This window comes from Paraburkholderia sp. MM5384-R2 (genome assembly GCF_014201025.1).
GTDB lineage: Bacteria > Pseudomonadota > Gammaproteobacteria > Burkholderiales > Burkholderiaceae > Paraburkholderia > Paraburkholderia tuberum.
On sequence record NZ_JACHDI010000001.1, the window covers coordinates 57,672 to 113,966 of the forward strand.

55 protein-coding genes and 3 pseudogenes (2 of these 58 running past the window's edge) are annotated in these 56,295 nt (G+C 65.0%); 39 read left to right on the forward strand and 19 right to left on the reverse strand.

Annotated features, from left to right (window positions below):
- A protein-coding gene (gene katG, locus HDG37_RS00250; protein WP_184043383.1) for a catalase/peroxidase HPI crosses the window boundary here: on the forward strand, window positions 1–1,342 show its 3' portion. The gene continues 917 nt to the left of window position 1, outside the view; only the last 1,342 of its 2,259 coding nucleotides appear in the window; its start codon lies beyond the left edge, outside the window; its stop codon occupies window positions 1,340–1,342.
- A 235-nt stretch (window positions 1,343–1,577) separates the two neighbouring features.
- Here the strand turns inward: katG and HDG37_RS00255 are convergent, their stop codons facing one another.
- Window positions 1,578–2,594 carry an alcohol dehydrogenase gene (locus HDG37_RS00255; RefSeq protein ID WP_184043385.1) on the reverse strand — a complete coding sequence of 339 codons (1,017 nt, stop codon included), beginning with the start codon at window positions 2,592–2,594 and terminating at the stop codon, window positions 1,578–1,580.
- A gap of 205 nt (window positions 2,595–2,799) precedes the next feature.
- On the opposite strand from HDG37_RS00255, the gene HDG37_RS00260 reads away from it, so the two are divergent.
- The 12 genes from HDG37_RS00260 to HDG37_RS00315 all read left to right on the forward strand — a co-directional run bounded on the left by HDG37_RS00260 (window position 2,800) and on the right by HDG37_RS00315 (window position 11,617).
- Window positions 2,800–3,357 carry a carboxymuconolactone decarboxylase family protein gene (locus HDG37_RS00260; RefSeq protein ID WP_184043387.1) on the forward strand — a complete coding sequence of 186 codons (558 nt, stop codon included), beginning with the start codon at window positions 2,800–2,802 and terminating at the stop codon, window positions 3,355–3,357.
- Window positions 3,358–3,394: 37 nt separating this feature from the next.
- Window positions 3,395–4,270: a helix-turn-helix domain-containing protein gene (locus HDG37_RS00265; protein ID WP_184043389.1), complete on the forward strand. Its 876-nt coding sequence runs from the start codon at window positions 3,395–3,397 to the stop codon at window positions 4,268–4,270.
- Window positions 4,271–4,291: 21 nt separating this feature from the next.
- A complete protein-coding gene (locus HDG37_RS00270) occupies window positions 4,292–4,573 on the forward strand; it encodes a hypothetical protein (protein WP_184043391.1) in 282 nt (93 codons plus the stop codon).
- Window positions 4,574–4,691: 118 nt separating this feature from the next.
- Window positions 4,692–5,732: a zinc-dependent alcohol dehydrogenase family protein gene (locus HDG37_RS00275; RefSeq protein ID WP_184043393.1), complete on the forward strand. Its 1,041-nt coding sequence runs from the start codon at window positions 4,692–4,694 to the stop codon at window positions 5,730–5,732.
- Between the two features lie 75 nt (window positions 5,733–5,807).
- Window positions 5,808–7,280, forward strand: coding sequence for a F0F1 ATP synthase subunit beta (gene atpD / locus HDG37_RS00280; RefSeq protein WP_184044435.1), 1,473 nt, complete (start codon window positions 5,808–5,810; stop codon window positions 7,278–7,280).
- A gap of 13 nt (window positions 7,281–7,293) precedes the next feature.
- Window positions 7,294–7,725, forward strand: a complete 432-nt coding sequence (locus tag HDG37_RS00285) for a F0F1 ATP synthase subunit epsilon (RefSeq protein WP_184043395.1) — start codon at window positions 7,294–7,296, stop codon at window positions 7,723–7,725.
- Window positions 7,722–8,075: an AtpZ/AtpI family protein gene (locus HDG37_RS00290; RefSeq protein ID WP_409259876.1), complete on the forward strand. Its 354-nt coding sequence runs from the start codon at window positions 7,722–7,724 to the stop codon at window positions 8,073–8,075. The genes HDG37_RS00285 and HDG37_RS00290 overlap by 4 nt, the downstream gene beginning before the upstream one ends.
- Complete coding sequence (locus HDG37_RS00295) at window positions 8,068–8,361, forward strand: ATP synthase subunit I (protein ID WP_311540827.1); 294 nt, start codon at window positions 8,068–8,070, stop codon at window positions 8,359–8,361. Before HDG37_RS00290 ends, HDG37_RS00295 begins: the two co-directional genes overlap by 8 nt.
- Window positions 8,358–9,056 carry a F0F1 ATP synthase subunit A gene (locus HDG37_RS00300; protein WP_184043397.1) on the forward strand — a complete coding sequence of 233 codons (699 nt, stop codon included), beginning with the start codon at window positions 8,358–8,360 and terminating at the stop codon, window positions 9,054–9,056. Before HDG37_RS00295 ends, HDG37_RS00300 begins: the two co-directional genes overlap by 4 nt.
- On the forward strand, window positions 9,053–9,298 hold the full coding sequence (locus HDG37_RS00305) for a F0F1 ATP synthase subunit C (protein WP_090805166.1): 246 nt from the start codon (window positions 9,053–9,055) through the stop codon (window positions 9,296–9,298). Before HDG37_RS00300 ends, HDG37_RS00305 begins: the two co-directional genes overlap by 4 nt.
- Before the next feature lie 8 nt (window positions 9,299–9,306).
- Window positions 9,307–10,065 carry a F0F1 ATP synthase subunit B gene (locus HDG37_RS00310; RefSeq protein ID WP_184043399.1) on the forward strand — a complete coding sequence of 253 codons (759 nt, stop codon included), beginning with the start codon at window positions 9,307–9,309 and terminating at the stop codon, window positions 10,063–10,065.
- On the forward strand, window positions 10,049–11,617 hold the full coding sequence (locus HDG37_RS00315; protein ID WP_184043401.1) for a F0F1 ATP synthase subunit alpha: 1,569 nt from the start codon (window positions 10,049–10,051) through the stop codon (window positions 11,615–11,617). Before HDG37_RS00310 ends, HDG37_RS00315 begins: the two co-directional genes overlap by 17 nt.
- A gap of 244 nt (window positions 11,618–11,861) precedes the next feature.
- Here HDG37_RS00315 and HDG37_RS00320 read toward each other — a convergent pair whose 3' ends face one another.
- Together HDG37_RS00320 and acs are read right to left on the reverse strand one after the other, a co-directional pair.
- Entirely contained in the window at window positions 11,862–12,473 is a 612-nt protein-coding gene (locus HDG37_RS00320; RefSeq protein ID WP_184043403.1) for an acetate uptake transporter, read from the reverse strand.
- 31 nt (window positions 12,474–12,504) lie between these two features.
- Window positions 12,505–14,481, reverse strand: a complete 1,977-nt coding sequence (gene acs, locus HDG37_RS00325; protein ID WP_184043405.1) for an acetate--CoA ligase — start codon at window positions 14,479–14,481, stop codon at window positions 12,505–12,507.
- A 281-nt stretch (window positions 14,482–14,762) separates the two neighbouring features.
- On the opposite strand from acs, the gene chrA (HDG37_RS00330) reads away from it, so the two are divergent.
- The 7 genes and pseudogenes from chrA (HDG37_RS00330) to HDG37_RS00360 all read left to right on the forward strand — a co-directional run.
- Window positions 14,763–15,875, forward strand: a complete 1,113-nt coding sequence (chrA, locus tag HDG37_RS00330; RefSeq protein ID WP_260332706.1) for a chromate efflux transporter — start codon at window positions 14,763–14,765, stop codon at window positions 15,873–15,875.
- Between the two features lie 158 nt (window positions 15,876–16,033).
- Window positions 16,034–16,162 (forward strand): transposase domain-containing protein, encoded by a 129-nt coding sequence (locus HDG37_RS00335; protein WP_409259705.1) that lies wholly within the window; start codon window positions 16,034–16,036, stop codon window positions 16,160–16,162.
- A gap of 43 nt (window positions 16,163–16,205) precedes the next feature.
- Window positions 16,206–16,517 (forward strand): hypothetical protein, encoded by a 312-nt coding sequence (locus tag HDG37_RS00340; protein WP_184003716.1) that lies wholly within the window; start codon window positions 16,206–16,208, stop codon window positions 16,515–16,517.
- Between the two features lie 181 nt (window positions 16,518–16,698).
- Window positions 16,699–17,940 carry a chromate efflux transporter gene (gene chrA / locus HDG37_RS00345; protein WP_184043407.1) on the forward strand — a complete coding sequence of 414 codons (1,242 nt, stop codon included), beginning with the start codon at window positions 16,699–16,701 and terminating at the stop codon, window positions 17,938–17,940.
- 156 nt (window positions 17,941–18,096) lie between these two features.
- Window positions 18,097–18,951, forward strand: a complete 855-nt coding sequence (locus HDG37_RS00350) for a potassium channel family protein (protein WP_184043409.1) — start codon at window positions 18,097–18,099, stop codon at window positions 18,949–18,951.
- Window positions 18,952–19,124: 173 nt separating this feature from the next.
- Window positions 19,125–19,400, forward strand: coding sequence for a DUF1488 domain-containing protein (locus tag HDG37_RS00355; RefSeq protein ID WP_184043411.1), 276 nt, complete (start codon window positions 19,125–19,127; stop codon window positions 19,398–19,400).
- Between the two features lie 48 nt (window positions 19,401–19,448).
- A pseudogene (locus HDG37_RS00360) lies at window positions 19,449–19,612 on the forward strand (Hsp20/alpha crystallin family protein); the annotation flags it as partial.
- Between the two features lie 179 nt (window positions 19,613–19,791).
- On the opposite strand, the gene HDG37_RS00365 reads toward HDG37_RS00360, so the two are convergent.
- Window positions 19,792–20,505 carry a cytochrome b gene (locus tag HDG37_RS00365; RefSeq protein WP_260332707.1) on the reverse strand — a complete coding sequence of 238 codons (714 nt, stop codon included), beginning with the start codon at window positions 20,503–20,505 and terminating at the stop codon, window positions 19,792–19,794.
- A gap of 222 nt (window positions 20,506–20,727) precedes the next feature.
- On the opposite strand from HDG37_RS00365, the gene HDG37_RS00370 reads away from it, so the two are divergent.
- The 5 genes from HDG37_RS00370 (at window position 20,728) to HDG37_RS00390 (ending at window position 26,539) form a co-directional block, all read left to right on the forward strand.
- Window positions 20,728–21,660 carry a LysR family transcriptional regulator gene (locus HDG37_RS00370; protein WP_184043413.1) on the forward strand — a complete coding sequence of 311 codons (933 nt, stop codon included), beginning with the start codon at window positions 20,728–20,730 and terminating at the stop codon, window positions 21,658–21,660.
- A 120-nt stretch (window positions 21,661–21,780) separates the two neighbouring features.
- Entirely contained in the window at window positions 21,781–22,989 is a 1,209-nt protein-coding gene (locus tag HDG37_RS00375; protein ID WP_184043415.1) for a YbfB/YjiJ family MFS transporter, read from the forward strand.
- On the forward strand, window positions 22,986–24,269 hold the full coding sequence (locus HDG37_RS00380; RefSeq protein ID WP_184043417.1) for an MFS transporter: 1,284 nt from the start codon (window positions 22,986–22,988) through the stop codon (window positions 24,267–24,269). Before HDG37_RS00375 ends, HDG37_RS00380 begins: the two co-directional genes overlap by 4 nt.
- 58 nt (window positions 24,270–24,327) lie before the next feature.
- A complete protein-coding gene (locus HDG37_RS00385; protein ID WP_184043419.1) occupies window positions 24,328–25,428 on the forward strand; it encodes a nitronate monooxygenase family protein in 1,101 nt (366 codons plus the stop codon).
- Window positions 25,429–25,594: 166 nt separating this feature from the next.
- Window positions 25,595–26,539: a LysR family transcriptional regulator gene (locus HDG37_RS00390; protein ID WP_184043421.1), complete on the forward strand. Its 945-nt coding sequence runs from the start codon at window positions 25,595–25,597 to the stop codon at window positions 26,537–26,539.
- A gap of 31 nt (window positions 26,540–26,570) precedes the next feature.
- Here the strand turns inward: HDG37_RS00390 and HDG37_RS00395 are convergent, their stop codons facing one another.
- Both HDG37_RS00395 and HDG37_RS00400 read right to left on the reverse strand, forming a co-directional pair.
- Window positions 26,571–27,281: an SDR family NAD(P)-dependent oxidoreductase gene (locus HDG37_RS00395; protein ID WP_184043423.1), complete on the reverse strand. Its 711-nt coding sequence runs from the start codon at window positions 27,279–27,281 to the stop codon at window positions 26,571–26,573.
- 200 nt (window positions 27,282–27,481) lie between these two features.
- Window positions 27,482–27,904, reverse strand: a complete 423-nt coding sequence (locus HDG37_RS00400; RefSeq protein WP_184043425.1) for a VOC family protein — start codon at window positions 27,902–27,904, stop codon at window positions 27,482–27,484.
- A 196-nt stretch (window positions 27,905–28,100) separates the two neighbouring features.
- Between HDG37_RS00400 and HDG37_RS00405 the strand changes: the two genes are divergently transcribed.
- The 5 genes from HDG37_RS00405 (at window position 28,101) to HDG37_RS00425 (ending at window position 33,651) form a co-directional block, all read left to right on the forward strand.
- On the forward strand, window positions 28,101–28,538 hold the full coding sequence (locus tag HDG37_RS00405; protein WP_184043427.1) for a MarR family winged helix-turn-helix transcriptional regulator: 438 nt from the start codon (window positions 28,101–28,103) through the stop codon (window positions 28,536–28,538).
- Between the two features lie 85 nt (window positions 28,539–28,623).
- On the forward strand, window positions 28,624–30,186 hold the full coding sequence (locus HDG37_RS00410) for a DHA2 family efflux MFS transporter permease subunit (protein ID WP_184043429.1): 1,563 nt from the start codon (window positions 28,624–28,626) through the stop codon (window positions 30,184–30,186).
- Window positions 30,187–30,292: 106 nt separating this feature from the next.
- Window positions 30,293–30,730, forward strand: coding sequence for a MarR family winged helix-turn-helix transcriptional regulator (locus HDG37_RS00415; protein ID WP_184043431.1), 438 nt, complete (start codon window positions 30,293–30,295; stop codon window positions 30,728–30,730).
- A gap of 55 nt (window positions 30,731–30,785) precedes the next feature.
- Window positions 30,786–32,306, forward strand: a complete 1,521-nt coding sequence (locus HDG37_RS00420) for an efflux transporter outer membrane subunit (protein WP_184043433.1) — start codon at window positions 30,786–30,788, stop codon at window positions 32,304–32,306.
- Window positions 32,307–32,340: 34 nt separating this feature from the next.
- Window positions 32,341–33,651, forward strand: a complete 1,311-nt coding sequence (locus tag HDG37_RS00425) for an HlyD family efflux transporter periplasmic adaptor subunit (RefSeq protein ID WP_184043435.1) — start codon at window positions 32,341–32,343, stop codon at window positions 33,649–33,651.
- 60 nt (window positions 33,652–33,711) lie between these two features.
- Here the strand turns inward: HDG37_RS00425 and HDG37_RS00430 are convergent.
- From HDG37_RS00430 to HDG37_RS00445, 4 genes and pseudogenes are all read right to left on the reverse strand, one after another.
- A pseudogene (locus HDG37_RS00430) lies at window positions 33,712–34,128 on the reverse strand (LysR substrate-binding domain-containing protein); the annotation flags it as partial.
- A gap of 62 nt (window positions 34,129–34,190) precedes the next feature.
- Entirely contained in the window at window positions 34,191–34,490 is a 300-nt protein-coding gene (locus HDG37_RS00435; protein WP_184043439.1) for a helix-turn-helix transcriptional regulator, read from the reverse strand.
- The gene (locus HDG37_RS00440; RefSeq protein ID WP_184043441.1) at window positions 34,490–35,095 is read right to left on the reverse strand and encodes an AraC family transcriptional regulator; all 606 of its coding nucleotides are present in this window, start codon (window positions 35,093–35,095) and stop codon (window positions 34,490–34,492) included. The genes HDG37_RS00435 and HDG37_RS00440 overlap by 1 nt, the downstream gene beginning before the upstream one ends.
- A gap of 6 nt (window positions 35,096–35,101) precedes the next feature.
- Window positions 35,102–37,987 (reverse strand): 2-oxoglutarate dehydrogenase E1 component, encoded by a 2,886-nt coding sequence (locus HDG37_RS00445; RefSeq protein WP_184043443.1) that lies wholly within the window; start codon window positions 37,985–37,987, stop codon window positions 35,102–35,104.
- Between the two features lie 421 nt (window positions 37,988–38,408).
- Here HDG37_RS00445 and HDG37_RS00450 point away from each other — a divergent pair, with 421 nt between their 5' ends.
- The 8 genes and pseudogenes from HDG37_RS00450 to HDG37_RS40210 all read left to right on the forward strand — a co-directional run.
- Window positions 38,409–39,380: a GlxA family transcriptional regulator gene (locus HDG37_RS00450; protein ID WP_184043445.1), complete on the forward strand. Its 972-nt coding sequence runs from the start codon at window positions 38,409–38,411 to the stop codon at window positions 39,378–39,380.
- Entirely contained in the window at window positions 39,367–39,948 is a 582-nt protein-coding gene (gene mug, locus HDG37_RS00455) for a G/U mismatch-specific DNA glycosylase (protein WP_184043447.1), read from the forward strand. Before HDG37_RS00450 ends, mug begins: the two co-directional genes overlap by 14 nt.
- 421 nt (window positions 39,949–40,369) lie before the next feature.
- On the forward strand, window positions 40,370–41,977 hold the full coding sequence (locus HDG37_RS00460) for an MFS transporter (protein WP_184043448.1): 1,608 nt from the start codon (window positions 40,370–40,372) through the stop codon (window positions 41,975–41,977).
- A gap of 12 nt (window positions 41,978–41,989) precedes the next feature.
- A complete protein-coding gene (locus tag HDG37_RS00465; protein ID WP_184043450.1) occupies window positions 41,990–43,066 on the forward strand; it encodes an HlyD family secretion protein in 1,077 nt (358 codons plus the stop codon).
- Window positions 43,063–44,586 (forward strand): efflux transporter outer membrane subunit, encoded by a 1,524-nt coding sequence (locus HDG37_RS00470; protein WP_184043452.1) that lies wholly within the window; start codon window positions 43,063–43,065, stop codon window positions 44,584–44,586. The genes HDG37_RS00465 and HDG37_RS00470 overlap by 4 nt, the downstream gene beginning before the upstream one ends.
- A 92-nt stretch (window positions 44,587–44,678) precedes the next feature.
- On the forward strand, window positions 44,679–45,908 hold the full coding sequence (locus HDG37_RS00475) for an MFS transporter (protein ID WP_184043454.1): 1,230 nt from the start codon (window positions 44,679–44,681) through the stop codon (window positions 45,906–45,908).
- A 48-nt stretch (window positions 45,909–45,956) separates the two neighbouring features.
- On the forward strand, window positions 45,957–46,157 hold the full coding sequence (locus tag HDG37_RS00480) for a copper chaperone (RefSeq protein ID WP_184043456.1): 201 nt from the start codon (window positions 45,957–45,959) through the stop codon (window positions 46,155–46,157).
- A 121-nt stretch (window positions 46,158–46,278) separates the two neighbouring features.
- A pseudogene (locus HDG37_RS40210) lies at window positions 46,279–46,458 on the forward strand (acetolactate synthase, large subunit, biosynthetic type); the annotation flags it as partial.
- 84 nt (window positions 46,459–46,542) lie between these two features.
- Here the strand turns inward: HDG37_RS40210 and HDG37_RS00490 are convergent.
- From HDG37_RS00490 to HDG37_RS00505, 4 genes are all read right to left on the reverse strand, one after another.
- Window positions 46,543–47,007, reverse strand: coding sequence for a RidA family protein (locus HDG37_RS00490; protein ID WP_184043460.1), 465 nt, complete (start codon window positions 47,005–47,007; stop codon window positions 46,543–46,545).
- Between the two features lie 141 nt (window positions 47,008–47,148).
- Window positions 47,149–47,856: an SDR family NAD(P)-dependent oxidoreductase gene (locus HDG37_RS00495; protein ID WP_184043462.1), complete on the reverse strand. Its 708-nt coding sequence runs from the start codon at window positions 47,854–47,856 to the stop codon at window positions 47,149–47,151.
- A 153-nt stretch (window positions 47,857–48,009) separates the two neighbouring features.
- On the reverse strand, window positions 48,010–48,702 hold the full coding sequence (locus tag HDG37_RS00500) for an NnrU family protein (RefSeq protein WP_184043464.1): 693 nt from the start codon (window positions 48,700–48,702) through the stop codon (window positions 48,010–48,012).
- A gap of 53 nt (window positions 48,703–48,755) precedes the next feature.
- The gene (locus HDG37_RS00505; RefSeq protein WP_184043466.1) at window positions 48,756–49,919 is read right to left on the reverse strand and encodes a Gfo/Idh/MocA family protein; all 1,164 of its coding nucleotides are present in this window, start codon (window positions 49,917–49,919) and stop codon (window positions 48,756–48,758) included.
- Window positions 49,920–50,053: 134 nt separating this feature from the next.
- Between HDG37_RS00505 and HDG37_RS00510 the strand changes: the two genes are divergently transcribed.
- Window positions 50,054–50,866 (forward strand): IclR family transcriptional regulator, encoded by an 813-nt coding sequence (locus HDG37_RS00510; protein ID WP_184043468.1) that lies wholly within the window; start codon window positions 50,054–50,056, stop codon window positions 50,864–50,866.
- A 538-nt stretch (window positions 50,867–51,404) separates the two neighbouring features.
- On the opposite strand, the gene HDG37_RS00515 is transcribed toward HDG37_RS00510, so the two are convergent.
- The 5 genes from HDG37_RS00515 to HDG37_RS00535 all read right to left on the reverse strand — a co-directional run.
- The gene (locus HDG37_RS00515; RefSeq protein ID WP_184043470.1) at window positions 51,405–52,433 is read right to left on the reverse strand and encodes an alpha/beta fold hydrolase; all 1,029 of its coding nucleotides are present in this window, start codon (window positions 52,431–52,433) and stop codon (window positions 51,405–51,407) included.
- 29 nt (window positions 52,434–52,462) lie between these two features.
- Window positions 52,463–53,482 (reverse strand): Gfo/Idh/MocA family protein, encoded by a 1,020-nt coding sequence (locus HDG37_RS00520; protein ID WP_184043472.1) that lies wholly within the window; start codon window positions 53,480–53,482, stop codon window positions 52,463–52,465.
- Between the two features lie 172 nt (window positions 53,483–53,654).
- Window positions 53,655–54,557 (reverse strand): shikimate dehydrogenase, encoded by a 903-nt coding sequence (locus HDG37_RS00525; protein WP_260332708.1) that lies wholly within the window; start codon window positions 54,555–54,557, stop codon window positions 53,655–53,657.
- 10 nt (window positions 54,558–54,567) lie between these two features.
- Window positions 54,568–55,020, reverse strand: a complete 453-nt coding sequence (locus HDG37_RS00530) for a cupin domain-containing protein (RefSeq protein WP_131244584.1) — start codon at window positions 55,018–55,020, stop codon at window positions 54,568–54,570.
- Between the two features lie 122 nt (window positions 55,021–55,142).
- Window positions 55,143–56,295, reverse strand: the 3' portion of a protein-coding gene (locus HDG37_RS00535) for an MFS transporter (RefSeq protein WP_184043474.1). The gene runs 281 nt beyond the window's last position; the window shows 1,153 of its 1,434 coding nt (coding positions 282–1,434); its start codon lies off the right edge, out of view; it ends in the stop codon at window positions 55,143–55,145.

A 56,295-nucleotide genomic window follows, 5' to 3' on the forward strand; every position in this document is an offset into this window, starting at 1 on the left:
TGGCCTCGAGAACCAGGGGCTCGGCTGGCGCAGCAGCTTCGGCACCGGCAAGGGCGGCGATACGATCTCGAGCGGAATCGAAGTCACGTGGACCGCGACGCCGACGCAGTGGGACATGAGCTACTTCCAGAGCCTGTTCGGCCACGAGTGGGAGCTGACGAAGAGCCCGGCGGGTGCGAACCAGTGGGTCGCGAAGGACGCGCAGGCCACGTATCCGCACGCGCACGACCCGTCGAAGAAAGTGCTGCCGACGATGCTGACGACCGACCTGTCGCTCCGCCTCGACCCGATCTACGAAAAGATTTCGCGGCGCTTCATGGCCAACCCCGACGAGTTCGCCGACGCGTTCGCGCGCGCGTGGTTCAAGCTGACGCACCGCGACATGGGTCCGCGCGCCCGCTATCTTGGCCCGGAAGTGCCGTCGGAGCAACTGCTGTGGCAGGACCCGATTCCGGCCGTCGATCACCCGCTCGTCGACGACAAGGACGTCGCGGCGCTGAAGCAGAAGATCCTCGCGTCGGGGCTGTCGGTGTCGCAGCTGGTCACGACCGCGTGGGCCTCGGCCTCGACGTTCCGCGGCTCGGACAAGCGCGGCGGCGCCAACGGCGCGCGCATCCGGCTCGCACCGCAGAAGGACTGGGCCGTCAACCAGCCCGCTGAGCTCGCGAAGGTGCTGAAGGTGCTCGAAGGCATCCAGAGCGAGTTCAACGGTGCGCAGTCCGGCGGCAAGAAGATTTCGCTTGCCGACCTGATCGTGCTGGCGGGTGGCGCCGGTATCGAGCAGGCTGCGAAGAACGCCGGGCAGCAGGTGACGGTGCCGTTCTCGCCGGGTCGCATGGATGCGTCGCAGGAGCAGACCGACGTCCAGGCGATCGCGGTGCTGGAGCCGGTCCACGACGGCTTCCGCAACTATCTGGGCGGCAAGTTCCCGGTGGCGGCGGAGAAGCTGCTGATCGACAAGGCGCAACTGCTGACGTTGACGGCGCCCGAGATGACGGTGCTGATCGGCGGCCTGCGCGTGCTGAAGGTGGGGGCTGGCAAAGAAGGTGTGCTGACGAGCAAGCCGGAAACGCTGTCCAACGACTTCTTCCGTAACCTGCTCGACATGGGCACGGAATGGACGCCGGTGTCGGAAGCCGCGGAAACGTTCGAAGGTGCCGACACGAAGAGCGGCGAGGTCAAGTGGACCGGTACGCGCGTCGATCTGGTGTTCGGCTCGAACTCGGTGCTGCGCGCCTTGGGCGAGGTCTACGCGAGCGAGGACGGCAAGGAGAAATTCGTGCGCGACTTCGTTGCCGCGTGGGTCAAAGTGATGAATCTGGATCGTTTCGATCTGGCTTGATCCAGCCGGTGCTGGCGAGTGGTTCTTTGCCACGTCGACGCAGTTTTTGTAGGTGGATTTGCGAAGTCATCGAGCGCGCTTGCCGGGATGCCGGCAAGCGCGCTTTTTCTTCGCCTCGTCACTGCTTCTGCGCCGCAGCCTTTCAGATATTCGAGCATCGGGTGCCGATGACACCCGTGCTGCCCGTAACCAGAATGGTCATGCAATCTCCGTTGCCTCCACCGGAGGCAGCCACTCAGACCATCTTCAACACCACCCTGAAACGCGCGTGACCGCTCATCATCCGGTCGAAGGCCTGCGCCGCCTCGGCGAGCGGATACTCTTCGATCATCGGCTTGACACCGGTGAGCGCGCTGAACGCGAGCGTGTCCTGCGAATCGGCCGAGGTGCCGGAGGGCCAGCCTTGCACCGAGTTGCGTCCCATGATGAACTGCACGATCGGCACTTCGACCGGCTCTTCGGACACGCCGACCATCACGAGCTTGCCGTTCAGGCCGAGACCGCCGAGCGTCGCGGTCATCGCCTTGCCGCTCGTCACCGTGGCGAGTATCAGCTTCGCGCCGCCCAGTGCCTGCAGCTTCTCGGCGACGTTTTCCGTTTTGCTGTCGATGTAGTGATGCGCACCCAGTTGCTGCGCGAGCGCGGCCTTGTCCTGACCGCGCGCGATCGCCACCGTGCGAAAGCCCATCTTGCGCGCGAACTGCACGCCGAGATGACCGAGGCCGCCGATCCCGAGAATCGCGACCACCTCACCGGCGCGCGCGCCGCTATTGCGTATCGCGTTGAACGTCGTGATGCCCGCGCAGAGCAGCGGCGCGGCATCGACATCGGACAGATCGTCGGGAATGCGCGCCAGGGCTTCGACCGGGGCCACCATGTATTCGGCGTAGCCGCCGTCGTAGCTGATGCCGGGGATGAGGGCGAACTTGCACAGCACGAAGTCGCCCTGGCGGCAGTGGTCGCATTTGCCGCAATGCCCGCCGTGCCAGCCGACCCCGACACGCTGCCCGAGCTGCCAGCCCTCGACACCCGCACCGACCGAATCGATCACGCCCGCGATCTCGTGACCTGGCACACGCGGATAGGCCAGGCCCGGCCACAGGCCTTCCTTGGTCATCGCATCGCTATGGCAGATGCCGCAAGCCTGAATCCTGATACGCACGTGACCCGCGCCCGCCTCGGGCACTTCGCGTTCGACCAGTTCGAGCGGGCCGCCGGCCTGCTTCACTTCGACTGCTTTCATCGTGGGCATGATGTTCTTCCTTTCCAGTGACGAACGGGACAAGAGGGGAACAAACTCCAACATGATAGGCCGCGTCCAGGCGGCTCGCCGGAAAGAAGCCGCCGCCGCATGGCCGGTGGCGATGACATCCGATGTAATTGGCGCGCCGCGCGGCTGCCTCTACTCTTCGACTACCGCGCCGTCGCTCCGATGGCGCACACGTCAAGGAGATACCATGTCCAGCTATCCCGTTCACACGATCGAGTCCGCTCCAGAGCAATCGAAACCCGTGCTGCGCAAACTGCAGCAGGCGTTCGGCGTGATTCCGAACATCGCGGCCAAGATGGCGGCTTCACCGGTGCTGATCAACGGCTTCATCGGCCTGTTCGAGCGCGTGCATGCGAGCAGTCTGACCGAACCGGAGATCCAGACGCTGCTGCTCACTAACGCCGTGACGAACGCGAGCGAATGGGCCGTTGCGTTTCATACCGCGCTCGGCTTGAACGCGGGCCTGCGCCGCGCCGATGTCGAGGCAATCCGGCACGGCGGCGTGCCCGACGACACGAGGCTCGCGGCGCTGTCGACGCTCGCGCGCACGCTGATCGAAAAACGCGGCCGCCTCGCCGATGAGGACCGGCAACGCTTTCTCGCGGCAGGTTTCAGCGCGGAGCAGATTCTCGAGGTGGTTGCGGTGGTCGCCGCGTCGACGATCACGAACTACACCGGCAGCGTGACCGAGCCGCCGCTCGAAACGCAGTTCGCAGAATTCGCGTGGCACGCGCCCGCGCGCTGAAGCGATCCCGTTCAGGCATCAACAGGAGGGCAACACCATGAACGTCACGAGTCACGATCCGAAAGTGCAGCCGGGCGATCTCGGCAGTCTGTTGCGCTACTGGCGTGACGTGCGTGGCGTGAGTCAGCTCGATCTGTCGCTCGAGGCCGGCATCTCGCAGCGGCAGATCAGCTTCATCGAAAGCGGGCGCAGCGTGCCGGGCCGCGACACGCTGCTGACGCTTGCGCAGACCCTCGACGTGCCGCTGCGCGAGCGCAATGCGCTGCTGCTTGCCGCGGGTTATGCACCGATCTATTCGGAAGCACCGTGGAATGCGCAGGAAATGCACGGCGTGGTTCGCGCGCTCGAACGGGTCGTGCGTCAGCATGAGCCGTTTCCGGCGCTCGTGATGGACCGCGACTGGAACGTGCTGATGACCAACGACGCGGCCCCGCGCTTCTTCAACTGCTTCATCGACATGACCACGCGCGAAGGCCCGCGCAACATGCTGCATCTGATCTTCGATCCACATGGCATGCGTCCGTTCGTCGCCGATTGGCAGGAGGTCGCGCGAAGTCTGCTGCAACGCGTGTATCGCGAGTCGGTCGGTCATGTAATCGGCGCCACCACGAAGCGTCTACTCGATGAACTGCTTGCGTATCCCGACGTGCCGCGCGACTGGAAGACGCATCATGGCTCGTCCACGACACCCGCGACGCTGCCGATGGTTCCGCTCGGCTTCATCAGCGAAGGCGTGGTGCTGCGCTATTTCTCGATGGTCACGACCGTGGGCACACCGCAAAACGTGGCCGCGCAGGAGTTGCGCATCGAATGCATGTTCCCCGCCGACGACGCCACCGAAGCACGCCATCAGCAGCTTCTCGCGGCGCATGCGTCCCCGCAACCTCCAATATCGGCAAACCGTATGCCGTGATATAGCGATGTCTTCGATTTTTTGTGGGCGATCATCCGAGCCGACCAGGTCGAGCAATCCGACGCCACTCTGGTTCCGGCGCGCGCCCAATTCGCACGCGGCCCTCATCTCCGACTTCGGCGACGTGACCGAGGTGCTCGCGCGCGCAGCTTCTTCGCGGCCGATGTGCAGGCAGGCGCGGGGCCCTTTCCCGGCCTCTATCTGCAAGAACTCGAGAAAATGGCCGACATCGACGCGTCGGCGTTGTTTTCGTGGTGCTTGACCCAGATCAAGCCGCCCGCCACGCTGGGGCTGATGATGTAAGCGCGTGACGCATTACGTTCCCGCCGGCGCTAGCCGACGCATGACACGACCAGGTTCAGGCACGCACACGATTGCCACCACGCATCGTGTTTCATTCCGGCCATAGGAGAAGTCCGTCATGAAAGCACTCGTTTATCACGGTCCCGGCAAAAAGTCGCTCGACGAACGGCCGTTACCCGAACTCACGGCGCCCACCGATGCAATCGTCAAAGTCGCCCGCACGACGATCTGCGGCACCGATCTGCACATTCTCAAAGGCGACGTGCCGACCTGCGAGCCGGGCCGCATTCTCGGCCATGAAGGCGTCGGTGTCGTGCATCAGGTCGGCGAGGCGGTGAGCGGGCTCGCGGCCGGCGATCACGTGCTGATCTCGTGCATCACCTCGTGCGGCCGCTGCGACTACTGCCGGCGCGGCATGTATTCGCATTGCACGACGGGCGGCTGGATTCTCGGTAACCGGATCGACGGCACGCAGGCCGAATATGTGCGCATTCCGCATGCGCAGAGCAGTCTGTACCGCATTCCGGCTGGCCTCGACGAAGAGGCGCTCGTGATGCTGTCCGACATTCTGCCGACCGGCTTCGAGTGCGGCGTGCTCAACGGCAAGGTTCAGCCGGGCTGCACCGTGGCGATCGTCGGCGCCGGGCCGATCGGTCTCGCTGCGCTGTTGACCGCGCAGTTCTACTCGCCGGCGCAGATCATCATGATCGATCCCGACGCGAACCGGCTCGAGGTCGCGCAACGCTTCGGCGCGACCGCTTGCATCGACAACGCGCGTGCCGATGCGCTCGCGCAAGTGCTGAAGCTGACCGAATCGGTAGGCGCCGACTGCGTGATCGAGGCGGTCGGCATTGCGCCGACGTTCGAGCTTTGCCAGCAACTGGTCGCGCCGGGTGGAACGATCGCGAACATCGGCGTGCACGGCGTCAAGTGCGATCTGCATCTGGAAAAACTGTGGGATCGCAACATCGCGATCACGACGCGTCTCGTCGATACCGTCAGTACACCGATGCTGATGAAGACGGTCAAGGCGGGGCGGATCGATCCCACGCGTCTGATCACGCATCGCTTCCGGCTCGACGATATTCTTTCGGCTTACGAAACGTTCTCCCGCGCGTCGAGCACGCGCGCGCTGAAGGTGTTGATCGAAGCGTCATAGACGGTCCCGATTTGATGCTGGACGTTTCGTCAGCGTGAAGGGGTTTGCAACTGATCGTTGGAGCACCACGTGCCAATTGCAGAGAGCGCAGGCCGTCAAAACACCGCGCCGCCGACGACTACGGTTGCCGCAAGCGGGCGCGTGAGCACCGTGCGCGGCGCGGTCGTCGATGTCCAGTTCGACACGCACGAACTGCCGCCAGTCGATACCGCGCTGTGGATTACGCGGCCGGACGGGACCTCGATCCTCGCGGAAGCGCAGGCGCACACCAGCGAGCGCACGGTGCGCGCGCTGGCGTTGCAGGCCACCGCGGGCCTCGCGCGCGGCGCCGCCGTGCGGGTCGGCGCGGGCCCCATCGAGGTGCCGGTCGGCGACGCGGTGCTCGGCAGACTGCTCGACGTCGCCGGTGTGATGCGCGACGGCGGCGCGCCCGCGCCCGAGACCGTGGAACGCAGGCCGATCCATCGCGCCCCGCCGCCGCTCGCGGCGCAGCGCGGCGCCACGCGGCTGTTCGAGACCGGCATCAAGATCGTCGATCTGCTGACGCCGCTCGCGCATGGCGGCAAGGCCGCGATGTTCGGCGGTGCGGGCGTCGGCAAGACGGTGCTCGTGATGGAGCTGATTCACGCGATGGCCGCGCGCTACGGCGGCATGTCGGTGTTCGCCGGCGTCGGCGAGCGTTCCCGCGAGGGGCACGAAATGCTGTCCGACATGCGCGGCTCGGGCGTGTTGCCGCGCGCCGTGCTCGTCTACGGACAGATGAACGAACCGCCTGGCGCACGCTGGCGGGTGCCGCTCACCGCGCTGACGATCGCCGAGTACTTTCGCGACGAGCGCGGCCAGAACGTGCTGCTGCTGATGGACAACGTGTTTCGCTTCGTGCAGGCGGGGGCGGAAGTGTCGGGGCTGCTCGGGCGCATGCCGTCGCGGGTCGGCTATCAGCCGACGCTCGCGAGCGAGGTAGCAGCGTTGCAGGAGCGGATCGTGTCGGTGGGCAACGCTGCGGTCACGGCGATCGAGGCCGTCTACGTACCCGCCGACGACTTCACCGACCCCGCCGTGACGACGATCGCCTCGCATGTCGACAGCATGATCGTGCTGTCGCGCGCGCTCGCCGCCGAGGGCATGTATCCGGCGATCGATCCGCTCGCCTCGTCGTCGATCCTGCTCGATCCGCTCGTCGTCGGCGCGGAGCACGCGGCGCTCGCCAACGAGGTGCGACGCCTGCTCGAACATCAGCGTGAGCTGCAGGACGTGATCGCGTTGCTCGGTATCGAGGAACTCGGCATCGACGACCGCCGCGCCGTGCAGCGCGCGCGCCGTCTGCAGCGCTTTCTGACGCAGCCGTTCGCCGTCACCGAGGCGTTCTCCGGACAGCCCGGCAGAACGGTCGCGCTCGCCGAGACGATCGTCGGCTGCAAGGCGATTCTCGCCGGGGAGTGCGACGACTGGCAGGAGCGATCGCTGTACATGGTCGGCGCGCTGGACGAGGCGCGCGACAACGAAGCCCGCGGCAGGTCGACGGCCGCGAGCGCCGTCGCGGCGTGACGAGGAGTGTGCGATGCCCCAGCATGGCCTGTCTCTGACGATCGCGACACCGGCGCGCGTCGTGGTCGACGGCTTGCCGGTCGTGTCGTTGCGCGCCGAGGATGAAAGCGGTGCTTTTGGCGTGCGCGTGGGGCATGCGGACATGGTCACGCTGTTGAGCGCATCGGTGGTGCGCTGGCGCACGGCGGATGGCGGCGAGCATTACTGTGCCGTCGATGGTGGCGTGCTGATCGTCTCGCACGGCACGGCCGTCTCGCTTGCGTGCCGCGAAGCGGTGCCGGGCGACTCGCTCGAAGCGCTCGAAGCGGACGTGCGCCGCGCGCGTGCCGCGCAGCTCGACGCGATGCGGCGCGCGCGCGTGGAGCAAACGCGTCTGCACGCCCAGGCCGTGCGCCAGATGCTGCGCTATCTGCGCCCGCAAGCCACACGTGGAGAACCGGGATGACGATGCGGCCTGCTGCCGGCAAGGCAAACGGGAAAACGGATGGCAAACGCGACGAACCAGGCGAACCCGCTGATCGCGTCGCGCAAGCCGCGCAGCGCGCGGCGAGCCGCGAGCGGACCGGGCGCGCGAATCCGGAGCCGTCGCTGGGCGCGCGACTCGGCCAGATCGGCATTCTCGGCTGGACGATCGTGCTGCCGATCCTGCTTTGCCTCGCGCTCGGGCGCTGGCTCGACCGCATCGCCGGTACGCGGGTGTTTTTTGCGGCGCCGCTTCTGATGATCGGCGCGGGCATCGGCCTATGGTCCGCATGGCGCTGGATGCATCGACAGCAAAGGAGAGATCGTGATTGACGCCACCACGTTTCATTTCACCGACACGCTCGCGCTTGCCGCCACGGGAATGGCGGTCGGCTTGCTGAGCGGTGCGCTGCACTTCGCTACGCTGCGCTGGAACGTCGCGTACTTCGCACGAGGACGCGTGCTGCGCGCCTTCGCGCTGCAACTGGCGCGGCTCGCGCTGACGGCCGCTTTATTCGTCCTGCTGGCGAAAGCGGGCGCGTTCGCGTTGCTCGGCGGCATCGGCGGTTTCCTGTGGGCGCGCGGTGTGGCGCTCGGCATGCGGCGAGCGACGTCGTGATTCATTCGCCGCTCGTCACCGAGCCGCTCGTACGCCTCGGTCCGCTCGTGATCACCACGCCCGTGGTCCTCACGTGGGTGATCATGGCGGTCATGACGCTCGTCTCGCTGTGGCTCACGCGCAAGCTGTCCATCATGCCGTCGCGCACGCAGACCGCGCTCGAACTGCTGGTCGGCACGCTCGATACGCAAATCCGCGACACGATGCAGACCGAGCCCGCGCCGTATCGCGCGCTGATCGGCACGTTGTTCCTGTTCGTGCTGATCGCGAACTGGTCGTCGCTGATTCCGGGCGTCGAGCCGCCCACCGCGCACCTGGAAACGGATGCCGCGCTCGCGCTCGTCGTGCTCGCCGCGACGCTCGTGTGCGGCGTGCGCTCGCGCGGCTGGCGCGGCTATCTCGCGACGTTCGCCGAACCGGCCTGGGTGATGATTCCGCTGAACATCGTCGAGCAGATCACGCGCACGTTTTCGCTGGTGGTGCGCCTGTTCGGCAACGTGATGAGCGGCGTCTTCGTGGTCGGCATCGTGCTGTCGCTGGCCGGGCTGCTCGTGCCGATTCCGTTGATGGCGCTCGATCTGCTGACCGGCGCGGTGCAGGCCTACATTTTCGCGGTGCTCGCGATGGTATTCATCGGCGCCGCCGTCGGCGAGTCGCGCGCCGCCGTTCACGACAATCAGAAAGGACCGGCATGAACCTCATCGAAATCGTCAGCATCGCCGCCGCCGCGCTCGCCGTGGCGTTCGGCGCGATCGGGCCCGCGCTCGCCGAGGGCCGCGCGGTCGCCGCCGCGATGGACGCGATCGCGCGGCAGCCCGATGCGGCGGGCACGCTGTCGCGCACGCTGTTCGTCGGGCTCGCGATGATCGAGACGATGGCGATCTATTGCCTCGTGGTCGCGCTGCTGTTGCTGTTCGCCAACCCGTTCGTCAAGTAGGGCATGCGATGAAAATCGACTGGTCGACGCTCGCGCTGCAGACGCTCAACGCGCTGATTCTGGTCTGGCTGCTCGCGCGCTTTCTGTTCCGTCCGGTCGCGAAGATCATCGCGGAGCGACAGGCGAGCGCGAATGCGCTGACCGGCGACGCGAACGCCGCGAAGCTCGCGGCGCAGGCCGAACGCGAGGCGCTGCGGGCCGAACGAGAGCAACTCGCCACGCAGCGCGCGCAGGCGTTCGCGACGGTCGAGGCCGACGCACGCACACAGCACGCGGCGCTGCTCGACGCCGCGCGCGACGAGGCCGAGCGGCTGCGCGCCCAGGCGGCCGCGGACCGGCAGCGCGAGCGCGCGGGCGAGGCCGAAGCCGCGTCGGCGGCGGCCGCGCAGCTCGCCGTCGACATCGCGGGCAAGCTGCTCGACCAGTTGCTCGACCGGTCGCCCGAGGACCTGCGCGTTGCCGGGTTCATCGACGGACTCGCGGACGGCGTGCGCCGGCTGTCGCCCGGCGCGCGCGCCGCGCTTGCCGGGGACGTGCCGCTGCGTGTTAGCGCGCCGCGCGCGTTGACGCCGGACGAGCACGCCGCGTGCGAAACGGCGCTCGCGGCCGCCTTCGCACAGCGCCTCGAATTCGATACCGACATCGACCGCACGCTGCTCGCGGGGCTCGAACTGTCGGGGGCGCACGCCGTGGTGCGCAATAGCTGGCGCGATCAGCTCGACCAGATTCACGGTGAACTGCTTCGCGACGATGGCCACGCGCGCTGACACCGCCGACGCGTGGCTCGCGCGCAAACGCGCCGCGCTCGCGCGCGTCGCGCTCGAACCGCGGGCGGCGAGCATCGGCCGCGTCGAACAGATCGCCGATGGCATCGCGTTCGTGTCGGGTCTGCCCGACGCCGCGCTCGACGAGGTCGTCGAACTCGAATGCGGCGTGCGCGGCTTCATTCATTCGCTCGACGTGGCGAGCGCGAGCGTCGTGCTGCTCGATAGCGGCGACGCGGTGCGGGCCGGCATGCGCGTCGTGGGGACCGGCAGCGTGCTCGACGTGCCGGTCGGCGACGCGCTGCTCGGCCGCGTCGTCGATCCGCTCGGCCGGCCGCTCGATGACGGCGAGGCGGTGGGGACCACCACGCGTTTGCCTGTCGAGCGCGCGGCGCCCGCGATCATCGATCGCGACTTCGTCAGTGAACCGCTGCAGACGGGCGTGCTGGTCGTCGATGCGCTGTTCGCGATCGGGCGAGGGCAGCGCGAACTGATCATCGGCGATCGCGCGACGGGCAAGACCTCGCTCGCCGTCGAGGCGATCGTCAATCAGAAGCACAGCGACGTGATTTGCGTGTACGTCGCCGTCGGGCAGCGCGCGACGGCGGTACAGCGGGTGATCGATGCCGTGCGCGAGCATGGCGCGTTCGAGCGCTGCATCTTCGTCGTCGCGTCGGCGGCCGCGCCGTCGGGACTGCAATGGATCGCGCCGTTCGCGGGTGTGTCGATCGCCGAGTTCTTTCGCGATCGCGGCCAGCACGCGTTGATCGTGATCGACGACCTGACCAAACACGCGGCGACGCATCGCGAACTCGCGCTGCTCACGCGCGAGCCGCCCGGACGCGAAGCGTATCCCGGTGATATTTTCTATCTGCACGCCAGACTGTTGGAACGCGCGGCGAAACTGTCGCCCGCGCTCGGCGGCGGTTCGCTGACCGCGCTGCCGATCGCCGAGACCGACGCCGGCAATCTGTCGGCCTACATTCCGACCAACCTGATCTCGATCACGGACGGACAGATCGTGCTCGACGCCGCGCTGTTCGCCGCGAACCAGCGTCCCGCCGTGGATGTCGGCCTGAGCGTGAGCCGGGTCGGCGGCAAGGCGCAGCATGCGGCGCTGCGCGACGTCGCGGGCCGCTTGCGGCTCGACTACGCGCAGTTTCTCGAACTGGAGATGTTCAGCCGCTTCGGCGGTCTCGCGGACGCACGCGTCAACGCGCAGATCGAGCGGGGCAAGCGGATTCGCGCGCTGCTCACGCAGCCGCGTTTCAACGCGTTGCGCGTCGCCGATCAGATCGCGCTGCTCGCGGCGCTCGCCGCCGGCGTGTTCGACGGCGTCGCGCCGGAGGTGACGACGTGGGTGCGCGACAAGCTCGGCTCGGCGGACGACGCGCACACTGACGCGGCCCCCGCGGCGTGGCTGCGCAACGCGCTCGACGACACGCTGCGCGACAGTCTGAGCGGGCGCATTCGCGCGCTCGTCGAACGGGCGACGCACGAACGCGCGGGCGCGACGCAAGCGGCAGGGAACCCCGATGACCAGCAAGCTCGGTGAGAACGAAAGCCGTACCGCTTAGGCGAGGCAGATCGAAACGGTGATCGGCATCGTGCCGGGACGTGCGCGCGCCACAAGTGGTATCCGTCCTGGGGACGTGGCAAAGCCAGGGGGCATGGGATGGCGCCCCGTTGCACGATCGAGGGCGAATTGCGCGCCTGAATGAGCACGGCCAGACGCCAAAACCCGCCGCGCATGTCGGATTCGCGACGGGCTTGGTGAAGCGCCGAATGCGCGCGATCAGTCACTCCGCAAAACGCGTCACCACCGCGGCACCGACCGTTTCCATTTTGACGAGCCCGGGCTTCGCGCCGACTGGCAGCACGGTGCGGCCCAACGACTCGTTGATGATCTCCGCCGCCGACAGATAGAACGCCAGCAGCGCGGTCAGCAGTCCGCCATAGCCTCCCGCGTGCCGCAGTGTCGCCGAACCGAGCCATTCGCCGGCCGCGAGCAGAAAGAAGGTTGCCCACAGCGCGACGAACACGCACTGCAGCGCGCGCGATGAGCGGAACGTCGCGATCCACATATAGAACGTGAAGACGCCCCACAACAGCAGATACCAGCCGACGAACGCGGCCGGCACCTGCTCGTGCAGGAACAACGCAAACAGCCCGAACGACCACCAGAACGCGCCATAGCTCAGAAACGCGGTGGCGCCGAACGTGTTGCCGCGCGGAATCTCCAGCAGTCCGGCAACGATCTGCATGCTGCCGCCGAACGCGAACGCGACGGCGAGCACGAGACCGAGCGAGCCGCCGCTGAACCAGCCTGCGTTGATCATGCTGAGCAGCCAGGTGGTCATCGCGAAAGCCGCAAGGCCGAGCGATGCTGGGTTGGGTGCGGTGGGTTTCATCGTGAAGTCTCCTGAATCGATCCGGGGGGGCTTACTCGTGGTGGCCGAACTGCCGCAGCACGGCGGGGTTTTCGACGGTCGACATGTCCTGCGCGAGCGTTTCTCCCTTCGCGACCGAACGCAGCAGACGCCGCACGACCTTGCCGGAGCGCGTCTTCGGCATGCTGTCGCCGAAGCGGATTTCCTTCGGTTTGGCGATCGGCCCGATTTCCTTGCCGACCCACGCGCGCAACTGGTCGGCGAGTTGCCTTGCTTCGGTGCCTTGCGGGCGTGGGCCCTTGAGCACGACGAACGCGACGATGGCTTCGCCGATGGTCTCGTCGGGCCTGCCGACGACCGCGGCCTCCGCGACCAGCGGATGCGCGGCGAGCGCCGATTCGATTTCCATCGTGCCCATGCGGTGGCCGGACACGTTCAGCACGTCGTCGATGCGGCCGGTGATCGTGAAGTAGCCGGTCTGCGGATCGCGGATCGCGCCGTCGCCGGCCAGGTAGAGCTTGCCGCCCAGGTCCGCGGGGTAGTAGCCGCTGCGGAACCGCTGGGGATTGCGCCAGATCGTGCGCAGCATCGACGGCCACGGCTCCTTGACGACCAGCAGCCCGCCCTGGCCGTTCGGCAGTTCGCAGCCGGTTTCGTCGACGATCGCCACCTCGATGCCAGGCAGCGGCAACGTGCACGATCCCGCGACGAGCGGTGTTGCGCCCGGCAGCGGCGTGATCATGTGGCCGCCCGTTTCGGTTTGCCAGAACGTGTCGAGCACCGGACAGCGCCCGCCGCCGACTTCGCGCGCAAACCACTCCCACGCGCTCGGATTGATCGGCTCGCCGACGGTGCCGAGCAAACGCAACGAGTCGAGGTCGAAGCGGCGCGGATGCACGCCGCTGTCCGTCTCGGCGGCCTTGATCAGCGAGCGGATCGCGGTGGGCGCCGTATAGAAGATGCTGACCTTGTGCCGCGCGATCATCTCCCAGAACCGTCCCGCGTCCGGCCACGTCGGCACGCCCTCGAAAATCACCTGGGTCGCGCCGACCGCGGTCGGGCCATAGCAGATGTAGCTGTGTCCCGTGATCCAGCCGATGTCGGCCGTGCACCAGTACACGTCGTCCGCGCGCAGATCAAACGTCCACTTCATCGTGACGGCGGCCCACAGCAGATAGCCCGCCGTACTGTGCTGCACGCCCTTCGGCGTGCCGGTCGAACCGGACGTGTACAGCACGAACAGCGGATGCTCGGCACCGACCCATTCGGGCTCGCAGGTGTCGGGTTGGGCCGCTTCGAGTTCGTGCAGCCAGCAGTCGCGCGGTTCGTCCCACAGGATCGAGCCGCCCGTGCGCCGATAGACGATCACGGTATGGATGCCGTCGGTGCCTGCCATTTTCAGCGCTTCGTCGACGACGGATTTCAACGGCAGGTTCTTGCCGCCGCGCATCTGCTCGTCGGCGGTAATGACGGCGACGGCGCCGACATCGACCATCCGTTCATGCAGCGACTTCGCCGAGAAGCCGCCGAACACGACCGAATGCAACGCGCCGATGCGCGCGCAGGCCTGCATCGCGACGACGCCTTCGATCGACATCGGCAGATAGATCATCACGCGGTCCCCACACGCGATGCCGCGCGCGCGCAGCGCGTTCGCGAGGCGGCACACGCGCGCATGCAGTTGCCGGTAGGTGACGGTCGTCACGCTGCCGTCGTCGGCCTCGAAAATGATCGCGGTCTTGTTGGCATTGCCGTCGAGCAGATGACGATCGAGGCAGTTGTACGACGCGTTCAACAGACCGTCGTCGAACCATTTGAAGAACGGTGCGTTCGATTCGTCGAGTACCTTGGTGAAGGGCCGGCGCCAGCTCAGATGCTCGCGCGCGAGCCGCGCCCAGAAGCCGGTCCGGTCGCTGCGCGCTTCGTTGACGAGCGCTTCGTAGGCGGCCATGCCGTCGATGGCCGTGTCCGTCAGAAGCGGCGGGGCGGCCGTTTCCGGCGCTTGATGGTTGATGGCGACAGTGGACATAGTCTCCTCGCTGGCTTGAATGAGTGATATGGGACGGGCACACCGCGACTGCCGATATCCAACGATCGGCGGCGCGGCTGCGTGCATGACTCGAGCGGTGCTCTGGATGTCGCGACCAGTGTGTTGCGGGAAGCAAGGGGCCCGATTGACCCAGATCAAGCGCGGGTGCGGCGCGTGGTCGCGCCGTAGGCCTCTATACTGTGCGTCGTCAAACACGAAGCCCGTCGACGGCGCCTTGCCCGCCGGCTCTCGAAATCGGCAGCGCTCGAACCCGCACATCCATGGATACTGATTTGTCGTCGCCGCGCCGCTCACGGCTCACGCGCGTGATCGAGGTTCTCATCGTCTTTCTGAAACTCGGGCTGACCAGTTTCGGCGGTCCGATCGCTCACATCGGCTACTTCCGGCGCGAGTTCGTCGAGCGGCGCCGCTGGCTCGACGATGAAGCCTTCACCGACCTGATCGGCCTGTGCCAATTTCTGCCGGGACCCGCGAGCAGCCAGGCGGGGTTTTCGATCGGGCTGCTGCGGGCCGGGTGGGGTGGGGGGCTAGCGGCCTGCTGCGGCTTCACGCTGCCGTCGGTACTCGTGATGCTGGCCTTTGCCGCGATCGCGCCGGACCTGGGCGGCGCGCTCGGCACGGGCGTGATTCACGGCCTGAAGCTCGTCGCGGTGGCCGTCGTCGCGCAGGCTGTCTGGGACATGGCGCGGCGTCTGTGTCTGGATCGCCGCCGCGCGGCGATCGCGCTCGCATCGCTCGGATTGCTCAGTGTGCCCGGCACCGTCTACGCCCAACTGATCGTGATCGGCGCCGGCGCCGTGCTCGGTGTCGCGCTGTGCCGGACCACGGCGGTGCAAGCGCCACGCGCCATTGCTCAGCGGGCCGGCGATTTTCAGGTGTCGCGCCCGGCAGGCATCGTCGCGCTAGTGGTCTTTTGCGCATTGCTGTTCGCGTTGCCGCTATGGGCGGCAAGCGGGACCTCGCAAGGCATCCGCGTATTCGATGCGTTCTATCGCTCCGGCGCGCTCGTGTTCGGAGGCGGCCACGTGGTGCTGCCGTTGTTGCAGCGGGCAACCGTCGCGACCGGATGGGTTGCGCCCAACGACTTCCTGGCCGGCTATGGCGCGGCCCAGGCCGTACCCGGACCGCTGTTCACGTTCGCGGCGTTTCTCGGCTGGATGATGGCGCTGCCACCCAGACACTGGATCCATGGACAACGGGCTTCTACTGTTTCCGGTCGCGGCGCTTCACGTCGAAGCAGCCGACGAGCCACTCTGGTTCCGCCGCGCGCCCAGTTCGCGCGCGGCCATCATCTCCGACTTCGGCGAAGTGACCGAGGTGCTCGCGCGTGTGCCGGAATCCTGGTGCGTCGCGTATATCGTCGCGTCAGTTGAATACGTGATCGGCATGCCCGTCCAACCGGCATGCCGATCAAGGTCGCCATCACTGCCGACGAACTCAATGCGTTTCTCGCGATACGCGAGGCGTACGATTCGCTTCAACGCGAGCACGAAGAGGTCTGCACCTTGATGCGAGCGCCAATCTCTATTCGTTGGTCGAGACCTGCAAGGTCAACGGCATCGATCCCTATCGCTATCTCACCTGGCTATTTCAGCGTCTGCCTTCGGCGAAAAGCGTCGACGACTACGACGCGTTGCTACCCATGGAAGAAGCCCGATGAGCATCGCTGATCTTTATCGTCACCACACCTACCGGAGGAAAATATGACCGAACCGAAACAGATCAAAGCGTATATCCAGGATGCGTCAGGTCAGTTGCTGCCTCTTGCTGCGGATTCACTCATTCTCGAATTCCCGTCCGGCGAATCCCTGGAGATCGCTTGGGACACACCGCATCCTGACGACCCCCGGCCAGTTTGCGCGCAAGTATGGGGTGGGCGTCGCGTGCCGGTCGTTCAGACAGACGCCGATCTCGATGAAGTAAAACGCCGAACAACTCCGGTCGCGATCTTACCGTCAGCCGGGAACCTTGTGCTGGTTCATCCTTACTCGTTTAGCAAACACAAGCACGATTAGAATCCTCTGTCGTTCGAGCACGGCGCTTCTCAAATGAATGCCCTCTGAGAGACGCCAATGATGGATCGCATACGGATCAATCGCGGGTGCGGCGCATGGTCGCGCCGTAGGCCTCTATACTGGGCGTCGTCAAACACGAAGCCCGGCTCTCGAAATCGGCAGCGCTCGAACCCGCACATCCATGGATACTGATTTGTCGTCGCCGCGCCGCTCACGGCTCACGCGCGTGATCGAGGTTTTCATCGTCTTTCTGAAACTCGGGCTGACCAGTTTCGGCGGTCCGATCGCTCACATCGGCTACTTCCGGCGCGAGTTCGTCGAGCGGCGCCGCTGGCTCGACGATGAAGCCTTCACCGACCTGATCGGCCTGTGCCAATTTCTGCCGGGACCCGCGAGCAGCCAGGCGGGGTTTTCGATCGGGCTGCTGCGGGCCGGGTGGGGTGGGGGGCTAGCGGCCTGGTGCGGCTTCACGCTGCCGTCGGTACTCGTGATGCTGGCCTTTGCCGCGATCGCGCCGGATCTGGGCGGCGCGCTCGGCACGGGCGTGATTCACGGCCTGAAGCTCGTCGCGGTGGCCGTCGTCGCGCAGGCTGTCTGGGACATGGCGCGGCGTCTGTGTCCGGATCGCCGCCGCGCGGCGATCGCGCTCGCATCGCTCGGATTGCTCAGTGTGCCTGGCACCGTCTACGCCCAACTGATCGTGATCGGCGCCGGCGCCGTGCTCGGTGTCGCGCTGTGCCGGACCACGGCGGTGCTAGCGCCACGCGCCATTCCTCAGCGGGCCGGCGATTTTCAGGTGTCGCGCACGGCAGGCATCGTCGCGCTAATGGTCTTTTGCGCATTGCTGTTCGTGTTGCCGCTATGGGCGGCAAGCGGGACCTCGCAGGGCATCCGCGTATTCGATGCGTTCTATCGCTCCGGCGCGCTCGTGTTCGGAGGTGGCCACGTGGTGCTGCCGTTGTTGCAGCGGGCAACCGTCGCGACCGGATGGGTCGCGCCCAACGACTTCCTGGCCGGCTATGGCGCGGCCCAGGCCGTACCCGGACCGCTGTTCACGTTCGCGGCGTTTCTCGGCTGGATGATGGCGCTGCCACCCAGACACTGGAGCGGCGCACTGCTGGCGACAGTGGGCATCTTTCTGCCGGGTCTGCTGCTCGTTCTCGCCGCATTGCCGTGGTGGCAGGCGCTGCGCGCGCGTGCGGCGATGGCGGCGGCGCTTGCCGGCGTCAATGCCGCGGTGGTCGGCCTTTTGGCCGCCGCGCTTTATTCGCCGGTGTGGACGAGCGCGGTCCTGTCGGCGACGGATTTCGCCGTGGCGTGCATCGGCTTTTTGCTGTTGCTGCGCTGGAAGGTGCCCCCGCTTGCGGTCGTCGTGCTGTGTGTGGCGGCCGGCGTCGCGCAAACGGTGCTGCACCCGCTCTGACAGGCTGATCGCGCACGCCTTGCACCAGCACTGATCTGCATCAAGGCTGACAGCCGCGGGTCGGTTAGCCTGCAACGATGATCGCGCGGCCTCGGTGCGTTTGCGGCACCACGACGGTATCGCGCGAAACCCGACAGGCCGGAAGCCATTCGCGCGATGACGGACCACATGATCGACCACGGCCTCGGCGGCTACGGATTGGGCGGTGCCAGCGCGCACGACGGTCCGCGCGCCGTGCGGGCATGGCGCCACCTGCGCTGGGGGCTGTGCGCGCTGAGCTTTTGCGCGATCCCCGCGTTCTACGTCGAACTGACGGTGCCCACCCCGCTGGCGCTGAGCCTGTCGCGGACACTATACGTCGGCATGTTCGCCGGCTTCGCGTTGTCGTTCACCTGGCTGGCCCATCTGAGCAGACGGCCGAAGACGCTGCTCGCGAACAACTGGCTCGACCTGCTCATCGCGTTGGGCGCGGCGCTCAGCACCGGTTTCGGAACGCCGCCGTGGCAGCCCGTCGAATGGCTGCTGCGGCTGTCGTTCATGGGTGTCGTCGCGTTGCGCATCGTGCTGTCGCTGCGCGAATTCGTCACGCCGAACCGATTGATGTGGCTGCTGCTCGCCGGCGCGCTCGTGCTCGCGATGGCCGGCGCCGGATTTTACTGGCTCGATCCACACGTGCACTCGTACTCCGAAGGGCTGTGGCTTGCGTTCGAAAGCAGCGCGACCGTGGGCTATGGCGACATCGCGCCGACGACGCCCGCCTCGCGTGTGTTCGCGGCATTTGTCGTGCTGCTCGGCTACGGCATGTTGTCGCTGGTCTTCGCGAGCATCGCCGCGGCATTCATCGGCAAGGAAGAGAGGGCGTTGCGACGCGAGATGCATCGGGATATCAAGCATCTGAACGATGAAATCGTGCGCCTGCACGCTGAGCTGAAGGCGTTGCGGCAAACGCTCGACGCCGCCGCGCGACGCGGCGACGCCGCTGCGGGTTCCGTGACGCGCACGGGCGAATGACCCGTTCGCGCTGACAGGGCCGCGGCAAACGGGGCCAGCGCGGACCGCGCGGAACCCCGCCTTGACGCACGTCAAATCCGCCGTGGATTGCGTGATTAAGCTGGAGACGTCGCGGCGGGTCCGCTACCTCGCATCCGCCGATGCGGCACTTCATGCCCGTGGGGGGCGTCACCATGCACATTTCCTTTCCATCCTGCATGCCCGAATACTGCGCCCGCGATCTGGTGCTGGCGTTTCCGGCGCTCGTCGACGATCGGCCCGTGCAGTGCGCGATCACGGTCGAGGCGTTCGAAGACCATTTCGGCGCGCGCTCGCTGCGGGAAGACGATCTGCTCCAGGCGTTCCTCGCGCACCGTTCCCAGATCGAACAGGCCGCCCGGCGTCTGCTCGACGAGCTCGGCGCCAGGCCCGTGCTGCTGCATAGCGGGTTTTTCAGGTTTTGCGCGTGACGGGTCGGGCGGGCACGCTTGACGTGGATCGACGACTCGTCGTCGCGGCGGGTGATCCGCCGCGAGCGCTACGCCGGCACCTTCAGCCGCTCGTTCGCGCTCGGCGGCGAGGTCGACGAGGCGAACGCGAAGCCGAGTACAGGGATGGCGTGCTGTCGCTCAGCTTGCCGAAAAAGGCGTCGGGCGATCGCAAGCGGCTGACCATCGACTGACACGCGAGGATGGCGCGCTGTCACGGGCGCGCCTTTTTGTTGCGGCGAAGGTCCGGCTGAAGCGCGCGCCAGTCTGCCGGAAAGCGCTCGCGCACCTTCGCACCCGAATGGGTGTGCTTCAGCGCGAGCAAGCCGATTGTTTCGTTATCGGTCGAGCGCCGGGCGGGCAAGTGAGCGGCTTACGCGTCGCCCGCTTTGCCCGGCAGCATGCGCTTGAGCACGTCGTCGCGCAGCACATAGTGATGAAACAGCGCGGCGGCGGCATGTCCCGCCGCGATGACGATGATGGCCCAGCCGACGAAATCATGAGCCTCACCAATGGCGTGATGCGTCGCCTTACTGGTCGGCGCGAACGGAGAGGGCATCAGCAGCCCGAAAAAGCTCATCGATTCGTCGCCGGACCATCGCAGTACGAAACCCAGTACCGCTTCGCCGACCAGCAGCGCGTACAGAACATAGTGGACGCCTTTCGCGGCCCGCTCGACCCATCCCGCGGCAGACACGGGAGTTTGATGTCCGGGTATCAGACGCCACCCAATGCGCACGATCAACACGGCCGAAAGCAATATTCCAAACGACATGTGGGAAACGATCATCAGGTGCCGCGCGGGTTTAGGCGCAAACCCCCAGGTTTGGGCGAGTCCAAATTGGGCCAACACCAGAATCACCGTGATCCAATGCAACAGGATCGAGAAAGAGTCGTATTGCGTGCGGTCATCGCCGGCTGCGATTCGCGTCGCCGTCGCGGTCGCGGATGAATGTTTGAGGTTGGTCATCGGGTCGAGCGAACGGGATGGAAAGGTTGAGGCTGAGACGCCACAAAAAACGCTGGCTGAGCTTGCACGCGGAGTGCCATCACCACGGGCGCAGCAAGCTCGCGGTGCTCGCGACATTTGACGTACCCAGCCCGCTAGCGGCAGCGGAGCGTACCAGGACCTGCTGAACAACTTCTTCAGGGTATGCCAAGCGCCGCACTAGCGCCACATTCAGTCTTACGATTGTGCAGCCGTGCATGCCACGCTGTCGCTTCTCGTATTCCGCTAAGATCGTGCCGGAACTCACCGCCCTAAAAGACTGCGGCGCCACCTAGGCCCAATCTCAAGCTCAAACACGCAATGGACCGTATCGACGCCATGAAGGTATTCGTCGCCACGCTCGACGAGGGCAGTCTGGCGGGCGCAGGCCGTCGGCTGGGCCGCTCGCCCGCGGCTGTGAGCCGGGCCATCGCGTTTCTGGAGACGCACACGGGCACGCCGCTGCTACACCGCACCACGCGCACGATCCGGCTCAGCGAGGCGGGCGAGCGCTATGCGCTGGCGTGCCGGCGCATCCTCGCGGATCTGGAGGAGGCGGACCTGCTCGCAGCCGACGAGCGCTCCGCGCCGCGCGGACTGCTAGGCGTGACGGCGGCGGTGGCGGTGGGCGAGGAGGTGCTGCGCCCGATTGTCGATTCGTTTCTCGATCGCCATCCCCAAGCGTCGATCCGCCTGCACCTGCTCGACCGGCCCGTGAGCCTCGTCGACGAGGGCATCGACGTGGCGTTGCGCATCGCTCATCTACAGGACTCCACGCTCGTCGCCATTCCGGTGGGCGAGGTGAGGCGGGTGGTGGTCGCTTCGCCCGACTATCTCGCCACGCACCCGGCCATCGATGTCCCCGCCGATCTGGCCAGCCATCCGATCATCTCGATGACGCATTTCGGGCTCGATTCGTGGAGCTTTCCGGCGGCCCGTCTAACGGCGCTGCCGCAGGTCGTCCGGTTCACGCCGCGCTTCATCGTCAACACGATTCGCGCTGCGCTGTCTTCGGCCGTGGCCGGGCATGGCGTCACGCGGCTTTTCTCCTATCACGTGGCCGAGCAGGTCAAGGCCGGCGCGCTGAAAATCGTGCTGCGCGACAGCGAGCATGCGCCGTTACCCGTCAACCTGGTGACGCCGCACGGGCGCCTTGCGGTGCCGAAGGTGCGCGGTTTCGTCGATTTCGCCACGCCGCTGCTGCGCGAGTATTTCGAGCGGGCTCAGCAAATCACCGACGCCGATCGACGCTGATTCGATCGCCGCGCGGAAGAATGACTTACGCAGTGCGGTGATTCTCCCGAGATGCGAGTCGTTCTAGACTGGCTCCCATATTCATCGGGTGCTTAACAGCACCGGTCCATGGGAGTCGTCATGCAGCAAGCCATCTCGAATCCGGCCGCTCCGGCCGGCTACAACGTCTGGCGGGGCACGCTCGCCGGGGCCAGCGCGAGCCTGATCGGCATCGGTCTCGCGCGCTTTGCCTATACGCCGCTTTTGCCGGCTATCATCGGCGCGCACTGGTTTCCCGCCTCGACCGCGGCCTATCTCGGCGCGGCGAACCTCGGCGGCTATCTGGCCGGCGCACTGCTGGCGGGCGCGATGGTACGCGTGGCGAAACCCGCCACCGTGCTGCGCGCGATGATGCTGCTCGCGACCATCGCCTTCGTGGCCTGCGCGGTGCCCGTGTCGTTCCTGTGGTTTTTCATCTGGCGCCTGGCCTCGGGGCTCTCGGGCGGCGCGTTGATGGTGCTCGCCGCACCCACGATCCTCGCGCACGTGCCGGCGGCGCGCCGGGGCTTCGCGAGCGGTGGCATCTTCACGGGGATCGGGCTCGGCATCGCGGCCTCGGGCACGATCGTGCCGATTCTGTTGCGTCAGGGGCTCACGTGGACCTGGCTCGGGCTCGCGGCCGTTTCGCTCGCGCTGACCGCCGTCGCGTGGAACGGCTGGCCCGAGCACACCGCACCCGCGCACGCCGCTGCACGTTCGCGCTTCGAAACAGCGCCGGCCTATCCTCGTGCCGGCCTGCGCGCGCTCTATGCCGAGTATGGTCTGAACGCGGTGGGGCTCGTGCCGCACATGCTGTTCCTCGTCGATTTCGTCGCGCGCGGGCTTGGCCGCGGCGTCGATGCGGGCGCCGAATTCTGGGTGCTGTACGGCCTCGGCGCGATCGTCGGGCCGCTCGCGGCGGGGCATCTCGCCGATCGCGCGGGTTTCGGCCGCGCGCTGCGCGTCGCGTATCTGGTGCAGGCCGTTGCGGTCGCGATTCCCGCCGCGGGCTTGTTCGGGTCGGCGGGGCTGATGGTCTCCGCCTTTGTCGTGGGCGCATTCACGCCGGGTATCGTGCCGCTGGCGCTCGGCCGCGTGAACGAGTTGCTCGCGCACCATCCGTCCGCCGTCAAGGGCGCATGGAGCCGCGCAACGACGAGCTTCGCCGTGATGCAGGCGCTGGCGGCCTACGGTCTTTCGTTCGTGTTCTCTTCAAGCGGCGGCAATTATCTGGTGCTCTACGCGATTGGCGCGGTGGCGCTTCTGCTCGCACTCGCCGTCGATCTGTTTTCCGCACGGAGCGTGAAATGAATGCCACGGTTTCCTCTTCACCGGCGGCGCTCGTGCCGACGCACCTGCAGCGCGACGCGCGGCCACGCGGCTACGCCGAGCGCAACCTCCAGTACTGGCGGCGCAATCTGGTCGTCTGCGTGATCGGCTCGTTCACGACGCTCGTGAGCCTCAGCATGCTGCTGCCGTTCCTGCCGCTTTACGTGCGGCAACTCGGCGTCAGCTCGCCGTCCGCGGTGATCCAGTGGTCGGGCATCGCCTTCGGCGCGACCTTCCTCGGCACCGCTCTTACCGCGCCACTGTGGGGGCGTCTGGCCGACCGTTTCGGCCGCAAACCCATGCTCGTTCGCGCGGCGATCGGTATGGCCCTGGTGATGTCGTTGATCGGCGTGGCGCACAATGTCTACGAACTGGTCGCGCTGCGTCTGATCGCAGGTCTGGTGGGCGGCTATGCATCGGCTTCCACGGTGATGGTGGGCACCCAGGCGCCGCGCGAGCGCGCGGGTTGGGCGCTCGGCATACTTTCGACGGGCGCGCTCGCGGGCAATCTGGTCGGGCCGCTCATCGGCGGCGTGCTGCCAGACTGGATCGGCATTCGCGGCACGTTCTTCGCGGGCGGCGCGATGATCGCGGCGGCGGCGCTGCTCACCATCTTCGTGGTGAAGGAAGAGTTTCACCCGGATAGCGACGCGAAAGCTCATGCGCGCCGCACCGCCGACGCGCCCGCCCGACGCACCAATTACGCGGTGGTGGCCGCGCTCCTCGTGACCGCGATGATGGTGCTGCTCGCCAACATGTCGATCGAGCCGATCATCACCATGTATATCGGCGGCCTTGGCGTGAATGCCACGCATCTTGCGCGCGTGGCCGGCGTGGTTATGGCATGCTCGGCGCTCGGAAGCATGCTGACGGCCGCGCGCCTCGGCGCGCTGGCCGACCGGTTCGGGAGCTGGCGCGTGATCGTTGTCTGCCTCGTGCTCACGGGGCTGGCGATGGTGCCGCAAGCCTTCGTCACGCACTGGTGGCAGCTCGCGGCTTTGCGCGTGCTGATGGGTATGACGCTCGCGGGCCTGTTGCCCTCGATCGGCAAGCTGGCGCGGCAATCGGTGGATGAAAGCAGGACCGGCCGCATGCTTGGTTATCTGCAATCGGCGCAATTCAGCGGCCAGGTGGTGGGACCGGTGATCGGCGGCGTGATCGGCGTTCATCTCGGGCTGCACGCGGTGTTCTTCGTGACCGGCGCGCTGCTGATCGCTTGCGGCGGCATCGCGGGCTGGGCGCACCGCCGCGCTGGGGCCTGACATGCTGGCACGCTGGCAGGCACATCGAATCGTTTAACGCATCCGGTGGGAAGGGAACATGAGCACACAAGCGGATAATCGCGCGTTACTGCGCACGCTCGGCATCGACAAGCCGATCATTCAGGCGCCCATGGCCGGCGTCACCACGCCGGCGCTGGCCGCCGCGGTGTCGAACGCGGGCGGTCTCGGCTCGCTCGGCGTTGCCGCGATGAACGCGGAGAACGCGCGCCGCGCGATCCATCAGACTCGCGAGCTAACGACGAAGCCTTTCAACATCAACGTGTTCTGCCATCGCCCGGCGACACCCGATGCGGCCGTCGAGCGTGCATGGCTCGACTGGCTCGAACCGGTGTTCCGGCAATACGGCGCGACGCCGCCGCAAGCGCTCTGCGAGATCTACACGAGCTTCGTCGTCGACACCGCGATGCAGGCGATGCTGCTCGCGGAGAAGCCGGCCGTCGTGAGCTTCCATTTCGGCTTGCCGCCCGATGCGGTGATCGCGCAACTGAAGCACGCGGGCATCCGTTTGCTGGCGAGCGCGACGAATCTCGACGAAGCGGCGGCGGCCGTCGAGGCGGGTGTCGATGCGATCGTCGCGCAGGGCATCGAAGCGGGCGGTCATCGCGGCGTGTTCGACACGACCGGGCGCGACGAACGCCTCGGCACGTTCGCGTTGACGCGCCTGCTCGCGAGCGAGTTCGACCTGCCCGTGATCGCGGCGGGCGGCATCATGGACGGCGCCGGCATCGCGGCCGCGCTAGCGCTGGGCGCGCAGGCTGCGCAATTGGGCACGGCGTTCGTCGCGTGCCCGGAAACCTCGATCGACGACGGCTATCGCCGCGCGCTGCTCAGCGATGCGGCGCGCTCGACGACGTTCACGTCGGCCATTTCGGGGCGGCTCGCGCGCAGCATCGTCAATCGCTTCACCGCGCTCGGCGAGGACCCGCAAGCCCCGCGCACGCCGTCCTATCCGATCACCTATGACGCGGGCAAGGCGCTCAATGCAGCCGCCAAGGCCAAGGGTGAATTCGGCTACGGCGCGCAATGGGCGGGCCAGGCCGCGCCGCTTGCGCGTTCGCTGCCTGCCGGCGAACTGATGGCGCAACTGGAACGCGAAACGCGAGAAAGTATCGAGCGGCTCCAATCGGCGTGGAACTAGCAGTCCAGCTTCAATACCATCGCAGAGACGGAACTCATCGGCACGCGTGGTGCATGCGCGGGCCGATGTCCGATTAGCTTCCAGCCTCGGTTCCGCACCCATGCATTCGGTCCAGCGTGGCCGCGATCGACGGGTTCTCAAGCCAATAAAACAAAGGCGGACAGGCATGCAACGCAAATTCGACGATCTCCTGCTGGGCAGCATCGAGCTCTTCTGTCTCGCGGCGGAGCTGGACAGCTTCACGCTGGCGGCCAACTCCGCGAGTGTCACACCGGCGGCGGTGAGCCGCTCGGTGGCGCGGCTCGAGGAACGGCTCGGCGTGCGCCTGTTCGTGCGCACTACGCGCCAGATCCGTCTGACCGACGCGGGGCGGCGCTACTTCGAGCAGTGCCGTCAGGCCCTGTCGCAACTGATGGACGCCGAGCGCGAAGTGACGGGCGAGCAGACCACGCCGGCCGGCGTGCTGCGCATCAGCATGCCGACGCCGTATGGGCACTATCGCGTGTTGCCGCTGCTGCCGGCGTTTCGCGAGCGCTATCCGCAAGTCCGGGTCGAGACGCATCTGAGCAACCGCAACATCGATTTCGCGGACGAAGGTTTCGATCTCGCGATACGCGGACGCGCGCCGGCCGATTCAAACCTCGTCGCGCGCAAGCTCGAAGACGCGGAAATGGTCGTGGTGGCGACGCCCGCCTATCTGAAGCGCGCGGGCATGCCGAAAACCGTCGAGGACCTGCGGGCGCACGAGTGCATCCAGTTCGAACTGCCGAGCAGCGGCCGTCATCTCGCCTGGACCTTCGAGGGTTCGCCTGAAGATGGCGACGTGCTGACGACGGGAAACTATGGAACGTCGGGCGATGCGCTCGCCGGCGTGACGCTCGCGCGTGCCGGCGCGGGCCTGTTTCAGACGTATCGCTTCGTCGTGGAGGACGACCTGCGCGAAGGTCGGCTCGTGGAAGTGTTGCGCGAAGCGGGCGGACGCACGCGGCCATTCATCCTGCTTTATCCGCACGCGCGCTACCTGACCTCGCGCGTGCGAGCTTTCGTCGAATTTCTCGTCGAGCAGTTGGCCAAACCCGCGACGCCCGCGCCGAGCACGCGCGCGCATTGAGCGGCGCGCGCCGCGTCATCGCATGGCCCGCTCAGTGGCCTGCGCTCTGGCCGCCGTCCACATGCAGAATCTCGCCGGTCACGAACGGTGCCGAGTCGAGATAGAGGATCGCATTCACGATGTCGCTCATCTCGCCCATATGACCCACTGGATGCAATGCGCCAAGCGCCGCATGCGTTTCGGGCGCGTGCATCGGTGACTTGATGATGCCGGGCGAAACCGCGTTGGCGCGAATTCCGCGCTTCGCATACTCGATCGCGAGCGAGCGGGTCGCGGCGGCGAGGCCCCCCTTGGTCAGCGAGGCCAGCACCGACGGCACGCCGTCAATCGCGTGATCCACGAGGCTCGTCGTGATGCTGACCACGTGCCCGCGTTCATGCTTCTCCATCTCGGCGATCGCGAGCTGCGTGATGTGGAAGAAGCCCGCGAGATTGATGCCGGTGATCGTCGCGTAATCTTCCGCGGTGTATTGGGTGAACGGCTTGGCGACAAAAATGCCGGCATTGTTGACGAGCGTGTCGACACGACCGAAGCGCGCCACGGCCGTCTCTATCACCCGTCGAGCCGTGGCCGGATCGGCGATGTCACCGGCCACGGTGACGAGGTTGGGATCGTCGGACGGCTTGATGCCGCGCGACGTCGCAACCACGTTATGGCCGAGCTTGCGAAATGCCTTGACGGTTTCGGCGCCGATGCCTTGCGATGCACCGGTGACCACGATGACTTTGGGAGACTGACTCATAGTGAACCTCGAAGTAGGTTGGATCAGCAATCTGTGATCGGACTGATGGCTCCGATAGCTACTAATTTATGAGGTCGTGCTCCTCTTTTGCACACAAGGCGCGGACAAACAGTTGTGCGCCGCAGGAACAAGCGGTGAGTGATGGCGCGTAGCGGCAGTGGTCCTGTTGGTGTCGGCCGGTCCGTCGCGCGCATCCGCGTTCACGATGCCTGGGTTCGCGGGTCGTGGTCGAACTCGAGTCTGATGCCGCCCGGCTCGTACACCATCGTGTGGCGTTTGGGCCCGCTGCCGAGGTCTTCGGGCGCGAATTCGACTTTGACGCCCGGCCAGGCGGACACGCGCGCGAAGATGTCCTGCAGTGCTTCTTCGCTGCCCACGCGCAGCGCAAGATGATGCAGTCCGACATGGACCTTGCGATCGAATTCGACGAGGCGGCTTGAATCGGTGACCTGCCAGAGCGTCACCATGACGTGTCCGTCCGACACGAACGCAGCCGGATAGGCAGGCCTTTCTCCCACCTGCTGCCAGCCCAGACACTTCACGAAGAAGTCGCGTGTGAGGTTCAGATCGCGGACGGTGAGTCCGACGTGATCGATACCCAGCGTAAGCGGTTTGTCAGTCATCCTTCTGTCACTCCTGAAGTGAGAGCGGGCAGCGCCCGAATCCGCGCCGGAAAGATTTTCGCCCCAAGGAATCGCGACAATAGTCGCCGGCAGTTCAATTCAGTTTTTACACCATGTAGCGCATACGGCGAGGAAATCCGCTTGCATCAATCTGCATAGTCAAATATATTAAAGTCAGATATTGAGGAGGCGACCGATGGATGATTCGATCAACGAAGACTTTGAGCGCACGCAGAAGCTGGTGTCCGTGCTGGGTCAGGCGCGTCAGCTGATTGCAAGCGAACTCGAGGCGGGGCTCGCGGATGCAGGACTGAATCTGCAGGAGCGCGGCGTTCTGCTTACGTTAGCGCGCGGGAGAGTGAAAACACCGGCCGCACTGTCGAAATTGGCGGGCGTCCACCCGGCCCGGATGACCCGAGTGCTGGACAAGCTCGAAAACAGCGGACTGATCGAGCGCGCCCGCAACGGGAGGGATCGTCGTCTCGTGGATGTGTCGTTGACGCAGGAAGGGCAGACCGTCGCCGCCCGGAACACACGGGTTATCCAGGGAGCATGGAGCGAGCGGCTTTCGCATTTCTCGAAGTCCGATTTCGACGCGTTGAGCCTGCTGCTTTCAAGACTGCTCGACCGCTGAGGCGGCATTTTTTTAACCATTTATCTGACATTGCAGATAATCGCCCGCGACTGACGGGCGCTTCGAACCGAGACGAGGACGTGACATGAATCCATCGGCCAACCCGGGCGCGCCGGCCCAACTGACTGGCGCAAAGTTTGCACTCGGCACGTTTGCGGTGGCGCTCGCCACCTTCATGAACGTGCTGGATTCGTCGATCGCCAACGTCGCGATTCCTACGCTGTCCGGCAACCTCGGAGTGTCGATCGACGAAGGCACATGGGTCATCACGCTGTTTGCCGCGGCCAACGCAGTGTCGATTCCGTTGACAGGGTGGCTCACGCAGCGCATCGGCCAGGTCAGGCTGTTCGTCTGGGCGATCCTGCTGTTCGTGCTGTCATCGGCGGCGTGCGGGCTCGCTCCGAACCTGATGGTGCTGCTCGCCGCCCGTGTCGTGCAGGGCGCGGTGGCGGGGCCGCTGGTGCCGTTGTCGCAGGCCATGCTGCTCGCGTCGTTTCCGAAGGAAAAAAGTTCGAACGCGCTGGCGCTGTGGGCCATGACGGCGACGGTCGGACCGATCGCGGGCCCGGCGCTCGGCGGCTGGATCACCGACAGCTACAGCTGGTCGTGGATTTTCTACATCAACGTGCCGGTCGGCCTGTTTGCCGCCGGCGCGATCTGGGCGATCTACCGCGACCGCGAGACGCCGGCCCGCAAACTTCCGATCGACAAGGTCGGACTGATCTCGCTGATCGCATGGGTCGCGCCGCTGCAGATCATGCTCGACAAGGGCCGCGACCTCGACTGGTTCAGCTCGCCGGTGATCTGGGTACTGACGATCGTCGCCGTGGTCAGCTTCCTGTTCTTCCTGATCTGGGAATTGACCGAAGAAAAACCGATCGTCAACCTGCGGCTATTCGCCAGACGTAACTTTCTCGGCGGCACGATTGCGATTTCGGTCGCCTATGCCATCTTCTTCGCCAATCTCGTGATCCTGCCGCAGTGGATTCAGGGCTTTCTCGGCTACCGGGCGGTGGACGCGGGGCTCGTGACCGCGCCGCTCGGCATTTTCGCCGTGATCCTCGCCCCGGTGATGGGCAAGATCATGCCTCGTTCGGACATGCGGGTGCTTGCCACGCTTGCGTTCGTCGGATTCGCCGGCGTGTTCTTCATGCGCTCGAACTACACGACCGGCGTCGACGCCTGGACACTGGTGTTGCCAACGCTGCTGCAAGGCATTCCAACCGCGCTGTTCTTCACGCCGCTCACCGCGATCATCCTGTCGGGTCTGAAGCCGGAGGAGATTCCGGCGGCGGCGGGTCTGTCCAACTTCGTGCGCATTTTCGCGGGAGCGGTGGGCACGTCGTTGATGAGCACCGCGTGGAACGACCGTACGATCCTGCACCATGCGCGCCTTGCCGAGCAAACGAGCGTGGACGATCCTGGCTTTACCGGCGCGATCGCGCACTTGCAGGCGGCGCTGGACGCGGGCGTTCCCAAGGCCACGGCGTTTTACGAAGCCTCGCTGAACGCGCAGGCGACGATGCTCGGCCTGAACGACATCTTCTGGATCTCGGCGGTGATCTTTGTGGTCATCATCCCGCTGATCTGGGTGACGAAGCCGGCCAAGGGTGGTGCCGCGGGCGCGGCAGCCGCCGGCGGGCATTGAATCCAATTTGGCAACCCAGTTCGGGCGGAAAACGAAACACACAATCCTCTCCTTGCCATTATCTGATAATACAGATATTGTTCAAATCAACGAGGAGGACACCGCCATGGACCATTACACGACGAAGAACTTCATGCTTACCGAGAGTATCGGCTTCAGGCTCGTCAAGGCCCGCAACGTCGTCGTGGCGGAGATGGACGCGGCACTCAAGGACCTCGACATCAACGGCCAGCAAATGGGCATCCTGCTTTCGCTGAAGCAGGGTGTGGCAAGCACGCCTTTCGAGCTGTCGAAGCTGCTCGGAATCGACACCGGCCTGATGACACGAATGCTGGACAAGCTGGAATCCAAGGGGCTGCTGAAACGATCCCGCGACCCGCAAGATCGCCGCGTGGTCAATTTGACGTTGACCGCCGAGGGGCAGAAAACCGCCGCACGGATTCCGGAAGTCGCACCGCATGTGTTGAACGCCCGCTTGCGCAAATTCACGAAAGGCGAGTTTGCCGAGCTGGACCGCCTGCTTCGCAAGTTCACAGGCGATTGAGCGGCGCGGCCGTGTGCCGCGCTTTTTTTCACCCATTAATCTGATTTGTCAGAAAATGAAAACGCAGACTTCTAGGGCAAACACCGTCGCCCGTTCGCTGAAGCTCGGTGTTTCGGTGATCTCCTTCGCCGTGCTGGCGGCCTGTGCAAACTATGCGGGCATCCACAGCGACAAGCAGATCGATCAACCACGGCAGCTGGAAACGTCCCAGAGCCTCCCGCAAGAGCAGGGGCACTGGCCATCCGCCGACTGGGTCGACCAGTTCGGCGACGCGCAACTGAAAGCATTGATCGTCGAGGCACTGCAAGGTAGCCCGACGCTCGACCAGGCGCGCGCGCGAGTCGAGCAGGCGCAAGCCTATAGCGAAACGGCGAGGGCGAACACGCTGCCGCGCGTCGATGCGTCGTACGCGCTGACGCGCCAGCAGTACAGCAGCACCGCGTTGATTCCGCCGCCGTACGCCGGCTCCTGGCAGACCGAGAACAAGGGGCTGCTGAGCGCTTCTTACGATCTCGACCTGTGGGGCAAGAACCGCGAGGCGCTGCGCGCGGCTGTCTCGGAGGCGTCCGCGAGCGAGGCCGACGTGGAAGTCGTCAGGCTCACGCTCGACACCTCGATCGCCCGCACTTACAACGAGCTGGCGCGGCTCTACGCATTGCGCGACATCGCGCAGCAGGAAGTCGCGCGGCGCGAGCAGATCGACCGCATCACCGCGAGCCGCATCGCAAGCGGCCTCGATACCGAAGTGGAGCGCAAGACGGCCGAGGCGAATCTGTCCACGAGCCGTGCCCGCGTCAGCGCGCTCGACGGCAGCATCCTGACCACCCGGTATCAACTGGCGGCGCTGCTTGGCAAGGGTCCCGACCGTGGACTCGCGATCACGCGGCCTACGCTCGGCGTCGGCGACGACGTGCGTCTGCCGGACAACCTGCCGGCCGATCTGCTGGGCCGCCGGCCCGACATCGTCGCGGCGCGCTGGCGCGTCGATGCGATCACGCACGAGGTGAAGGAAGCGAAGGCCGAGTTCTATCCCGACATCAACCTGAGCGCCGCGATCGGTTTCGACGCGTTCGGCTTCGGCCGCCTTTTGAGCGCCGCGAGTCGCACGGCCTCGGTGGGCTCGGCGATCCATCTGCCGATCTTCGATGGGGGTGAGTTGCGCGCGCAGTTGAAGGGCCGCTACGCCGAGTTCGACTATGCGGTGGCGACCTACAACCAGACGCTGATCGGCGCGCTGAGCGGCGTGGCCACGCAGATCGCGCAGATCCGCTCGAGCGACGCGCAACTCGGCGATGCGCAGGCCGCGCAGCGGGCCGCGAGCGATGCCGATCGACTGGCGACCACGCAATACAAGGCCGGCCTCACCAACCAGCTGACCGTACTCAATGCCGACGTCACCGCGCTGAATGCCGACGAGGCGATCGCCAATCTGAAGATGAACCGCCGCGACCAGCAGATCGAGCTCGCGTCGGCGTTAGGCGGCGGCTACGTCGATACGTCGGCCAGCACCGGCCATCACGCGGACGTCGCCGCCGTCCCGACCCGTCAAGCCAATGCCGCGGTTGCCGCACGTTGAACGGCAGGTCGGAAAACCTATCAGGAGAACTGCAATGAGCGATTCGATCACGACCGACCGCGAACTGGCGGATCGGGAAGACGAACAGAAGACCGGCGGGCAAGCGCCTGCCACGCCCCAAGACGACAACAAGGCCACGCCGCCGGCACGCCGCAAACGCCTGATCGCGCTGCTCGGCGCTGCGGTCGTGCTCGCGGGCGCGGCCTACGGCGGGTACTACCTGACCGAGGGCCGATATCACGAAGTGACCGATGACGCGTACGTCAGCGGCAATCTCGTGCAACTGACGCCGCAGGTCACCGGCACCGTGATCGCCGTCAACACCGACGACACGCAGATCGTGAAGCAGGGCGACCCTGTGGTCACGCTCGATCCGGCCGATGCAAAACTGGCGCTTGCCGATGCCGAAGCGCAACTCGGCCAGACCGTGCGCCGCGTGAGCGGCCTGTATGTCAACAACGACTTCTACGCGGCGAACGTCGCTCAGCGCGAAGCCGATCTGGGCCGCGCCCGCGACGACCTGCGCCGCCGCGCGGCCGTCGCGGACACGGGCGCCGTGTCCGCCGAGGACATCGCACACGCCCGCGACGCGGTCAGCGTCGCACAGGCCGCGCTCGAAGCCGCGCGCCAGCAGGGTGAAGCCAACCATGCGCTGACCGATCGCACCACGGTCGAGCAGCATCCGGACGTGCAGGCCGCCGCCGCGAAAGTGCGGACCGCGTGGCTCGCCTATGCGCGCGATACCTTGCCGGCGCCGGTGACCGGCTACGTCGCGCAGCGCCGGGTGCAGGTCGGCCAGCGGGTCGCGCCCGGCACGCCGCTGATGGCGATCGTGCCGCTCGACGGCGTATGGGTCGACGCGAACTTCAAGGAAGTGCAGCTCAAGCACATGCGGATCGGCCAGCCGGTCACGCTGACATCGGACGTGTACGGTAGAGGCGTGCGATATCACGGGCGTATCGAGGGCTTTTCGGCCGGCACCGGCAGCGCGTTCGCGACGCTGCCGGCGCAGAACGCCACCGGCAACTGGATCAAGATCGTGCAGCGGCTGCCGGTTCGCATCGCGCTCGACCCGGCCGAGCTGGCAGCGCATCCGCTGCGTATCGGCCTGTCGATGGCGGTCGACGCCGACACGCGCGACGAATCCGGTTCGCAGTTGGGCGCGGCGCAGAACACGCGCTATCGCACCGATGTTTTCGCGCACTACGATGCGCAGGCCGACGCCGAGATCGACAAGATCATCCGGCAAAACGAAATGGTTTCACGTGCGATGGCCGCGCAACCGCAATCGCAACCCCAATCGCAACGCGTGGCGTCGCACGAGCACAAGGCAAATGCGGGTTGAAGCGCGTCAAGCGCAGCCTGTCGCGACACAGCGTGAAGCGGCAGGTCACCGAGGCGGGGCTCAACGGCCGAGCGCCGCCTCGTCCTCGGCCAACGCCGTCGGTACGGCCTCGCGCAGGAAATCCACGAAAGTTCTGATTTTGGCGTCCAGATACTGGCGCGACGCGTGGACCGTGAAGGCCGTCAGTTTCTGCAGCCGATACTGCGGCAGCACGCGCACCAGTGCGCCGGTGTCGAGCAAGGGCAGAGCGCTCGGCATCGGCAGCGCACCGATACCCACCCCTTCGCGCAGCGCGACATCGAGCGCGTCAGGAAGGTTGATTTCGACCGCCGCCTTCGGAAGCTCGACCGTTTCACGGCCGTTGGGTCCGTCCAGATGCGAGCGATCGCGCGGGAAAACCGACATGACGAGTTGTAGGCACGTGTGACCCCGAATGTCCTGTACCGTGCGTGACGTACCGCGCGCGTGCAGATAAGCTGCCGTGAAGCTTCCTTCTTCGGCGATGCGGACGAATATCCGCATCATGTTGAGCTTGTCCATTACAAATGCACGCGAATCTGATCCGTAAATGCCCGTATCAGTTCTTCATTGCGCGACAGGAAAATCCATTGGCCGACTCGCTTCGGAACCAGCAGTCCCGCTTCGACGAGCACGGCGATATGCATTGATACCGTCGACTGGGCCAGACCGCTGCGCGCCTGAATGGCGTGCACGGGTACGCCGCGGCCATGGTTGACATAGGCGTTCGGAAAGGTCTCGGCGGGGGCTCTCAACCACGCGAGGATGTCACGCCGCAGCGGATTCGCGAGCGCTTTGTGAATCAGGTTCGTGTCGATCATCAATTGTTCCGTGCGCGCTTGGCGCTTCGTGCCGGCGGCATCAACAACGCCGTGGCGATCGTTCCCGCAGCATGTTCGCCGAGGTCTTCCCGCACCAGCGACAGGGCGAGATGCATGCCCGCACTCGCGCCACCCGAGGAGTACAGGTTGCCATCCTTCAGGCAGCCAGGATTCGACATCACATGGACCAGCGGATATTCGGCCGCGAGGCGATCAGCGTCGCGCCAATGCGTGGTCAGCCAGCGGCGATCGGCGAGACCGGCTCTTGCAAGCAGAAACGCGCCGTTCGAAATGCAGGCGAGCCTTCGGGTCCTTGGCGCCGCATCGCTCAACCAGTCCACGAGTTCGCGATGCTCACGGACAGAACTGACCACCGGGGAGCCAGGCACCACGACGATATCGAATGGCGGGCGCGTATCGAACAGGCACTCGGTCGTACCCACGGCCGTCCCGTTCGACGAAAACACCGGCCCCCGCGACGGCCCGATCAGATGCGATTCATAGAGGACGCCGCCATACAGGCGGTTTGCCTGATGAAACACATCCATCGGACCGCTTACCTCGAGCAGTTGAAATCCCGCATAGAGCATCATCGCGACACGCATGCGCACTCAGCCGGTGAACGCTCGCGACACGAGCGCAGATTGTCTCGCCACATGCGCCGCATGCGATCCCGGCGCAGTCGATGCGCAAGCATCAGGTCCCGCGTACAGCAACGTCGTGCCGGCAGGCAGAATCTCGCGTAGCAGCGGCTCGACGAAACTCCATGCGCCCTGGTTGCGTGCTTGCTCCTGGCACCAGGCCACGCTCTTCAGGTTCGGGTAGCGGGCGAGCTCGGCGGCCAGTTGTTGCGCCGGAAACGGATAGAGCTGCTCGACGCGGATGATCGGGGTGTCGGTCATACCGGCGCTGCGGCGATGCTCGAGCAATTCGAAGTAGACCTTGCCGCTCGTCACGATCACACGCTCCACATCAGTCGCGCGCGACGCGTCGATCTGGGTGTCCGGCAGAACCTCCCGGAATTCGCCGTGACTCAACTCGTCGAACGTGCTGGTCGCTTCCGGGTGGCGCAGCAGCGACTTGGGCGTCATCACGACGAGCGGGCGCCGTTCAGAGGCGCGGGCCTGCATCAGCAGCAAATGGAACAGTTGCGCGGGCGTGGTCGGTTCCGCAACCCGCATATTGTTTTGGGCACTCAATTGCAGGTAGCGCTCGAGCCTCGCCGACGCGTGCTCGGGACCCTGGCCTTCCTGCCCGTGAGGCAGGAATAGCGTCAGGCCGCTGTGTTGTCCCCACTTGGCCGCGCCCGCCGCGATGAACTGGTCGATCACGACCTGCGCGCCATTGGCGAAATCACCGAATTGCGCTTCCCAGATCACCAGCGCATTGCGATTCACCGTCGAATAGCCATACTCGAATGCCAGCACGGCGGCCTCGGAGAGAATCGAGTTCGTCACGGTGAACCGGCCTTGGGTTGCGCCGATATGATCGAGTGGAACATAGACCCCATCGGGACGATTTATCCGTGTCTGATCGTGCAGAACTGCGTGCCGGTGATTGAACGTCCCGCGTGCGCTGTCCTGCCCGCTCAGTCGGATACTGATCCCGGCCACGAGCAACGATGCGAATGCCAGATGTTCGCCCATGCCCCAGTCGAGCTTGCGTTTTCCGGACGCCATCGCCTGACGCCCGTTCATCATCTTCCTGACGAGCGGATGCAGCGTCAGGTCCGCGGGGACGGTCGAGATCCGCTGCGCGAGGCCGCGCAGATCGTCGGCCGACGGGACGAGGTGGCGAGCCGGGCCTGTTTGCGCGGCTGAGCGCGAGCGCCTGCCGGCTTCCTCGTGCAGCGGCGAAGCATAGGAACCCACGGTTTCATGCGCGCGCTCGAAAAGTTCACGACGCGTGCTGACGTAGCGTTGCGCCTCGTCGGCCGTCAGCACGCCTTGCTGGATCAGCCGGTTCGCGTAGCGTGTCCTCACGCCTGGATGACTCGCGATCGAGCGATACATCAGCGGTTGAGTGATGGCGGGCGTGTCCTGTTCCTGATGCCCGTACTTGCGAAAGCAAACGAGATCGATGACGACGCTGCGTTTGAACGTGCTGCGATAGTCGAGGGCGAGCCGCGCCGCCATCGCGACCGCTTCGGGGTCGTCGCCATTGACGTGCAGGATCGGCGCCTCGATCATCTTCGCGACGTCCGTCGTATAGAACGACGAACGCGTGTCGCGCGGATCGGAAGTCGTGAAACCGATCTGGTTGTTGACGACGACGTGGACGGTGCCACCCGTGCCGTGTCCGCGCGTATAGGAAAGGCTCAGCGTTTCCATGACCACGCCCTGTCCGGTCATCGCCGCGTCGCCGTGAATTTCGACCGGCAGCACGTCGTCGCCGTCGGCGCTGCCGGTGAGATCCGCCTTCGCGCGCGCCATACCTTGCACGACCGGGTTCACGATTTCCAGATGCGACGGGTTGAACGCGAGCGTTACCTCAACCGGTCCGGCGTCGGTCACGACCGAACTGGTAAAGCCCTTGTGATACTTGACATCGCCGGCCGTCAGTTTTTCGGCGTCCTTGCCGTCGAATTCGTCGAACAGCGCGCGCAGCGGCTTGCCGACGACATTCACGAGCACATTCAAGCGGCCGCGGTGCGCCATGCCCATCACGAGCGCGCGCAGCTTCTTCGACGCGCCATACCGGACCAGTTCGTCGAGCAGCACGATCAACGACTCGCCGCCTTCGAGCGAGAAGCGCGTTTGTCCGACATAGCGCGCGTGCAGGTGTTTTTCGAGCCCCTCGGCTGCCCTCAAACGCTCCAGCAGCCGCAGTTTCTCAGCGACATGCAGCGACGGCGTGGCGCGCGTGGATTCGAGCCGTATCTGCCACCAGCGCCGCTGCTGCGCGTCGGCGAGGTGCATGAACTCGGCGCCGAGTGTGCCGGTGTACGTTTGCGCGAGCGCGGCAACGATATCCTTCAGCTTCGCGTCGTCTTCGAAGAGAAACGTGTCGGCGGTGCTGAACGTGGTCGACATATCGGCGGCCGACAGGCCGTAGTAGGCCGGCGTCAATTCGGCGTAGGAGCGTGGCGGCGTCCACGCCAGCGGGTCGAGATCGGCCACGCGCGCGCCGATCATCCGGAACGCGGCGATCAGCGTTTGCACCGCCACCTGCTTTCTCGCGAGGCCCAGAGCGTCGGCGGCCTCCTTGTTGGCCTGCTTATTGGCCTGCTTATCGGGCTCGCTACCGGCTTCGTTGCTGGCCGCGACGACGGCACGCGGCGTTCGTTTAGCCAGATCGACGAAGCTGGAGATCCCCGGTGCGTGCGGCTGGTCGTCACGATCGCTGCCATCGATGGCGGGGGTGTCGCGCAACGCGTCGAACCACGTCCGCCACTCGGCTGTGACCGCATTCGGGTCAGCCAGGTAAAGCTCATATTGCTCTTCGACGTAGGGGGCGTTGCCCCCGAACAGGAAAGAGCTCTGACGTTGCTTCAACATGATGAATCTGCCCTTGCTCGCTGTGCGGCCGTGAGCCGGCCGCAACATATGGAGTGACGACTATCGTTGCTTGTAGTCGCCCGCCGAACAGCCAGGCATCGACGCGCGTCACAAGCGCCGTCCTTGGCGGGAGAGCTCCCGGCACGCCCGGGTGATATGCCCTGGCCGCGGTCGTGTAGACAGTCTAGTTAATCGATGCTGTGGCGGAAATGCGAGGATGGTTAGTTCTTCTGCCAACTAGTCGAAGTTTTGGGCCACGCCCGCGGTCCTGGCTTACCTCGTGTCGGGCATCGTTGTGGCGAGAGATTTGTTCCGCCCAGACACAATAGTTTTTCCGGCCGCTGACGGCATCAGCGGCCGATGATGCGGTAAGCTGCCGCCACCGCATCGCAAACATAGTTCCCACCATGAAGGTCACGGCATGAAAGTCGCCATTGTTGTATTCGATGGTGTGCAGGCGCTGGATGTAGCGGGCCCACTCGATGTGTTCGCCGAGGCGAATACGTTTCTTCCCGAGCATCAGCGCTACGAGGTCACGCTGGTCGGACGCGAAGCGGGCACCGTGACCTGTTCGAATGGCATGCAACTGGCTGTTTCGTTTGGCTATGCCGACCGTGACATTCAATGGGACCTGCTGCTTGTCGCGGGCGGACCTCAGTTTCCCGATGCGCAGCCGTCGAATGAATTCCTGACGTGGTTGCAGAATCAGGCGCGCAGCGCGAGCCGCTTCGGCTCCGTATGCAATGGTGCATTCGTGCTCGCGCATGCGGGGCTGCTCGATGGCAAGGAGGTCACGACGCACTGGTCGGACGCGAATCGGCTGTCCAATGAATTTCCGCAAGCTAACGTGCAGCCGGATAGGATCTTCGTTCGCGACGGACGGCTTTTCACGTCAGCCGGCGTGACCGCAGGCATCGATCTGTGTCTGGCGCTCGTCGCCGAGGACTGGGGGCACGAACTCGCGGTGCGGGTCGCGAAGCGTCTGGTCGTGTATATCCAGCGCGAAGGCGGGCAGTCGCAGTACAGCCCCTATATCGGCGCGGGCAAGGACGAAGATCCGATCCTCCACAAGGTCTATCGATATGTGAGCGAGCATATTACCGAGACGCTGTCGATCGAGGAGCTTGCGAGCGCGGCGTCGGTGAGCCGCCGCACGTTGTCGCGGGTATTCGCGAAGCACGCGAAGATGACGCCCTCGGTATTCGTCGAGCAGGTGCGCGTCGATACGGCGAGAAAACTGCTCGAGGATACCGATGCTCCGCTGAAGACGGTCGCGTTCAATTGTGGCTTTCACAACGCCACGCACATGCGCACGACATTCTCGCGGCGGCTCAACGTCACGCCGAAGCAATATCGGATGCGATTCCGAGGGGAGGCGAGTGCGCAACAGTGAATTCACCGCGGAGCTGGCGGACGTGTCGTCGTTGACGAACGACGATTCGGCGCAATTCCTTCCCGACATTATTCAGCCCGGCTTGTCGATCCTCTTCTGCGGCATCAACCCGGGATTACGCGCGGCGTCGAAGGGGCACCACTTTGAAGGCAGGGGCAACCGGTTCTGGAGAGTTCTCCATCTCGCCGATTTCACGGACGAGGTGTTTCGCCCCGAGAACGACCGGCAGCTGTTGAATTGTGGATATGGTCTGACCACGGCGGTCTTACGTCCCACGGCTCGTGCGGACCAACTGTCGAAGGTGGAGATTCAAGCCGCCGCGGCGCAGTTCGAACTGAAGATTCGACACTACGCGCCGCGCTTCATCGCGTTTCTTGGCAAGGTGGCGCTCGCCCAAATGTCCGGCCAGCGTGATATCAAATGGGGCTTGCAAGCCCGCGATTTCGCCGGTGCGCGCGCATGGGTCCTGCCAAACCCAAGCGGCCTGAACCGAACGTTCAGCCTCGATGCACTCGTGAGCGCCTATCGTGAGCTCCGGTTTGCGGCGGAGCCGGCGCTTCCCGACTAGACGGCGGTTGTCGCCATACGCGCGCGTTGCCGCCGTTGCAGCGCGCTAAGCCTCGTCTCACGCTTTTGCCCGAGCCCATGCGGGTCGGTTCCACGCAGCCTGTAACGGCTGGTCGCGCATCAGCGTTCCGCTTGACTCAAACCAGCGCCTGAATCGCATGGCCCGTGACGAACCACGATGGTTCGTCACGATGCACGCTTTTCCGCCCATGCCGCGCGCGCGGCGCACAGCCGGTCGACACCGCACGGCCTGGCCAATTTTCCGTACTGGATGGCCCAAAACCCGCCTAGCCGAAGCTTTAAGAAATCGCCCTGATCTCTGACAATTAAGCAATCGGTGAACAGCAACGAAGAGCGGTGAGCCGACAGCTGACTATCCACGTCGGGCAGTAGAGCTAACTAAACCAGAGCGGGTGAAACCTATGACGACTGAAACGGAAGCGCCGAGTATCCCGCGATCGCTGGAACGCAATCCTGTACGCGTGGTAGCGGCGCCGCCCCGGACGGCTCCTGCGCAGGTGACTTTTACGGCGCGTATTGCGCTCGGGCTCGTCGGCATGCTGTTCGCATCGTTGCTGGCGATCCTGAACGAGCAGGTCACCGCGGCCGCGATGGCCGATCTCCAGGGCGCGTTCCTGATCGGACATGACGACGGCACCTGGCTCACTTCGCTGTTCGAAGCAGCGAACGTCGCGACGATGGTGTTTGCGCCGTGGTTCGGCATCACGTTCACGCTGAAGCGGTTCACGATCGGCGCCGTACTCGCGACGATGTTCTTCGGCTTGCTGTGCCCGTTCGCCCCGAACCTGCCGACGCTGTACGTGTTGCGCATCCTGCAGGGAATCGCGGGCGGAAGTCTTCCGCCGATGCTGATCATCGTGGCGCTGCGCTATCTGCCGCCCAATCTCAAGCTGTATGGCCTCGCCGGCTATGCGCTGACAGCGACCTTCGGGCCGGCCCTCGGCACGCCGCTCGCCGCGTTGTGGACGGAGTTCGTCAGCTGGCGCATGGCGTTCTGGCAGATCGTTCCGCTCGGCGTGCTGTGCTGCATCGCGATTCAGCGGGGGCTTCCCGCGGACCCGATGAAGCTCGAGCGGTTTCGCTCATTCGACTGGATCGGCTTCGTGACCGGATTTCCCGCCATCGCGATGCTGGTGATCGGTCTTTTGCAGGGCGATCGTCTCGACTGGTTCGATTCGGGGTTCATTCGCGTGATGTTCGGCGCGGGGGCGCCGCTGCTCGTTGCATTTCTCGTCAACGAATGGTGTCAGCCGGTGCCGTTTTTCAAGCTTCAACTGCTTGCGCGCAGGAATTTCGCGCATGGACTTTCGACCTTGCTCGGCACTGTGATCCTGCTGGTGGGTATGGCGGCAATACCGGGCCAGTATCTCGCGAAAGTCCATACGTACCGCCCGCTGCAGACCGCGCCGCTGTCGTTGTTTCTGGCCATCCCGCTGTTGATCACGCTGCCGCTGACGGCCGCTTTGCTGAATACGCGCCGCGCCGATCACCGCTGGGTGATCGCAACAGGTCTCGCGCTGATGCTCGTGACCTGCGCGATGGGAAGCTTCATGACTTCCGAGTGGATTCGTGACAACTTCTACCTGCTGCAATCGTTGCAGATCGTCGCGCAGCCGATGGTGATCCTGTCGATCCTGATGGGCGTGACGACGGGGCTGCCGCCCACCGAGGGTCCGTTCGCTTCGGCGATGTTCAATACCCTGAAGACGTTTTCCGCGGCGGTGGCAAGCGGGCTCATCGAAGGTGTGGGGACGGCGCGCGAGCATTTCCATTCGAGCATGCTGGTCGACCAACTGGGCAACCGCCCACTGATAGCGAATCAGGGCGTCGACGCGAACTACGGTCTGGGTCAGCTCGCGCACCGGATCCACGAACAGGCGGTCGTTCTGACTTCCGCCGATCTGTACCGCCTGATGGCGTGTGTCGCCGTTGCGCTTCTTCTGCTGGTTCCAGTGCTGCCGGTGCGTATCTATCCGCCGTGGAGCACGACGCCGCCTTCTTCGCATTGAGGAACGATTCCCATGTCATCGACTATGCCATCCCCATTGAAGATCTTTCGTGCTGCCGCGGTCATCGGCGTCGTCGGCCTCGCTGCATGGGGCTGTACGAGGCTGCTCGCGAGCCCGAATACCGAGTCCACCAACGACGCCTACGTCACCGCAGACTTCACGCTCGTCGCGCCGCGCGTCCCGGGCCAGATCACGGACGTACTGGTCAACGACAACGAGGACGTGAAAGCGGGCCAACTGCTCGTGCGCATCGATGACCGCGACTTTCGCGCGGCGTTGATGAGCGCCGAGGCGGAAGTGGTCGCGGCGAAGGCGTCGGTGGCGAACTTCGATGCGGAGATTGCGCGGCAGCCGTCACTGGTCGAGCAGGCGCGCGCGACGCTGCGCGCCGACGACGCATCGACCGGTTTTGCGCGGGCCAACGCGTCGCGCTACCAGAATCTGTCCGACGCCGGCGCGGGGACGGCGCAGGAACAACAACGCGCTTCGAGCACGCTCGCTCAGCAGCTTGCGCAGCAGTCGCACGACCAGGCGGCTTTGCTGGCCACCGAGCAGGATCTGGACGTGCTGCGCACGCAGCGCGACAAGGCCGCGGGCGCGCTGGAACACGCCGAGGCGGTGCTCGAGCAGGCGAAGCTCAACCTCTCGTACACGGAGATCCGCGCGCCCGTCGACGGCAAAGTCGGCCGCCGTTCGGCGCGGGTCGGCGCATTCGTGACGCCGGGCGCGCCGGTCCTGGCGATCGTGCCGCTGTCGGACGCGTACGTGGTCGCCAACTTCCAGGAGAGCCAGATCAGCAATATGCGACCGGGCGAAAGCGTACGCGTGACGGTGGATAGCCTGGCCGGTGTAGTGATCCGCGGCCGTGTCGATAGCCTCGCGCCGGCGACCGGCGTCAGCTTTGCGCCGATCGCGCCCGACAACGCCACCGGCAACTTCACGAAGGTCGTGCAGCGGGTGCCCGTCAAGATCACGATCGATCGCGGCCAGGCGAGTGCATCGGCATTGAGCGTGGGCCTCTCGGTCGAAGCGGACGTCGTGGTGGGTCACAGTGGCGAAGCGACGGCCGAGGGAGCGGAAAAAGAATGAACACGAGCCAATACTCTGCGCGCGCGATCGTCGCGGCGCTTCTGACCTGTGTCGCGCTGACGGCGTGCACGGTGGGTCCGGATTTCGTACGTCCACAGACGGCCACGCCGCAGGTCTTCGAGCGCACGCAAACCGCGCAGTCGCCGAGCCGGGCGATGGAAGCCCAGTTCGGTCCGGATTGGTGGACGCTGTTCAACGATCCGGTACTGAACCAGTTGGAAAAGCAGCTGGCCGACGCCAACCTCGACGTGGCCGCGGCCTCCGCGCGTTTGCTGCAAAGCCGGGCCGAGCGGCGCGTTGCCGGCGCCGCCGAATACCCGACGCTCGACGGCGCCGCCTCGTACAACCGCGAACGCGGCAGCGAAAACGGCATCCTGTCGCTGCTCGGCGTCACGCCGACGCAAAGTCAGCCGCAATCGGCTTCCGGCAGCGCGCCGCTCGGCGTGGCCCCGTTGCCGGGCTCGGCGGGCTCGCCCGCCTATAACCTGTATCAGACCGGGTTCGATGCGTCGTGGGAGATCGATCTGTGGGGGCACGTGCGACGCAGCGTCGAAGCGGCGAGCGCGCTGTCCCAGGCTTCGTACGAGGACCGCAACGCGGTGCTGTTGAGCGCGCGCGCGGAACTGGCGCGCGACTATATCGAGCTGCGCAACACGCAGGATCTGCTGCAGATCGCGACACAGAACCTCGACCTCGCCAACGATGTGCTGAAGCTCACGCGGGTTCGCGCGCATGAAGGCGTCACGACCGATCTCGACGTGTCGAACGCTGCCGCGCAGGTGGAAAACATCGAAAGCCTGATTCCGACGCTGGAGTCGCACTGCGAGACCACCATCAACGCGATCGGGCTGCTGCTCGGGCAGGAACCCGGTGCGCTGCGGCAGACGCTTGCCGAACCGCGCGAGGTGCCGGTGCTGCCCGCGCAGGTGCCGATCGGCTTTCCGTCCGAGCTCGTGCAGCGCCGGCCCGATATCCGCAAGGCGGAGGCGGAGCTGCATGCTGCAACCGCGACCGTCGGCGTCGCGAAGGCCGATTTCTATCCACGCATCACGCTGAACGGCAGCGCGGGGTTTCAGAGTCTTCAATTGTCGAATCTCGCCAGCTGGGCGTCCGGGCAGTTCGTCGTTGGGCCTTCGATTTCGTTGCCGATATTCGAGGGAGGCCGTCTGAAGGGCACGCTTGAACTGCGTGAAGCACAACAACAGGAAGCTGCAATCGTCTACCGGCAGACGGTGCTACGCGCGTGGCGGGAAGTCGACGATTCGCTCGTCACCTACGACGCCGAACAACGCCGCCGCGATCGGCTCGCCACGGCCGTCAGCATGAACGAGCGCGCGCTAGCCGTTGCGCGGGAACGCTACAAGGCGGGCGCGCTCGACTATCTCGACGTGCTGAACGTGCAGCGGCAATTGCTCGAAGCGCAGAGCAATCTGCAGAAGAGCAAAGCCACCGCCGCGACCAATCTGATCACGCTCTGTAAAGCGCTCGGAGGGGGATGGGAGTCGACCTACGGCGGATAACGGGCAACGGGCCGCTCGCCGTTCAAAACTGGAACCCGGATCGCGGCATGTCGCTGCGAATACCGGAGCGAACGAACAACAAGGAGCTGGTCATGCGCGACTCAACCCACTTAGCCGATAGTGCCGCCACGCCCGCATTCGCATCGCGCGGCAAGATCGTCATGATGGCGATCATCGCCGGCGCGGTGATCACCAACATTTACTGCACGCAGCCGATCCTGCCGCTGATCGCCGCGGGTCTGCGCGTCGACGTGACGACCGTCGATCTCGTCGCCGCCGCGGCACTGCTCGGTTTTTCGAGCGGGCTCGCGTTGCTGTTGCCGCTCGGCGACCGGTTCGATCGCCGCAAGCTCGTGCTGATCCAGATCGCGCTCGCCTGCGTGTTCGGCGTCGCCGCGGCCGTCGCGCCCGGCATCTGGGCGCTCGTCGCGGCGTCGTTCGGCCTCGGCATCGTGAGCTGCGTTCCGCAGCAGCTGGTGCCGTTCGCCGCCGTGATGTCGTTGCCAAGCGAGCGCGGGCGTAACGTCGGCACCGTCGTGAGCGGGATCATGGTCGGCATCCTGACCGGCCGTACCATCGCCGGCGTGATCGGTACGGCGTATGGATGGCGCGCGGTGTACGTCGCCGAAGCGGCCTTCATGGTGCCGGTCTGGATCGCGGCCGCGGCCCTGCTGCCGCGCGGCGTGCCGTCGACGAATCTCTCCTATGGGCGCCTGCTCGCTTCGCTGTGGCCGCTCGCGAGGGACAATCGGCCGATCCGGGAATCGATGCTGATCCAGGCCTTGCTGTGGGCCTGCTTCAATGCGTTCTGGGTCAATCTCGCCGCGCTTCTCGCGAGCGGACCGTGGCATCTCGGCAGCGCATGGGCAGGCGGCTTCGGCGTGATCGGCGCGGCCGGCGCGTTCGCCGCTTCACTCGGCGGCAATGCGACCGATCGCGTCGGATTCCGCAAGGTGATCGGCGCTAGTATCGGCATCGTCACGCTCGCGTATCTGCTGCTGTCGGGCGCGGCGAACTCGCTGACGCTGTTGATCGTGGGCGTGATCGTGCTCGATATCGGCGTGCAGTCCGGTCTCGTATCGAACCAGACGCGCGCGTTCGCGGTCGATCCGAAAGCGCAGGGCCGCATCAATAGTCTTTATATGACGGCCACCTTTTTCGGCGGTGCGCTCGGTGCGACGGTCAGCGGTTGGTTGATGACACGCTATTGCTGGACGGGCATCGTCGCGTTCGGTATCGCGCTCGGCATTCTCGCCGCCGCGATTCACTGGATCGGCACGCCTCGCGGGACGGTGGTCGAGGTTCAGGCGAGCCCGGATTGATCGCGAGCCGCCGCCTGGTTCGAACGTTGCTGACTGGGGAGGTGAAACATGAAGTTCTCGATGAAAACTGAAATCCGTGCAGATGATGTGACCAAGCTCGAGCTTGCGATGAAGTCGGTCGATCCCGACGCGAAAGTCGAGGTCGACGTTGGCACGCAAAGCGTGAGCGTCGACTCGTGGCTGATGCCCGAGGAGTTTCTCGTCGCGTTCTACGACGACAACTACGAAGTGGCCGTCAAGGAGTGGTGACTCCAACGACGCCCGCGCGCGTATCGCGGCGGGCGGATCGCTGACGCCAGGCATGGGCCGCGGCGCGATTGCCGCCGCCATCCGAAGCCGCTTCGTCGTAACCGAGCGCCGCGCCGACGAATCGCTCGCTGAACTGGAACAGAAACTCAGGGCGTTCATCGAATTCGCCGGACCGGCGTTCCTCGAAGTCATGATCGACCAGAACGCCGATGTGTTTCCCATGGTCGGGCCGGGACAAAGCTATGCGGAGATGATCATCGGGCCTTTCATCCCGTCTCGCGATCAGCGGGAGGCTGGCGGCAAGCACGTTCGGAAGCGTTTGGAGGCGTTTCGAGGCCCGCGCCGCCAAGCGGGAAGGGCGTGCGTCACGCCTGGCGCGCGTCGATCAGGCGGGCAGGATTTCGGCGATGACGACGATCACGACAGCGGCGTCGGCGGGACCCTGGCTATGCGAGAACGCTGAACGCGCATGTCCCGCTTTGTCGCCGAGCACGGCGGCGAACAGATCCGAAGCGCCGTCGACCACGGCAGGCTGCCCGTAGAAACCATCGGCGGAACTGACGTGCCCGTCGACGCGAACGATGTGATGCAGGCGCTCGAAACCGCCGAGATGACGCGAGATCTGCGCGAGTACGTTGAGCGCCGCGAGTTGGGCAGCCTTGCGGCCCTCTTCGAGCGTCAGGTTCTCGCCGACACGCCCCGAATAGACCATTTTGCCGTCGGACAGCGGCACCTGTCCCGAGATGAAAAGCAGGTTTCCGGCTTCGCTGACAGCCGTATAGCTGCCCAGCGGCTGCGGAGGCGAGGGCAGTTCGAGACCGAGTTCTGCGAGTTTCTGTTGGACGGACATGGTGGGGCTCCTTGAGTGTGGCGTCGAGCGCGCGAATCAGATCATGCGCGCAATGTGCGGACACCCGCACTGACGATCAATCGCGTCATGGGTGCGGGTGTGGGTCGGCTTGCCGGGCGAGTGCGGGTGACGCCAGACCATTTACTGGCCTGCGCTCTGGCCGCCGTCCACATGCAGGATCTCGCCGGTCACGAACGGTGCGGAGTCGAGATAGAGGATCGCATTGACGATGTCGCTCATGTCGCCCATGCGCCCGACCGGGTGCATCCCGGCGAGCGTCGCGTGTGATTCGGCGGGATGCATCGGCGACTTGATGATGCCGGGCGACACCGCGTTGGCGCGGATACCGGCGCGCGCATATTCGATGGCGAGCGAACGCGTCGCGGCATTCAGGCCGCCCTTCGTCAACGACGCGAGCACCGACGGAACCTTGCTGTTCGCCTTTTCGGCGAGCGTCGTGGTAATGCTGACCACGTGACCGCTGCCGTGCTTCTGCATCGCGTCGATCGCGTACTGGGTAATGTAAAAGAAGCCGTTCAGGTTGACGTTCAGGATCGCCGCGTAGTCTTCGGCGGTGTACTGCGTGAACGGCTTCGCGATGAAGATTCCCGCGTTGTTGACGAGCGTATCGACACGTCCGAAGTGCTCGATGGCAGCGTCGACGACACGGCGGGCGCTAGCGGCGTCGCCGATGTCGCCGGCCACGGCGACATAGTCGGCCTCGACGGCCGGTGCGATGGAACGAGCCGTGGCGACGACACGATGCCCCTGCGCGCGGAAGGCTTTGACGGTTTCAGCGCCGATGCCTTGCGATGCGCCGGTGACGATGACGACTTTGGAAGTGCTCATGGTTTGTCTCACAGTGTGATTGATCCGGCCTGCTGGCCATTCGAATCGATGGACCCGATGGAGGGCACTGTAGGCGCATCCGCCGCGAATTCGAACACACACCGTGGACAAAGAGTCTTGCGCCACGAGAACAAATCTCGTGGAATCTGCCGGCTAGAGCCAGCGCCAGATGCCCGCGGGCCAACCGGAGAGCGGGATATGCGCCCAGGTCGCGACGAGCCAGAAAACGACGCCGCCCACCAGCGCGTGCATGCCGAACCCGCCCAGCCGCGCGCGGCCGGCGGCGATCGCCGCGAACGGCAGATAGCTCGTCTTCGATTCCCATGCGGGCCACAGATCGGGTTGCAGACGCCGTTTCTTGCGGTCCTGTAACGCGGCACCGACCAGCGCGAGGATGATGATCGCCCCGGCAAGCACGATGTTCCGGGTGACCGGGAACACGGCGATATGGCACAGTCCCCAAAGCGCGAACGACCACATCATCGGGTGACGGGTCACTGCGTACACGCCGCGCGCCGCGTCGGGAAACGCGGTGGGCCGGCCGCCGGTGGGCAACGCCGGGTTGCGGATCAGGGAGCCCATCAGAAGGATCGACGCGATCAGCATGAGCACGGTCACAACTGCCCACAGCGCGTTGCCTGCCGGCCATAGCGGCGCGGAGACGGGCGTCCTGTCGTAAGCCACGACCATCCAGCCGAACGTCAGTATCGCAATCAGCGAATAGACGCCCATGGCACCCCGTTCGCCGATTGCCCGGACCATACCCGCCCGCAGCGGATGGGACAGGAGAAAGTGGCTGGCGACAAAAGCGAATGCCGCCACGACGAGTGTGTCGATGCTTTCCATTGGCCCGGCTCCTCAAGTCAGATGATCGGTCGACCGCGTGCATTGCGAGAATACTACTTCGCGCGCCACAACGAATGCAGCGATCGCTTCGCGAGTTTCGATGGCCGCGCGCCGCAAAACCTTGATTGGCAGTGTCGTCGCAATGGCCGGGACACTCGCCATCGCATCGACTGCGCAAGCGGGGCAATGGGCCGCCAACCATCCCCGGCGCGTCGAAGTGAACAACCGTCTTGCCAACCAGAACAATCGCATCCGTCGAGAGGTTCAGGATCGGCAAATGTCGAGAGGCGAGGGCGGGCGCGCGTGGTGCGGTCTTCCGCAAGCGGCGAAGAGCGGCCCCTTGGCGGCGGAGTTAAGGTCTGCGTTGAAATTTGACTCGCACAACAACTCGTCGCAAGGCGTAGAGCCGTTAGGCGGCAACGGTCCTGGAAGGCATTGTCGACCGGTTCTGGTGCGCCGTCGTTGGCTACAGAGCGGTATCCTGCCTCGACGACAGCGATCGCATGCTCGGCCTCGCGCAACCCTGCAACGGGAGGACAACCACTCGCCAGATCGGCCCAGCTGCGCCTTAAGAACACCGAATAAAACTCGTCCGTGTTGTACTCCACCTTCGTGGCGCGCCCCTGCTGTTGGCCCCGCGCTTTGATGTAAAGCTGGTCGGCATAACCCCGGACGTAGGAGGAGGTATGCGAGATGGAAAACGCGAAGTCTCGCTGATCCTCCGCTGTTGATGGATACAGGTAACCCGTTTCAATCACGCCGATTTGTCCCGCAGCGTTTCGGCACGTGAACACGGCTTGCTCCTCGACGGTCACATCAGGTCGATACGTTCGCATCTGCGCCGAGACGTGGGTGATGGGGCTGTTTGTGAGGGACGAGATCAGGTCGATGAAATGAACCCCGACATTCAACGTGGACCCTCCACCTGCGTGCCGTTTATCCAGCATCCAGCTGCACCCGCCGCGCTCGTACCGAGCTATCGGGCCAACGATGAACCTGAACGCGAGATGCTGGAATCCCTCCGGCGTAAATCCATTCGCGGGCAAAAGACGGGCAGCCAGATCGCTCACGCGCATGATGAAGGGAACACTGACGTACACGCCGTGCTTCTCCGAGAGTTGCCGGACCCGACGGACCTCCTGGAGATTAAGCCCGCAAGGCTTCTCGATGAGAAACGGAATGCCGCGGGTAATCAGCCGCTCGGCGAGTTCCGCCATCTCCGAGTGGCGCTTGCCGTGGGGCTCAAGCGGGGTGTTCAGTGTTCATCACTCGTCTCCGTTTTGATTGACTTTCCGGTGTTGGTTGTCTAGTGTGGTAACACCGTTCCATTAAGAATCATGTTGCGTCAATTATGAGAGTTGTCAAGGGTGCAGTTGACCGGTCGCTACAGGCGATCGAGTTGCTCGCACGTGAGGCGCGCTGGATGCGCATCTCCGATATCGCCGCCGAACTCGGGCTGGAGAAGGGCCCCGCGCATCGCGTACTCGCGCAACTGTGCGAGCAGGGCTGGGCGGAACAGGATGAACAGACCTCCCAGTACCGTCTGACCTTGAAGCTGTCCCTGCTCGGTCAGCGGTACCTGCATGGGCTTGGTCTACCGGGTCTGGTGCAGCCGATCCTCGATGAGGTCGCGGGTCAGTGCCGCGAGCTGGTCCGGCTGACGGTGGTCAACGAAGGAACACTCGCGTGGCTGGCAGCGTCCCAGGGCGCGGCACCGGGCCTGATGTATTCGCCGTCCATGCATAGTCCCATCGTCTTGCATGCCACATCGGTTGGCAAGGCGTGGCTGGCTGGAATGCCGAACGACCAGGCAATCGAATACGCCCTGCGTGGTGGACTCGGAAAAGCGTCCGCCGCGGGCGCATGGACGCCGAAGGCCATTACCAGCGTCGAGCAGCTGATTCCGGAGTTGGAGCGGACCAGGCAGCGTGGCTATGGCCTTGTCGTCGAAGAGGCCGAGCCGGGTGTCGTCGCATTGGCGGTGCTGGTGCGTGCGCTGCCTGACGGTGCGGTGGTCGGCACCATGAGCATTGCCGGGCCGGTCACACGGGTTCAGCCGGAGCGTTACGAGGCCTTTTACGCGCTATTGCAGCAAGCGTCCGCGAAGCTGGGTGCCGTATGGCCGCGCCAGAGCGTCGGTGCGGATGTGAGTGAGGCGGCATGAGCACGCCGGATGCAGATCAGGCTGTCGGGCGACTCGCCGCGCTGGATGAGCAGGCAGCACGCCTTCTCGTCACGGCGCGCCAGCGAGGCAAGCGTCGCTCAGCTTATGCAATGGGGCAATACTCGTGACCGACAACGCCAAAAGGGTCAGCCATATTCGCAGACTTACAACCGGGAATCGGCTGGAACGATAGTTTGGGGCCCCAAGGCCGCCGACATTCAATGATCGCACCGGAGTTCATTTCGGACTGCGGAGCGGACGCTTCCATTCGTCCCGCTGCGCCTCTGTGGCGCAACGGGCCTTGGCGCCAGTTCGCTTGATCCACGAGCGGCAGAAACGAGCACCGCAGCGACAACACCATCGGGCGGACGCTCAAGGCGGACGCGAGGGCAGCGTATGCGTCACATCCCGCTGCCGCACGGCGACAGCAACAGCCCATCGCCGAACGGAACATGGTCGTTGCTCGAAAGACATGTTGTGTAGGTCCAGCTCAATAGCGAGGCGCCGGACGAAGGGGCGCCGTATTGTCCGGTCAGCATCACCTGGAGGCGCGGCGTGGGGCTGATTGCAGCAGTTCCTGCAACTCGGCTTTGTAGAAACGCGCCAGGCCGTTGGTACCGTGACCGCACGTATCCTCGCTGGCAGGGATCAAAAGCAGCCGGCCGTGGCGCACATGCTGCATCGCGTGCTCCATCAGACCGGTCTCGGGCGGATAGCGTTCGTCATCGGCCGCGTTGATGGCGAGCACCATAGCCCGGATCTGCTCCAGGCCGGGCGCCGGGTTATAGCCGCGCGAGGCACCCCATTGATATAAGAAGTCGTTGGCATCCAACGTGAAAGGCTGGGCCAACAGGGTGTCCAGGAAGTTGTCGGCCAACTCCATTGTCGGAGCCGCTTTCTGGTAGGCCAGCGTGCCGCCGTTGGTGGCCAGCGCGAAGAACGCGCTGGCAATGCGCAAGGAGCGGGGCGGGCTGGCGTAATTGCCATCCAGGTACTCCGGGTCGTCGCGGACCATCTCGGTGAGCATGCGGCGCAGCATCCAGTTGCGGCCCGACATCTCGGTCGGTTGCGACGCCATTGGCACCAGCGCGTCCATGAAGTCCGGATATCGCACCGCCCAGATCCATGCGTGCATGCCGCCCATCGAGTTGCCGATCAGCAGGCGCAAGTGTCTGATGCCCAGCCCCTCGGTCAGGAGCCTGTACTGCGCGAGCACCATGTCGTCGTAGTTGTAAGCCGGGAACCGCGTGCGCAGCCCGTCCGACGGCCTGGACGATCCGCCGGCTCCAATTCCGTCCGGGAGGACGATGAAATAATTGTGGGCATCAAGCGGCTGTCCGGGCCCGAACAGCTCTCCCGCGAACGCGGGCGTCAGCATACTGGCGCCTGTGCCCGTCGTGCCGTGCAGGACCAGGACCGGCTCGCCGGACGGGTCGCCGATGGTTCGGTAGTGTAGCCGCACCTCCGGCATCACCTCCCCGGTGTGGAAACGGAAGTCTCGCGCGATCCAGTCGCCTTCCTTCGGTGCAGGATAATCGGCCAAATTGCAATATCTCGTTAGCGGCATAGGCGTGCGACGCAATCCGATGGCCTGGATTACCCGGAAATCGGTTCAAGAGTCTGAAGCGCACCCCCCTGCCGAGCAGAAGCGTAGGCCGCATCCATGACCTGCATCATCGCCTCGGCGTCGCGCAAGGACGCGATCGGCCTTGCACCTGTGCGGCATTCACCAAGCACTCGCTTGACGAATAGTGGGTAGTAAATGTCGGTCTCTAACTGGAGACGGCGACTGCGAGTGCCGGCGGCAAGATTGTTCCGGTCCCGAATCTCGATCCGGTCGGGGCCCGATTTTGCGTACATGCGATCGGATGAAAGGGTGAAGGAGAATTCGCGCTGCTCGTCCTGAGTACTGGGAAAGCTGTATCCGGTCTCCACGAGCCCGATCACGCCGTCTTCGGTTTGCATTGTCAGCAACGAGTAGTCCTCGACGGCGCCTCGATGCGTTCGGGAGTTCATGGTAGCGGAGACTCGCGCGACTTCTTTGCCGGTCAGTAATCTGAAGAGATCGATGAAGTGGGTTGCGACATTGATCGTGGATCCGCCTCCGGAAAACACAGGATCGAGTGCCCAACCTGCGCCTGCAGCTTCATAACGACCAGGCGGACCTACAATGAAACGGAACGACATGTAGTTAAAGTCCGACGGTATGCAGTCCTCCGCATCTTCCAGTGCGCCGAGCAACTCGCTCATCCGGAAGATCAACGGTACGGCGCAATAAAGATTGGCTTCCTCGGTCAGTTTGCGCAGCCGCGTGACCTGCGACATGTTTACGCCGCAGGGTTTCTCCAGCGCGAACGGAATTTTTCGTTCGATCACCGCCTCCGCGAGCGTCGGCATTTCGGAATGCCGCCCAAACACAAACGCGAAATCGACATCCTCGCGCTCGAGCAACTCATACGCCGACGAGTACAACGTGCTCCCAAAGCGCGCGGCAATTGCCTGTCCTTTTACTTGCTCCGCATCTGAAACGGCTACCACCTGGATACCGGGCGCCTCAAGCGCATCGAGATAGAGCGGGACATGCCAATGGCTGGCCTCCAGCAATGCGACTTTCATGCGTGTTCTCCCTTCGCACCGTCGACGAATCGACTCCGTGCTTGCGCGATGCGCGCATTAAAGCTGGCCGCACATACCAATGTGGAAACGTTGAAACTGTTCATCGCATCTTCCCTCCATTCAAACTGGTAAAACTGTCGATTCCGGGCGCTTTCCCAGAGGCGTTAGGGCATTAACGACTTGCGTTCGTTGCAGGCGCGAAAAGCACGCCGTCGTCTGGTGCTGACCTGCCAGCAGGGTGGTAATCGAACCCAAGGAAGCGTAGGGCATGCACTGCCTGCCCTTCATGCATCGGCCCCCCGTCCTGGGTACGACAGCCGCGCGCATACGCGGCGCGGCGAAGCTGCGTCGGCTCTGGCGCATTGATGATGTCTACGACGATGGTGCCGGGTGCGAGCCGCTCGGGATTTACCGGCATGGCGTCATTCGCGTTCATGCCGAGCGGTGTGGCATTGATCACGACTTCGAAACCGTGCGGGTCGGGAGGTCCGGAATGCGTGATGCAAGCGGTTTCGGCAGCAACGGATTCCGCGAGCTCGCCAGCCCGCTGCTCGTCGACGTCGGATATGGTTAACGTTCGGGCGCCCGCCGCCGCGACTGCAAATGCGATAGCCCTGCCCGCGCCTCCGGCACCAACGAGAAGAACGGACTTATTCGCCGGATGATTGCCTTCCCATTGCATGCCAAGCACACAGCCCACGCCATCGAATATGGCGCCGACCCAGCGTCCATCTTCGTTGCAACGTATCACGTTGAGTGCGCCGACCCTGGAAGCAGTGGGATGGAGTTCGTCGACAAAATCCAGCATCCGTTGCTTATGAGGCATTGTGACCAGCAGGCCGGAAAGATTGCGTAACGCTCGTGCGCCGGCGACGAATGCGGACAGGTCTTCCGCCTTGACCCAAAACGGAACGCAGACCGCGTCCGCGCGCTGTTCGATAAAAAGCTGGTTCAGCAGTTGCGGCGACTTGGCTGCCGTCAGCGGATCGCCCACTAACCCGTAAAGTCGCGTTCTTCCCGTGATATGTGGATGCATTGCGGCCTCATGTCCGATGTTGACGGAAGGTGCAGTCATAGCTTACTGCTCACTTCCAGGGTGCCGGGGCTTCGGCGAGATCCCATGTTCCGTAGACAGCGGGCTCGTTAATCTCGATGACTTCAAGGTCATCGGAGCGCCAGATCACATTGTGCGGAACGCCGGCGGGTTGCGAGAGGTCGTCCCCGGCGTTGAGAGTCACATCGCCCTCGACGCCGGCGAAACGGAACGTCACCGATCCGCGCAGCACATACAGATAGTGCGCAGTCATGTCGTGCCAATGCCAGCCCGTGGCATCGGTGAACGGGGTCAGTGCGCGAATGTGCTTGGCGCCGATGCGACCGTTGGTCACCGCGGCGAGTCCGAGGTCGCGATACTCGGAGTCCGCGCGCAGCCCTTCCTTGTTCCAGACCGCTGCGGATGCGCTCACACGTGCGAACGGAGTCAGGGATTGCGCGAGTTCGCGCGGGCCATCGTAACGTGGCGTACCTTCGTTGTGCATGTGTCTTTCTCCTGTGTGGCATCAGATATTGGCGAGTGCCGCAGCCGCGTGTTCCTGCCCGGCTCGTCCGAACAGCGTAAGTTGCGCCGGGCGGTCGCTGCCGATATGGCCCTTGCTTTCGGCTACGAGCGCAGTTGGTTCGTCAGATCCTGTGAGTCGGCTGTTCCGGTCGCATCACGCAACATCTCGGCGCGCAGACGATCGTATTCGCCTTTGGGTACAGGGACCGCGTTGCGGTCGCCGAGATCGTGGAGCCGGACCCGGTACGTCTCGCGCGTGGTAAAGGCGGCAATCGCGGCCACGACACAGATGCCGAATGTCAGGGCTCCGATCTTCAGTGGAATATTGGCGGAGCCGGGGGGCGCGACCGCGACGAAGAATGCCGGGAGCAGCGCGGAAAGCGTCGTCCCGACGTTCTGTCCAATGGCCATCCCGGACACGCGCACGCGTGTGTGGAACAGTTCGGAGAACAGGCTCGGGAATACGCCGTTGAAGCCCTGATAGGCGATGCCCCACATGAGCACCGAGAGAACCATCGCCAGCCATACGTTATGGATGCTGATCGCGTACAGATACACGAACGAGAGCAGTCCAGCGCTGAGGGTGCCGACAAGGACTGGCGGCCTGCGACCAATCCTGTCTGAGAGGTTGCCGACGAAGGGAATCAGGATCACTGCGCAGATATTGCCCAGAACAGGGATCCACAGATACATGCCGGGAGGGAAGCCGATGCCGTACGCCGGCTGAACCGCGTAGGCGGTGCCGAAGACCGCGGCGACCAGGGCGATTACGGCGGTAAGCGCCATGCAAACCACGCGCACGACATCGTCCCAGCTCTGCCGGAGCACTTCGACGACTGGCGAGGCGGGAATTTCGCCGTGCACGCGCTCCTCGGCGAACGCCGGGGTCTCATCGACTTTGCGGCGAATGACGTAGCCCGCGATGAGAACGACGATGCTGAGCAGGAACGGAATCCGCCAGCCCCAGGAGGTGAACTGGTCCCTGGGCATGAAATGCGCGAGAGGCAGGAAGATCGCTGCCGCCATGAGCTGTCCGGCCTGCACCCCCTGGAGGGTAAAGCTCGCGAAGTAGCCGCGCCGGCCGAACGGTGCGTGCTCGAGAATCATTGAACTGGCGCCGGAGAGCTCCCCGGCGACCGCGAAGCCCTGGATGAGGCGCAGAACCACGAGCAGCACCGGCGCCCAGATGCCGACCTGCTTATAGGTTGGCAGGACCCCGACGGCCATCGTTGAAAAGCCCATGAGGAACATGCAG

Coding starts and splice junctions, on each gene's coding strand:
- HDG37_RS00255 (WP_184043385.1), bottom strand. CDS start 2,594: ATGCCCACGATGAAAGCAGTCGAAGTGAAGCAGGCCGGCGGCCCGCTC.
- HDG37_RS00260 (WP_184043387.1), top strand. CDS start 2,800: ATGTCCAGCTATCCCGTTCACACGATCGAGTCCGCTCCAGAGCAATCG.
- HDG37_RS00265 (WP_184043389.1), top strand. CDS start 3,395: ATGAACGTCACGAGTCACGATCCGAAAGTGCAGCCGGGCGATCTCGGC.
- HDG37_RS00275 (WP_184043393.1), top strand. CDS start 4,692: ATGAAAGCACTCGTTTATCACGGTCCCGGCAAAAAGTCGCTCGACGAA.
- HDG37_RS00285 (WP_184043395.1), top strand. CDS start 7,294: ATGCCCCAGCATGGCCTGTCTCTGACGATCGCGACACCGGCGCGCGTC.
- HDG37_RS00290 (WP_409259876.1), top strand. CDS start 7,722: ATGACGATGCGGCCTGCTGCCGGCAAGGCAAACGGGAAAACGGATGGC.
- HDG37_RS00305 (WP_090805166.1), top strand. CDS start 9,053: ATGAACCTCATCGAAATCGTCAGCATCGCCGCCGCCGCGCTCGCCGTG.
- HDG37_RS00310 (WP_184043399.1), top strand. CDS start 9,307: ATGAAAATCGACTGGTCGACGCTCGCGCTGCAGACGCTCAACGCGCTG.
- HDG37_RS00315 (WP_184043401.1), top strand. CDS start 10,049: ATGGCCACGCGCGCTGACACCGCCGACGCGTGGCTCGCGCGCAAACGC.
- HDG37_RS00320 (WP_184043403.1), bottom strand. CDS start 12,473: ATGAAACCCACCGCACCCAACCCAGCATCGCTCGGCCTTGCGGCTTTC.
- acs (WP_184043405.1), bottom strand. CDS start 14,481: ATGTCCACTGTCGCCATCAACCATCAAGCGCCGGAAACGGCCGCCCCG.
- chrA (WP_260332706.1), top strand. CDS start 14,763: ATGGATACTGATTTGTCGTCGCCGCGCCGCTCACGGCTCACGCGCGTG.
- HDG37_RS00340 (WP_184003716.1), top strand. CDS start 16,206: ATGACCGAACCGAAACAGATCAAAGCGTATATCCAGGATGCGTCAGGT.
- chrA (WP_184043407.1), top strand. CDS start 16,699: ATGGATACTGATTTGTCGTCGCCGCGCCGCTCACGGCTCACGCGCGTG.
- HDG37_RS00350 (WP_184043409.1), top strand. CDS start 18,097: ATGACGGACCACATGATCGACCACGGCCTCGGCGGCTACGGATTGGGC.
- HDG37_RS00355 (WP_184043411.1), top strand. CDS start 19,125: ATGCACATTTCCTTTCCATCCTGCATGCCCGAATACTGCGCCCGCGAT.
- HDG37_RS00365 (WP_260332707.1), bottom strand. CDS start 20,505: ATGTCGCGAGCACCGCGAGCTTGCTGCGCCCGTGGTGATGGCACTCCG.
- HDG37_RS00370 (WP_184043413.1), top strand. CDS start 20,728: ATGGACCGTATCGACGCCATGAAGGTATTCGTCGCCACGCTCGACGAG.
- HDG37_RS00375 (WP_184043415.1), top strand. CDS start 21,781: ATGCAGCAAGCCATCTCGAATCCGGCCGCTCCGGCCGGCTACAACGTC.
- HDG37_RS00380 (WP_184043417.1), top strand. CDS start 22,986: ATGAATGCCACGGTTTCCTCTTCACCGGCGGCGCTCGTGCCGACGCAC.
- HDG37_RS00385 (WP_184043419.1), top strand. CDS start 24,328: ATGAGCACACAAGCGGATAATCGCGCGTTACTGCGCACGCTCGGCATC.
- HDG37_RS00390 (WP_184043421.1), top strand. CDS start 25,595: ATGCAACGCAAATTCGACGATCTCCTGCTGGGCAGCATCGAGCTCTTC.
- HDG37_RS00395 (WP_184043423.1), bottom strand. CDS start 27,281: ATGAGTCAGTCTCCCAAAGTCATCGTGGTCACCGGTGCATCGCAAGGC.
- HDG37_RS00400 (WP_184043425.1), bottom strand. CDS start 27,904: ATGACTGACAAACCGCTTACGCTGGGTATCGATCACGTCGGACTCACC.
- HDG37_RS00405 (WP_184043427.1), top strand. CDS start 28,101: ATGGATGATTCGATCAACGAAGACTTTGAGCGCACGCAGAAGCTGGTG.
- HDG37_RS00410 (WP_184043429.1), top strand. CDS start 28,624: ATGAATCCATCGGCCAACCCGGGCGCGCCGGCCCAACTGACTGGCGCA.
- HDG37_RS00415 (WP_184043431.1), top strand. CDS start 30,293: ATGGACCATTACACGACGAAGAACTTCATGCTTACCGAGAGTATCGGC.
- HDG37_RS00420 (WP_184043433.1), top strand. CDS start 30,786: ATGAAAACGCAGACTTCTAGGGCAAACACCGTCGCCCGTTCGCTGAAG.
- HDG37_RS00425 (WP_184043435.1), top strand. CDS start 32,341: ATGAGCGATTCGATCACGACCGACCGCGAACTGGCGGATCGGGAAGAC.
- HDG37_RS00435 (WP_184043439.1), bottom strand. CDS start 34,490: ATGATCGACACGAACCTGATTCACAAAGCGCTCGCGAATCCGCTGCGG.
- HDG37_RS00440 (WP_184043441.1), bottom strand. CDS start 35,095: ATGCGTGTCGCGATGATGCTCTATGCGGGATTTCAACTGCTCGAGGTA.
- HDG37_RS00445 (WP_184043443.1), bottom strand. CDS start 37,987: ATGTTGAAGCAACGTCAGAGCTCTTTCCTGTTCGGGGGCAACGCCCCC.
- HDG37_RS00450 (WP_184043445.1), top strand. CDS start 38,409: ATGAAAGTCGCCATTGTTGTATTCGATGGTGTGCAGGCGCTGGATGTA.
- HDG37_RS00460 (WP_184043448.1), top strand. CDS start 40,370: ATGACGACTGAAACGGAAGCGCCGAGTATCCCGCGATCGCTGGAACGC.
- HDG37_RS00465 (WP_184043450.1), top strand. CDS start 41,990: ATGTCATCGACTATGCCATCCCCATTGAAGATCTTTCGTGCTGCCGCG.
- HDG37_RS00470 (WP_184043452.1), top strand. CDS start 43,063: ATGAACACGAGCCAATACTCTGCGCGCGCGATCGTCGCGGCGCTTCTG.
- HDG37_RS00475 (WP_184043454.1), top strand. CDS start 44,679: ATGCGCGACTCAACCCACTTAGCCGATAGTGCCGCCACGCCCGCATTC.
- HDG37_RS00480 (WP_184043456.1), top strand. CDS start 45,957: ATGAAGTTCTCGATGAAAACTGAAATCCGTGCAGATGATGTGACCAAG.
- HDG37_RS00490 (WP_184043460.1), bottom strand. CDS start 47,007: ATGTCCGTCCAACAGAAACTCGCAGAACTCGGTCTCGAACTGCCCTCG.
- HDG37_RS00495 (WP_184043462.1), bottom strand. CDS start 47,856: ATGAGCACTTCCAAAGTCGTCATCGTCACCGGCGCATCGCAAGGCATC.
- HDG37_RS00500 (WP_184043464.1), bottom strand. CDS start 48,702: ATGGAAAGCATCGACACACTCGTCGTGGCGGCATTCGCTTTTGTCGCC.
- HDG37_RS00505 (WP_184043466.1), bottom strand. CDS start 49,919: ATGGCGGAACTCGCCGAGCGGCTGATTACCCGCGGCATTCCGTTTCTC.
- HDG37_RS00510 (WP_184043468.1), top strand. CDS start 50,054: ATGAGAGTTGTCAAGGGTGCAGTTGACCGGTCGCTACAGGCGATCGAG.
- HDG37_RS00515 (WP_184043470.1), bottom strand. CDS start 52,433: ATGCCGCTAACGAGATATTGCAATTTGGCCGATTATCCTGCACCGAAG.
- HDG37_RS00520 (WP_184043472.1), bottom strand. CDS start 53,482: ATGAAAGTCGCATTGCTGGAGGCCAGCCATTGGCATGTCCCGCTCTAT.
- HDG37_RS00525 (WP_260332708.1), bottom strand. CDS start 54,557: ATGACTGCACCTTCCGTCAACATCGGACATGAGGCCGCAATGCATCCA.
- HDG37_RS00530 (WP_131244584.1), bottom strand. CDS start 55,020: ATGCACAACGAAGGTACGCCACGTTACGATGGCCCGCGCGAACTCGCG.